This window comes from Micromonospora sp. RTP1Z1, assembly GCF_033804685.1.
In the GTDB taxonomy this organism is placed as follows: domain Bacteria; phylum Actinomycetota; class Actinomycetes; order Mycobacteriales; family Micromonosporaceae; genus Micromonospora.
In genome coordinates this window covers 1-52,828 of record NZ_JAPFQV010000047.1, presented here as the reverse complement: position 1 = coordinate 52,828, position 52,828 = coordinate 1, and the positions used below count along the sequence as shown (strand labels likewise).

General features: G+C 67.5%; 59 protein-coding genes, 1 tRNA gene and 1 pseudogene. 29 read left to right on the top strand and 32 right to left on the bottom strand.

Annotation, left to right across the window (positions count from 1 at the left end):
• Nucleotides 1-464, top strand: a pseudogene (locus SLP03_RS22100) (RNA polymerase subunit sigma-24); the annotation flags it as partial.
• A gap of 168 nt (nucleotides 465-632) precedes the next feature.
• On the opposite strand, the gene SLP03_RS22095 reads toward SLP03_RS22100, so the two are convergent.
• From SLP03_RS22095 to SLP03_RS22080, 4 genes are all read right to left on the bottom strand, one after another.
• The gene (locus SLP03_RS22095) at nucleotides 633-1,691 is read right to left on the bottom strand and encodes a hypothetical protein (RefSeq protein WP_319462535.1); all 1,059 of its coding nucleotides are present in this window, start codon (nucleotides 1,689-1,691) and stop codon (nucleotides 633-635) included.
• 244 nt (nucleotides 1,692-1,935) lie between these two features.
• A complete protein-coding gene (locus tag SLP03_RS22090; protein ID WP_319462534.1) occupies nucleotides 1,936-2,454 on the bottom strand; it encodes a hypothetical protein in 519 nt (172 codons plus the stop codon).
• Nucleotides 2,447-3,370 (bottom strand): hypothetical protein, encoded by a 924-nt coding sequence (locus SLP03_RS22085; protein ID WP_319462533.1) that lies wholly within the window; start codon nucleotides 3,368-3,370, stop codon nucleotides 2,447-2,449. The genes SLP03_RS22090 and SLP03_RS22085 overlap by 8 nt, the downstream gene beginning before the upstream one ends.
• A 248-nt stretch (nucleotides 3,371-3,618) precedes the next feature.
• Nucleotides 3,619-3,825 carry a hypothetical protein gene (locus tag SLP03_RS22080; RefSeq protein WP_319459908.1) on the bottom strand — a complete coding sequence of 69 codons (207 nt, stop codon included), beginning with the start codon at nucleotides 3,823-3,825 and terminating at the stop codon, nucleotides 3,619-3,621.
• Nucleotides 3,826-3,933: 108 nt separating this feature from the next.
• Here SLP03_RS22080 and SLP03_RS22075 point away from each other — a divergent pair, with 108 nt between their 5' ends.
• Nucleotides 3,934-4,722, top strand: coding sequence for an AAC(3) family N-acetyltransferase (locus tag SLP03_RS22075; RefSeq protein WP_319462532.1), 789 nt, complete (start codon nucleotides 3,934-3,936; stop codon nucleotides 4,720-4,722).
• A gap of 129 nt (nucleotides 4,723-4,851) precedes the next feature.
• On the opposite strand, the gene SLP03_RS22070 is transcribed toward SLP03_RS22075, so the two are convergent.
• Nucleotides 4,852-5,298, bottom strand: a complete 447-nt coding sequence (locus SLP03_RS22070) for a hypothetical protein (protein WP_319462531.1) — start codon at nucleotides 5,296-5,298, stop codon at nucleotides 4,852-4,854.
• A gap of 164 nt (nucleotides 5,299-5,462) precedes the next feature.
• The gene (locus SLP03_RS22065; RefSeq protein ID WP_319462530.1) at nucleotides 5,463-6,011 is read right to left on the bottom strand and encodes a hypothetical protein; all 549 of its coding nucleotides are present in this window, start codon (nucleotides 6,009-6,011) and stop codon (nucleotides 5,463-5,465) included.
• 238 nt (nucleotides 6,012-6,249) lie between these two features.
• Between SLP03_RS22065 and SLP03_RS22060 the strand changes: the two genes are divergently transcribed.
• Nucleotides 6,250-6,552: a hypothetical protein gene (locus SLP03_RS22060; RefSeq protein WP_319462529.1), complete on the top strand. Its 303-nt coding sequence runs from the start codon at nucleotides 6,250-6,252 to the stop codon at nucleotides 6,550-6,552.
• Between the two features lie 355 nt (nucleotides 6,553-6,907).
• Here SLP03_RS22060 and SLP03_RS22055 read toward each other — a convergent pair whose 3' ends face one another.
• Nucleotides 6,908-7,783: a hypothetical protein gene (locus tag SLP03_RS22055; RefSeq protein ID WP_319462528.1), complete on the bottom strand. Its 876-nt coding sequence runs from the start codon at nucleotides 7,781-7,783 to the stop codon at nucleotides 6,908-6,910.
• Between the two features lie 328 nt (nucleotides 7,784-8,111).
• Here SLP03_RS22055 and SLP03_RS22050 point away from each other — a divergent pair, with 328 nt between their 5' ends.
• Nucleotides 8,112-8,669 carry a DinB family protein gene (locus SLP03_RS22050; RefSeq protein ID WP_319462527.1) on the top strand — a complete coding sequence of 186 codons (558 nt, stop codon included), beginning with the start codon at nucleotides 8,112-8,114 and terminating at the stop codon, nucleotides 8,667-8,669.
• A 68-nt stretch (nucleotides 8,670-8,737) separates the two neighbouring features.
• On the opposite strand, the gene SLP03_RS22045 is transcribed toward SLP03_RS22050, so the two are convergent.
• The gene (locus SLP03_RS22045) at nucleotides 8,738-9,166 is read right to left on the bottom strand and encodes a hypothetical protein (RefSeq protein ID WP_319462526.1); all 429 of its coding nucleotides are present in this window, start codon (nucleotides 9,164-9,166) and stop codon (nucleotides 8,738-8,740) included.
• A gap of 186 nt (nucleotides 9,167-9,352) precedes the next feature.
• Between SLP03_RS22045 and SLP03_RS22040 the strand changes: the two genes are divergently transcribed.
• From SLP03_RS22040 to SLP03_RS22015, 6 genes are all read left to right on the top strand, one after another.
• Nucleotides 9,353-9,862 (top strand): DinB family protein, encoded by a 510-nt coding sequence (locus tag SLP03_RS22040; protein ID WP_319462525.1) that lies wholly within the window; start codon nucleotides 9,353-9,355, stop codon nucleotides 9,860-9,862.
• A gap of 108 nt (nucleotides 9,863-9,970) precedes the next feature.
• Entirely contained in the window at nucleotides 9,971-10,420 is a 450-nt protein-coding gene (locus SLP03_RS22035) for a hypothetical protein (RefSeq protein ID WP_319462524.1), read from the top strand.
• A 462-nt stretch (nucleotides 10,421-10,882) separates the two neighbouring features.
• The gene (locus SLP03_RS22030; protein WP_319462523.1) at nucleotides 10,883-11,692 is read left to right on the top strand and encodes a Clp protease N-terminal domain-containing protein; all 810 of its coding nucleotides are present in this window, start codon (nucleotides 10,883-10,885) and stop codon (nucleotides 11,690-11,692) included.
• A gap of 47 nt (nucleotides 11,693-11,739) precedes the next feature.
• Nucleotides 11,740-12,087, top strand: coding sequence for a hypothetical protein (locus SLP03_RS22025; protein WP_319462522.1), 348 nt, complete (start codon nucleotides 11,740-11,742; stop codon nucleotides 12,085-12,087).
• A complete protein-coding gene (locus SLP03_RS22020) occupies nucleotides 12,087-12,281 on the top strand; it encodes a hypothetical protein (protein ID WP_319462521.1) in 195 nt (64 codons plus the stop codon). The genes SLP03_RS22025 and SLP03_RS22020 overlap by 1 nt, the downstream gene beginning before the upstream one ends.
• Nucleotides 12,282-12,438: 157 nt before the next feature.
• A complete protein-coding gene (locus tag SLP03_RS22015; RefSeq protein WP_413644662.1) occupies nucleotides 12,439-12,675 on the top strand; it encodes an IS66 family transposase in 237 nt (78 codons plus the stop codon).
• Nucleotides 12,676-12,803: 128 nt separating this feature from the next.
• On the opposite strand, the gene SLP03_RS22010 is transcribed toward SLP03_RS22015, so the two are convergent.
• Complete coding sequence (locus tag SLP03_RS22010; protein ID WP_319462519.1) at nucleotides 12,804-13,265, bottom strand: DUF4262 domain-containing protein; 462 nt, start codon at nucleotides 13,263-13,265, stop codon at nucleotides 12,804-12,806.
• Between the two features lie 91 nt (nucleotides 13,266-13,356).
• The gene (locus SLP03_RS22005; RefSeq protein ID WP_319462518.1) at nucleotides 13,357-13,692 is read right to left on the bottom strand and encodes a hypothetical protein; all 336 of its coding nucleotides are present in this window, start codon (nucleotides 13,690-13,692) and stop codon (nucleotides 13,357-13,359) included.
• 415 nt (nucleotides 13,693-14,107) lie between these two features.
• Between SLP03_RS22005 and SLP03_RS22000 the strand changes: the two genes are divergently transcribed.
• Entirely contained in the window at nucleotides 14,108-15,073 is a 966-nt protein-coding gene (locus tag SLP03_RS22000; protein ID WP_319462517.1) for an SHOCT domain-containing protein, read from the top strand.
• Between the two features lie 464 nt (nucleotides 15,074-15,537).
• Here the strand turns inward: SLP03_RS22000 and SLP03_RS21995 are convergent, their stop codons facing one another.
• Nucleotides 15,538-15,855: a hypothetical protein gene (locus SLP03_RS21995; RefSeq protein WP_319462516.1), complete on the bottom strand. Its 318-nt coding sequence runs from the start codon at nucleotides 15,853-15,855 to the stop codon at nucleotides 15,538-15,540.
• A gap of 1,134 nt (nucleotides 15,856-16,989) precedes the next feature.
• Here SLP03_RS21995 and SLP03_RS21990 point away from each other — a divergent pair.
• Both SLP03_RS21990 and SLP03_RS21985 read left to right on the top strand, forming a co-directional pair.
• Complete coding sequence (locus tag SLP03_RS21990; RefSeq protein ID WP_319462515.1) at nucleotides 16,990-17,385, top strand: hypothetical protein; 396 nt, start codon at nucleotides 16,990-16,992, stop codon at nucleotides 17,383-17,385.
• 167 nt (nucleotides 17,386-17,552) lie between these two features.
• Nucleotides 17,553-17,798, top strand: coding sequence for a hypothetical protein (locus SLP03_RS21985; protein ID WP_319462514.1), 246 nt, complete (start codon nucleotides 17,553-17,555; stop codon nucleotides 17,796-17,798).
• A 227-nt stretch (nucleotides 17,799-18,025) separates the two neighbouring features.
• On the opposite strand, the gene SLP03_RS21980 is transcribed toward SLP03_RS21985, so the two are convergent.
• The gene (locus SLP03_RS21980; protein ID WP_319462513.1) at nucleotides 18,026-18,289 is read right to left on the bottom strand and encodes a hypothetical protein; all 264 of its coding nucleotides are present in this window, start codon (nucleotides 18,287-18,289) and stop codon (nucleotides 18,026-18,028) included.
• 414 nt (nucleotides 18,290-18,703) lie between these two features.
• On the opposite strand from SLP03_RS21980, the gene SLP03_RS21975 reads away from it, so the two are divergent.
• From SLP03_RS21975 to SLP03_RS21965, 3 genes are all read left to right on the top strand, one after another.
• Nucleotides 18,704-18,904: a DNA-binding protein gene (locus tag SLP03_RS21975; RefSeq protein WP_319462512.1), complete on the top strand. Its 201-nt coding sequence runs from the start codon at nucleotides 18,704-18,706 to the stop codon at nucleotides 18,902-18,904.
• A 532-nt stretch (nucleotides 18,905-19,436) separates the two neighbouring features.
• The gene (locus tag SLP03_RS21970; RefSeq protein WP_319462511.1) at nucleotides 19,437-20,246 is read left to right on the top strand and encodes a transposase; all 810 of its coding nucleotides are present in this window, start codon (nucleotides 19,437-19,439) and stop codon (nucleotides 20,244-20,246) included.
• Nucleotides 20,243-20,482, top strand: a complete 240-nt coding sequence (locus tag SLP03_RS21965) for a transposase (protein WP_319462510.1) — start codon at nucleotides 20,243-20,245, stop codon at nucleotides 20,480-20,482. Before SLP03_RS21970 ends, SLP03_RS21965 begins: the two co-directional genes overlap by 4 nt.
• On the opposite strand, the gene SLP03_RS21960 is transcribed toward SLP03_RS21965, so the two are convergent.
• Complete coding sequence (locus tag SLP03_RS21960; RefSeq protein WP_319462509.1) at nucleotides 20,457-21,521, bottom strand: integrase core domain-containing protein; 1,065 nt, start codon at nucleotides 21,519-21,521, stop codon at nucleotides 20,457-20,459. The genes SLP03_RS21965 and SLP03_RS21960 overlap by 26 nt on opposite strands.
• A 329-nt stretch (nucleotides 21,522-21,850) precedes the next feature.
• On the opposite strand from SLP03_RS21960, the gene SLP03_RS21955 reads away from it, so the two are divergent.
• Together SLP03_RS21955 and SLP03_RS21950 are read left to right on the top strand one after the other, a co-directional pair.
• Nucleotides 21,851-22,639 carry a hypothetical protein gene (locus tag SLP03_RS21955; RefSeq protein WP_319462508.1) on the top strand — a complete coding sequence of 263 codons (789 nt, stop codon included), beginning with the start codon at nucleotides 21,851-21,853 and terminating at the stop codon, nucleotides 22,637-22,639.
• A gap of 37 nt (nucleotides 22,640-22,676) precedes the next feature.
• On the top strand, nucleotides 22,677-24,209 hold the full coding sequence (locus SLP03_RS21950) for an RNA-directed DNA polymerase (protein ID WP_319462507.1): 1,533 nt from the start codon (nucleotides 22,677-22,679) through the stop codon (nucleotides 24,207-24,209).
• A gap of 430 nt (nucleotides 24,210-24,639) precedes the next feature.
• On the opposite strand, the gene SLP03_RS21945 is transcribed toward SLP03_RS21950, so the two are convergent.
• The 5 genes from SLP03_RS21945 to SLP03_RS21925 all read right to left on the bottom strand — a co-directional run bounded on the left by SLP03_RS21945 (nucleotide 24,640) and on the right by SLP03_RS21925 (nucleotide 29,831).
• The gene (locus SLP03_RS21945; protein ID WP_319462506.1) at nucleotides 24,640-24,972 is read right to left on the bottom strand and encodes a hypothetical protein; all 333 of its coding nucleotides are present in this window, start codon (nucleotides 24,970-24,972) and stop codon (nucleotides 24,640-24,642) included.
• Between the two features lie 139 nt (nucleotides 24,973-25,111).
• On the bottom strand, nucleotides 25,112-25,966 hold the full coding sequence (locus tag SLP03_RS21940) for a hypothetical protein (protein WP_319462505.1): 855 nt from the start codon (nucleotides 25,964-25,966) through the stop codon (nucleotides 25,112-25,114).
• Between the two features lie 83 nt (nucleotides 25,967-26,049).
• On the bottom strand, nucleotides 26,050-27,312 hold the full coding sequence (locus SLP03_RS21935; protein WP_319462504.1) for a hypothetical protein: 1,263 nt from the start codon (nucleotides 27,310-27,312) through the stop codon (nucleotides 26,050-26,052).
• Between the two features lie 983 nt (nucleotides 27,313-28,295).
• Nucleotides 28,296-28,694, bottom strand: a complete 399-nt coding sequence (locus SLP03_RS21930) for a hypothetical protein (RefSeq protein WP_319462503.1) — start codon at nucleotides 28,692-28,694, stop codon at nucleotides 28,296-28,298.
• 57 nt (nucleotides 28,695-28,751) lie between these two features.
• Nucleotides 28,752-29,831, bottom strand: a complete 1,080-nt coding sequence (locus SLP03_RS21925) for an IS630 family transposase (protein ID WP_413644654.1) — start codon at nucleotides 29,829-29,831, stop codon at nucleotides 28,752-28,754.
• Between the two features lie 125 nt (nucleotides 29,832-29,956).
• Between SLP03_RS21925 and SLP03_RS21920 the strand changes: the two genes are divergently transcribed.
• Nucleotides 29,957-30,577 carry a hypothetical protein gene (locus SLP03_RS21920; RefSeq protein WP_319462502.1) on the top strand — a complete coding sequence of 207 codons (621 nt, stop codon included), beginning with the start codon at nucleotides 29,957-29,959 and terminating at the stop codon, nucleotides 30,575-30,577.
• Here the strand turns inward: SLP03_RS21920 and SLP03_RS21915 are convergent.
• The 4 genes from SLP03_RS21915 to SLP03_RS21900 all read right to left on the bottom strand — a co-directional run bounded on the left by SLP03_RS21915 (nucleotide 30,552) and on the right by SLP03_RS21900 (nucleotide 33,198).
• Nucleotides 30,552-30,938: a hypothetical protein gene (locus SLP03_RS21915; protein WP_319462501.1), complete on the bottom strand. Its 387-nt coding sequence runs from the start codon at nucleotides 30,936-30,938 to the stop codon at nucleotides 30,552-30,554. The genes SLP03_RS21920 and SLP03_RS21915 overlap by 26 nt on opposite strands.
• A gap of 152 nt (nucleotides 30,939-31,090) precedes the next feature.
• Nucleotides 31,091-32,557: a ThiF family adenylyltransferase gene (locus SLP03_RS21910; RefSeq protein ID WP_319462500.1), complete on the bottom strand. Its 1,467-nt coding sequence runs from the start codon at nucleotides 32,555-32,557 to the stop codon at nucleotides 31,091-31,093.
• Nucleotides 32,536-32,907 (bottom strand): hypothetical protein, encoded by a 372-nt coding sequence (locus SLP03_RS21905; RefSeq protein ID WP_319462499.1) that lies wholly within the window; start codon nucleotides 32,905-32,907, stop codon nucleotides 32,536-32,538. The genes SLP03_RS21910 and SLP03_RS21905 overlap by 22 nt, the downstream gene beginning before the upstream one ends.
• Before the next feature lie 21 nt (nucleotides 32,908-32,928).
• On the bottom strand, nucleotides 32,929-33,198 hold the full coding sequence (locus tag SLP03_RS21900) for a multiubiquitin domain-containing protein (RefSeq protein WP_319462498.1): 270 nt from the start codon (nucleotides 33,196-33,198) through the stop codon (nucleotides 32,929-32,931).
• A 98-nt stretch (nucleotides 33,199-33,296) separates the two neighbouring features.
• Between SLP03_RS21900 and SLP03_RS21895 the strand changes: the two genes are divergently transcribed.
• From SLP03_RS21895 to SLP03_RS21875, 5 genes are all read left to right on the top strand, one after another.
• Nucleotides 33,297-33,653 (top strand): helix-turn-helix domain-containing protein, encoded by a 357-nt coding sequence (locus SLP03_RS21895; RefSeq protein ID WP_319462497.1) that lies wholly within the window; start codon nucleotides 33,297-33,299, stop codon nucleotides 33,651-33,653.
• A gap of 4 nt (nucleotides 33,654-33,657) precedes the next feature.
• Nucleotides 33,658-34,221 carry an ImmA/IrrE family metallo-endopeptidase gene (locus SLP03_RS21890; protein ID WP_319462496.1) on the top strand — a complete coding sequence of 188 codons (564 nt, stop codon included), beginning with the start codon at nucleotides 33,658-33,660 and terminating at the stop codon, nucleotides 34,219-34,221.
• Nucleotides 34,222-35,044: 823 nt separating this feature from the next.
• Complete coding sequence (locus SLP03_RS21885; RefSeq protein ID WP_319462495.1) at nucleotides 35,045-35,935, top strand: hypothetical protein; 891 nt, start codon at nucleotides 35,045-35,047, stop codon at nucleotides 35,933-35,935.
• Between the two features lie 191 nt (nucleotides 35,936-36,126).
• Nucleotides 36,127-37,509 carry an IS1380 family transposase gene (locus tag SLP03_RS21880; protein ID WP_319462494.1) on the top strand — a complete coding sequence of 461 codons (1,383 nt, stop codon included), beginning with the start codon at nucleotides 36,127-36,129 and terminating at the stop codon, nucleotides 37,507-37,509.
• A 919-nt stretch (nucleotides 37,510-38,428) separates the two neighbouring features.
• Nucleotides 38,429-38,501, top strand: a tRNA-Arg gene (locus SLP03_RS21875).
• A gap of 183 nt (nucleotides 38,502-38,684) precedes the next feature.
• Here SLP03_RS21875 and SLP03_RS21870 read toward each other — a convergent pair.
• From SLP03_RS21870 to SLP03_RS21860, 3 genes are all read right to left on the bottom strand, one after another.
• Complete coding sequence (locus SLP03_RS21870) at nucleotides 38,685-39,035, bottom strand: DoxX family protein (RefSeq protein WP_319462493.1); 351 nt, start codon at nucleotides 39,033-39,035, stop codon at nucleotides 38,685-38,687.
• Between the two features lie 676 nt (nucleotides 39,036-39,711).
• Nucleotides 39,712-40,905 (bottom strand): NAD(P)/FAD-dependent oxidoreductase, encoded by a 1,194-nt coding sequence (locus tag SLP03_RS21865; RefSeq protein ID WP_319462492.1) that lies wholly within the window; start codon nucleotides 40,903-40,905, stop codon nucleotides 39,712-39,714.
• 27 nt (nucleotides 40,906-40,932) lie between these two features.
• Entirely contained in the window at nucleotides 40,933-41,409 is a 477-nt protein-coding gene (locus SLP03_RS21860; protein WP_319462491.1) for a hypothetical protein, read from the bottom strand.
• Nucleotides 41,410-41,478: 69 nt separating this feature from the next.
• Between SLP03_RS21860 and SLP03_RS21855 the strand changes: the two genes are divergently transcribed.
• The gene (locus SLP03_RS21855; RefSeq protein WP_319462490.1) at nucleotides 41,479-42,090 is read left to right on the top strand and encodes a PadR family transcriptional regulator; all 612 of its coding nucleotides are present in this window, start codon (nucleotides 41,479-41,481) and stop codon (nucleotides 42,088-42,090) included.
• A 48-nt stretch (nucleotides 42,091-42,138) separates the two neighbouring features.
• Here the strand turns inward: SLP03_RS21855 and SLP03_RS21850 are convergent, their stop codons facing one another.
• Nucleotides 42,139-42,279 (bottom strand): barstar family protein, encoded by a 141-nt coding sequence (locus tag SLP03_RS21850; protein WP_319462489.1) that lies wholly within the window; start codon nucleotides 42,277-42,279, stop codon nucleotides 42,139-42,141.
• Between the two features lie 213 nt (nucleotides 42,280-42,492).
• Between SLP03_RS21850 and SLP03_RS21845 the strand changes: the two genes are divergently transcribed.
• Complete coding sequence (locus SLP03_RS21845; RefSeq protein ID WP_319462488.1) at nucleotides 42,493-43,269, top strand: HAD-IIB family hydrolase; 777 nt, start codon at nucleotides 42,493-42,495, stop codon at nucleotides 43,267-43,269.
• Between the two features lie 58 nt (nucleotides 43,270-43,327).
• On the opposite strand, the gene SLP03_RS21840 is transcribed toward SLP03_RS21845, so the two are convergent.
• Nucleotides 43,328-44,173, bottom strand: coding sequence for an SDR family oxidoreductase (locus SLP03_RS21840; protein ID WP_319462487.1), 846 nt, complete (start codon nucleotides 44,171-44,173; stop codon nucleotides 43,328-43,330).
• A 120-nt stretch (nucleotides 44,174-44,293) separates the two neighbouring features.
• Between SLP03_RS21840 and SLP03_RS21835 the strand changes: the two genes are divergently transcribed.
• Complete coding sequence (locus tag SLP03_RS21835; protein ID WP_319462486.1) at nucleotides 44,294-44,647, top strand: helix-turn-helix domain-containing protein; 354 nt, start codon at nucleotides 44,294-44,296, stop codon at nucleotides 44,645-44,647.
• A gap of 283 nt (nucleotides 44,648-44,930) precedes the next feature.
• Nucleotides 44,931-45,797 (top strand): trypsin-like serine protease, encoded by an 867-nt coding sequence (locus tag SLP03_RS21830; protein ID WP_319462485.1) that lies wholly within the window; start codon nucleotides 44,931-44,933, stop codon nucleotides 45,795-45,797.
• A gap of 75 nt (nucleotides 45,798-45,872) precedes the next feature.
• Here the strand turns inward: SLP03_RS21830 and SLP03_RS21825 are convergent, their stop codons facing one another.
• Both SLP03_RS21825 and SLP03_RS21820 read right to left on the bottom strand, forming a co-directional pair.
• Nucleotides 45,873-46,469 (bottom strand): ATP-dependent Clp protease proteolytic subunit, encoded by a 597-nt coding sequence (locus tag SLP03_RS21825; protein WP_413644649.1) that lies wholly within the window; start codon nucleotides 46,467-46,469, stop codon nucleotides 45,873-45,875.
• Nucleotides 46,470-46,599: 130 nt separating this feature from the next.
• The gene (locus SLP03_RS21820; protein WP_319462484.1) at nucleotides 46,600-47,253 is read right to left on the bottom strand and encodes a helix-turn-helix transcriptional regulator; all 654 of its coding nucleotides are present in this window, start codon (nucleotides 47,251-47,253) and stop codon (nucleotides 46,600-46,602) included.
• A gap of 191 nt (nucleotides 47,254-47,444) precedes the next feature.
• Between SLP03_RS21820 and SLP03_RS21815 the strand changes: the two genes are divergently transcribed.
• Nucleotides 47,445-48,461: a potassium channel family protein gene (locus SLP03_RS21815; protein WP_319462483.1), complete on the top strand. Its 1,017-nt coding sequence runs from the start codon at nucleotides 47,445-47,447 to the stop codon at nucleotides 48,459-48,461.
• Between the two features lie 116 nt (nucleotides 48,462-48,577).
• On the opposite strand, the gene SLP03_RS21810 is transcribed toward SLP03_RS21815, so the two are convergent.
• The 3 genes from SLP03_RS21810 to SLP03_RS21800 all read right to left on the bottom strand — a co-directional run.
• Entirely contained in the window at nucleotides 48,578-49,615 is a 1,038-nt protein-coding gene (locus tag SLP03_RS21810; RefSeq protein WP_319462482.1) for a 2-oxoacid:ferredoxin oxidoreductase subunit beta, read from the bottom strand.
• Nucleotides 49,608-51,455: a 2-oxoacid:acceptor oxidoreductase subunit alpha gene (locus SLP03_RS21805; RefSeq protein ID WP_319462481.1), complete on the bottom strand. Its 1,848-nt coding sequence runs from the start codon at nucleotides 51,453-51,455 to the stop codon at nucleotides 49,608-49,610. Before SLP03_RS21805 ends, SLP03_RS21810 begins: the two co-directional genes overlap by 8 nt.
• A 314-nt stretch (nucleotides 51,456-51,769) precedes the next feature.
• A partial coding sequence (locus SLP03_RS21800; protein ID WP_319462480.1) for a hypothetical protein occupies nucleotides 51,770-52,828 on the bottom strand: 1,059 nt, incomplete at its 5' end.

The following is a 52,828-nucleotide window of genomic DNA, read 5'->3' as shown; positions in this document are numbered from 1 at the left end:
TGGACAAGTCGCCGGCGGCGGTGCGCCAGATCGCGACGCGGGCCCGCAAGCACGTGGCGGCGCGCCGGCCGCGGATGTCGGTGAGCCGCACCGAGCAGGAGCAGGTGGTCGAGCGGTTCCTCGCCGCCCTGACCACCGGCGACGTGCCCGGACTGCTCAAGGTGCTGGCTCCCGACGTGCTCGTCGTGGGCGACGGCGGCGGCCTGGCCCCGACAATCCCGAAGCCGGTCCGCGGGGCCGCGAAGCTCGCCCCGGTGATGGCCCGCTTCGCCGAGGTCGCGCCCGGCGCCAGGGCTTTCATCGTCGACCTCAACGGCGGCATCGCGGCGCGCATCGACCCCGGCGGCGAGAACGACACGGCCGTGTCGTTCGTCATCGAGGACGGCCGGATCACCCAGATCTACGCGATCCGCAACCCGCACAAGCTCGAGCGGCTGGGCGAGGTGGCCGAGCTTCGACGGTGAGTCCAGGCTTACGCATGCTCGCATCTGCCGCCGTCCGTGCGCGCTGGCGGGTCCCCGCTCGTTACAACCAGTGAGCGGCAGGCCGTGTCGTCCTGGCACCCGGAACTGCCGATGAGCGTGCGTTGGGCCGAGGCGAGCGTGGTGCTGCTCCTTTCGGCGAACAGGTTTCTACACGAGGCGCGGCTTGACGGCGATCCAATCGCGCAGCTGGTCGGCGAGGCGCTCATCTTGGACTTCGTCCAGGTGCCATTGAGCAGCATTGATCAGATTCTTCGCCTGGCGGGAGAGGCGCATCTGCGTGCGGTCAAGGCCGCGTAGGTCTCGACGGTCGTCGAGCATGGCCGCCTGGTCCTGGCCGACTGGGATGGCGTCAAGGCAAGCCCGGACGACGTCGTCAGCTGACGTCAGCAGCTCCGGCAACTCGGCCCACGTGCGCCGCATGTCGGCTACGAAGTACGCCATCTTCTCGGCGCTCTCGGCTCGGGTGAAGACACCCCGGGCCTGTCCCTGGCGCAGCAGCCAAAGTTTCAGCTCCACCCAGTCCGCCCGCCGACGTGGCTGGTGGCGAAGCTGCTGGTCGATGACCAGGAGAACATTCAGCCACCAGTTGACCCGTTCGCTCGGTGCCGGCTGGCGGCGGTCCAGCCAGTCCCTGCGCTGGTCGTCGCCGAGTCGGAGTAGATGGGTCAGCCCATCCTTGATTGCCTGACGTTGCGCGCCGAGGCCCGCGGCGCTTACGGTCTCGCGCGGGTGGGGCGCGCTGATCGACCAGACATCGCCGGCGTCGATCAGCTCCCCGTACGGGGTGGTGGCGACGGCGAGGGATACCCGCGACTCGGCAAGCCAGTACCGCCGGTAGCCTGCATCAGCCTCTTGAGTGACCTCCTCGAGTTGATAGCCGAGGCGCTCCAACTCGGCGTTCAGCCGCGCGAACCGCAGCTGCCGGCCGAACGGCCCGTACCGATGGACGAGACCCCCGGTGACGTCGATGGACGCCAAACGGTGCGTCTGCACGGTGAAACCGGTCGCATGCCAGGGATCGGATCCGTCTCGCCGCGACCAGAAGAACTCAACCGGGCCGTAGTCGCGACGCATCGCGGCGCGGTCGCGGTACTCCACGAAGTCACTACCCAGTGCGCGAGCTACGTCGTCCGGCGAGTCGGTCAAGCCCACGCCCAGCACTGCGCCGGTGACGACCACGTCGACGAAGAAGTCCAGATCAGCCACCCGGCAAGCTTGACCATGCAACCGTCGCGACGCAAACACCGATCGCCCCCAGCAACCGATCTCCCAGTCCGCCGCGCACGCGGCATCCGCACATGCCGCGAAGCGCGCGGTCATGGCCGATGAGCGGATGGGTCATGAGGGCAGTCGAGAACCTCGCCATGGAGTCTCCATGCAGACACCGTTCTCTGGAGCCCGGACGTCCGAGAGCCCGTGGCCGGCCCGGCCAGAAGACTGGTGAGGCGGCTCAGCGGCGACTTCCCCATGTCTGATGCCAGTAGCCGGCGTCGTCGCTGCCCATGCGAAGTACAGCATCCGGCGCCGCCGCCGCAGGCCAGAGTTCGACGAGATACCTATCGACCACTTCGTCGGCGAACTCGCCCTGCGCGCCGGCGTCCCGACCCGCGGCCGATACTCTCAGACGGTATTGCCCTGGCGGCACGGCGAGCGACCCGCCGGACTCGCCCGCCCAGGTCGACCATCGCATGGCACGACCTGGGGGCAGGTCGAACGATGCCTCGACGACGTCTTCCCAGTCGGCACTTGCTCTTGGCTCGGAGGCATCCAGCACGATGCGTACGGCGGAACCGCCTGACCGACGGGCAAGCATGATCACGACGTTGTCGGGGACCGCTGCGCCGACGAGCCCGTTCTGTTGGTCCTTGAAGAATCGGTCAGCGTCGCCGTCCCAGATCTCTTCGCCCCACTCCAATGTCAGCTGGCCGTAGTCGGTGTACACGACTTGGTTGAGCAGTTCTTCACTCATGGCGGCCCAGCCTAGGCCCGGGGCCCACGACCTCAGGTCCGAACATCCGCATCTGCCGCTGACCGAGCGTCACGCACGGTAGTCGTCGGGCGGACAGCTCGACTTCCGGTCGTGCCGAGATGAGGATGTCTCCGCGGAGAGGTGATGGGAGGTGATGGGCAGACGGTTTCAACTCTCGTTCGAGGCGTGACCACCAGTCCGCCTTGGCTAGCAGGGAGACTTCAATCGTCCCGGGCTGTCGGCTCTCGATCGAGATGCAACGGCTGCCGTACCGGTACCAGCCAAGGTTCGACAGGGTTCCCGTGACGGGTCGGCAGTCCTCGCTCCACCCGTGAGACCGCAGCACCTTCCGCACTTCGGCCGTCGTGAGGGTTGTCCTGATGGCGACCACCCGGTCGCAGAGTCCGCCGTCCTGCCCGCATTCGGTGTGGCCGGCGTCGGCGATATCCAACGCCGAGGTTGCAGGCGCGGCGTCGCTGGCCGGAATGGACATGCAGCACTCGCCCTCATAATCCCGCTGGAGCAGTCCCCAGCATCCTGCTGTCACGGCCAGAGCCGCGAGCGCCATCACCGGATTCCAGCGCCACGAGCGAGAAATCATCATCGCGAGAGTGCACACGATGATGGAGACAGTGGCGGAGGGCAGGGCCCAGTCGATGGGTGGGGCTGCCGGGCCATGACTGAGGTACACCCTCGAAACCCACACGGACGCAAGCAGCACCCCGAGCAACAACGCGGAAACCGACCAGGCCCACGCAGGTGTGGGCGCAGCGACGCCCCACGTGACCGCCGGTATCAGCGCAATGATCGCCAGCGGCAAGGCCCAAGGCCCGTGGTCGACCAACCAACTGTCTCCTGCGGCCAGCGCGACGACAACAACGACATCGACAGCCAGCAGCCTCGTCCGCCACGTCATCGCGTCACTCCCGAACCCAAGCGTGCTCCACCGCCAGGCCGTGCCCCCAAGGATGGATCCCCTCGTCGGGACCGGCGCGTGAGAAGATCACCAGGACGCCAGCGGGCAGCGACCCGATGATCCAGCCCGCTTCGCTCACCTGTCGGAAGTACGGGCCCCGATACGATCATCCATCATGTCGGCTCCGCCCCGGCTGGTGGCTCGCGAAGATCGTCATCTGCCGCCGATAGAAGGCATTGGCATCCTGGTCAGGCCAGATGCTTACAGTACGGTGAGCACCGGCGACCGAGTGAGTGGCCGAGCTCCCGCAGGAGGCTCCCCAGCCGCTCGGCTTCCTCAATGGTCTGTGGCGTAATCGGTGCGCCAGCCGCGATGTGTTCGCCGACCTCGTACAGGGTGACGTACAGGTCTTCGGCGGTCGCTCGGTCCAGCCGCACCGTGATGTCCTCCGTCACGCGGCGACATTACTCTCATGGCCGCGAGGAGCGTGGTCATGCCGATGAGCGGATGCGCTGACCAGGCGCGGATACGGCGTCGCTTCGCCAAGTAGGCACAATGACGCGGTGACGCAGCCGATGCCCCACACCATGAGCACCCTGGCCACCGACTTCCGAGCCCTCGGCCTGTCAGCCGGAGACACGGTGCTGGTGCACTCGTCGGTACGAGCGTTGGGGTTCGTCGTCGGTAAGGTACAAGCTGTCGTCCAAGCTCTGCTGGATGTGGTCGGCCCCGCCGGCACGCTGGTCGTGCCGACGCACACACCCTTCAACTCCGACCCCGCGCGCTGGCGCAACCCGCCCGTCCCCTCAGCGTGGTGGCCTCTCATTCGAGAGCAGAACCCCGGTTTTGATCCGGCGCGTACTCCCAGCCGGCACATGGGTGTCCTGGCGGAGACCGTGCGCACCTGGCCAGGCGCCCTGCGCAGCGCGCACCCGCACGTGTCGTTCACCGCGCTGGGCACCCGGGCGAGAGCGATAACCGGCGACCATCGACTCGAGGAAGGGCTGGGCGAGAAGTCACCGCTCGGAGCCCTCTACCGAGAGCACAGCAAGGTCTTACTGCTGGGTTGCGGGCACGAGCGCAACACGTCGCTGCATCTGGCGGAGCACCGACAGGCCCAACCACCGATGACCGATTACGGAGCCGCTGTCCGTGAGCCGGACGGCAACAGCCGCTGGGTCATTTGGACGGCACCGATGGCTGACGCCTCGGACTTCGCCGACATCGGGGCCGCATACGAGGCAACGGGCGCCGCCAGAGTCGGACCGGTCGGCAGCACCGTAGCGCATCTCATGCCACAGCGTGACCTGGTCGACTTCGCCGCAGCGTGGTTGGACCGCCACCGGTCATAACGGGAAGGGCCGGTGGTTAGCCACCCTCGATCAAAATTCGGTGCACGGATCTGCCGCAGACCGTGCGCCCGCTCGTGCCGACGCATGGTTGAGGCCGAGCGATGATCCGATCCCGGAGGGCTGGCAGGCTCAGTCAAGCAACCAGCCGCGTAGTTGCGTGCCGTACGGAGTCAGGGCGAGCACCGCCAGCGCGAACCACATCCCCGTGCCGATCACGAGCCAGCCGAACCCCTTCCGGTCGCCGATCCGCCAGGTGCGGACAAGGGATGGCACCCCGAGAACCAAGGCCACGAACGCGACCGGGTAGACGAACATCGCCACCACCCGACTGATCTCGAACACCCACACCAGCGGGTTCCACAACGAGTCCGGGCCGGCTGGCGGAAGCGAGTCCTTCGGGTCGCCCAACCGTTCCAGCCCCGGATCCAGCACAGCCGGGAGATCGTCGGTGTGCAGCGCGGCCACAAGCAGCACACCGAAGCTGCCGACCAGGCACACCGCCAGCAACAGCAATTGCGCCGATACCACTACTCGGCCGCCGAATGAGGCGGCCGAGGCCTGATCCTCTCGACTCATCGGCGCAACGTACACGCTCGCCGTCGACTTCGAAAGCCCCGTCGGCAGGCAGGCTCAGCGCCTCGGTGACCGCACGACCGGCATCGGCGGTCATCCGCTCACTGCCGCCGTCAACGCGCGTCGACCGTCACCGATGGCTGCCGACCATGATGCGCGTGGAGGGTCTATGCCGTGCGGCTCTGGGTCGGCGAACTATCGAACAGGACGCCCAATCGAGCGGCGGATTCGTCGGTCAGACGATAGACGCCCTGGAGGCTGACGGAGCGTTCGAGACGGCCGTTGACAACGTACTTCAAGGTGCGCTGTTCTCTGCGTCGGTTGCGCCAGGTCAGAGCGCTGAGCAGGTCACCGGGGACGGCGACGTCGAAGCGGATCGGTGTCGCTTCGACATGTACCGGGCTCGCCCCGCATCCGGCGGCGCCGAGCATCGCCCACGCGTCGTGACCGGGATAGGCCGGGTCACGCCATGTTGTTGGAGCGGCCCCGCAACAGTCGCGCCGCTGCTTGTCGACGACGCGTAGACGGCTCACCACGTAGACCACGCATCGGTTGACATGCAGCGCGAAAACATCGTCGCCGACACCGACGCTGGTCCAACTGGGAAGAGACTGGTGCACCCCGCTGAACGCCACCCGGGGCCGCTGGCCGACGCGGTGCCTGCGTAGCTCCCGGCAAACGTCATGGGTCCACAAAACGGTGAAGGCAGCCGACATGGCCGTGATCATAAGAGCGACGACTGACAGTCTCGATCCATCATGGCCATCCGCGGAGGCACCACGCAAACCGATGCGGGCCTTTGCGCACCCGCCCTCGATCTCATCCGGATCTGCCGCCGACCGGGCGTCACCTTGGGTAAGCGACCGCGGCGCCGAGGCCGTCCGTTCGTGCCGATGACAGTGCGACAGTCTTGACCCGGCGAATCTTCCGGATGGCGGTGCGGGCGAGTTCACAGTGATCACCCTCAACTGTTCACGTACGCCGGCGCCACCACGCCATCTCTACCGGCGTAAGCGGGTCGTGATGCGTACGGCGCTCGAAGACGTCATCCAGCGCGCTCACCTTGGCCTGCAACTCGCGGCGGGCCTGTGGGGCGAGCGCCGCCAGCGCTTGCGCCAACACGTCACGGTGCTCCAGCGGATCGCAGCAGGGACACCCGGAGTGAATTGGGTCCTGCAGAAGACGGGCGACCGGCTGGTGAACGGCAAGTTTCCACTCCACCAGAGCGCAGGCCACCGCGCCCGGCCACAGGCGTGAACGCTCGTAGGACCTAATCTCTCTGGCGGCTCCCGCGCTCAGCCCATCAATCGGAGATGGCTTCGTAGGGCTTTCACCTCGATGTGCCAGCGCGGCACGCACCGCTGCCGGGCGCCTACGCGCCATCGCCCTCTCTGATCATCGTCATGACGACGATGGTCGCACGTAGGACAGACCCATTCAAACGAGTAGGCATCCGCATCTGCCGCTGACAAAGCGCGGCGTCCGCGAGCGCGCTCGTCACCGTCCGTACCCACCGTCGGGTCGCTCGCTCCGTACCGCCGGGCGGCCGGCCCCAAGCCCAGCGACCGCCACTGACGGCGAACGCTGGGCAGCTCGGAACGAGCCGGGGCGGCTACGAGCCGGCCAGCAGCCGCAATGAGAACATGAGGTCCGCGAACCCCGGTGGGGCGGTCGATGCATGGTTGCAGTGATAGATCCGCTCCAGCTCACCCGCCGGCTCAATGACCATGCCGGCGTTCTCCGACCATCGATCGACTCGCTCCGAGGTGCCGTTGCGGACCATGTAGACATTGCACACCTGCAACGTCTGAGCGGGAGCGATGTAGTCGACAACGATCTCTGCAGTGTCAGCGGTCGGCCAGATGACCGTCTCGCGTGCAGACTGGGCCGGTCCGACGGTCAGCGTTCCGCCGGGTGCGAAGATCGCGATACCGTGCTCGTGTACACGGTCCGGGCGCAGTATGCGAACCGCAACCTTGCCGCTGCCCGGAACTCCGTGCCAGGTATCGCCGGTGGTGATCGTGCGAGAGCCCCACAGGATGGTCGGCGGGACAACCTTCGGCAGGTTGCGGCGTTGCCGTCGCTTGAGGTTATCCAGCATCGCGTTCGCGGTCGACAGCCCGGTCTGCTGGTAGTCGATCCGGAGGTCAGCCGTGCGGAAGCTGCCGCTGATCGGATCGAGGGCCTGACGCCATTCGTGTGCACGGCTGAGGCACGCCATGATCGCTTGGTGTGCCGCGAGGATGTCCGCCTCATCGACGTGGTGTATGTCGGCTGCGTCGCTTTCGCGGTATCTGATCATGAGTGACGCGTCACCGCGCACGGTCACCTCGATGAACCGGCCAGACGTGCTAATCGACTCGATCCTGGCGGTGGGGTTGTCCGCTGGAGTCAAGCCGTCCAGCGTCCAGTACAACTCGTCGGGGTCCCCAGAGAAGGCGTCAACGTCCGCGGGATCGTAGAGCGTCACCTGGTACTGATCACGCACTGTTTCCATCCAGGTGTCGGAACTTGCCGGTCTGGTTGGCGCACCGCTAGCCGCCGTCGAGAGGACTTGACGGTATACCGCGGCCGGAGAGCGTTGCGCCTCAGGGCATGAGCGGCCCCAGAGTCTGAGGGTTCCTCCTTGCGCTCGTCGTAGGCCGGCACGTCCGACGCTTCAACCGCCCGCGAGCCGACCAGCGGACCCAGCGAGACCCACAGGAACGGGTCGGCGGCCGTCGTGACGTTCCATTACCAGCGACCCGGCATCGACCGTGTGGCGCATCCGCTTCTGCCGATGAGCGGTAGACGAGCGGCTGGCTATGCTGCCGGCCATGAGCGAAGCGTCTCCGCAGCCTTCCCCGTCGGCGGCCCCCACCGAGGCCGAGTCCCTGTTGTCAGTTCTCGAGCGCAACCGGCGGACCTTCGCCTGGAAGACGTCGGGGCTCGACGAGAAGGGTCTGCGCGCGACCACGGCGGCCAGTGCGATGACGCTCGGTGGTCTCGTCAAGCATGTGGCCCTTGTCGAGGCAGACTGGCTGGCGGTCAAGCTCGCCGGACAGGAGTACGGAGCCCCGTGGGACACCGTAGATTTCGACGCCGACCCTGACTGGGAATGGCACACGGGGGCGCTGGACTCTCCAGAAGATGTCTACGCAGTGTGGCGAGACGCTGTGGAGCGTTCGCGCGAACTCGTGGCTGAGGTCATCAAGGAGCGCGGGCTCGACGGGCCGGCGTCCTTCACCTGGCCGGACGGCCGCACGCCTACGGTCCGCGCCATGCTCCTAGACATGGTTGAGGAGTACGCACGACACACGGGCCACGCGGACATCCTCCGAGAGGCAGTGGATGGTCGCGTGGGTGAAGGCGCGCCTGCAGACTTCACCGTCTGAACGTCCTCGGCTGCCGCGATCCGCGCGCCTGTCGCCGCACGATCGCAGGTGGTCGCGATGCAAGCTGGTCACCAGCCGTCCAGGATTGAAACGCGGACAGAGTAAGAAGCGCTCTCGGCCAGCTCGACGCTGTACGTCACCCGGCGGATCTGGCGGTCGTCTACGTAGAGTGCGACCTCTTGGAGCGCTCCGAGGTGGGAAAGGTCCATGCTGGTTGGGTGGCTCTTGTCTTGGAGAACGTCCCCGATTCCACCGAGATAGTTGGTTGCGTCTCCGGGAGGACCGCCTGCCGGCGCTTGAACAACTACATCGAGCGCGATGTCGGCGCTTACTATCGTCCAGCCGACTTGCCGTGACGCTACGGCGGCTGCTTCCAACAGGGCTCGGACACTTCCGTGGTGCTTGTGGCCGGCGGCCAGCATGGATTTGGCCTCATTCTTGAGCGGTGGCCATCCTGGTACGTCGAAGGCGATCTCGAGTGCAGCGTCCGGGTTCATCGGCTCAGTGTCGGCTGATTGACGCGGTATCGGAAGGTCAGAGGTCCTCATCTGGCCGCCGTCCGTGCGCGCCGCCCAACTGGAAGTCGTCACGCCCGGTGACCGGCCTCCGTGCCGGTCGACGGCCGGAACTGCCGAGAACAGTGCGCCGGTAGGAACGGCTCCGACGTGACGGACAATGTCGAGATGACGATGGCGTTCCCTTCACCGACGGTTCCAGCAGCAGGGCGGACCGAGGTGTTTCTGCGGTACCTCGACTACTTCCGGGAGATGGTGCTGTCGAAGGTATCCGCGCTACCCGATGACGAGCTACGACGTAGCAGGCTTCCGTCGGGTTGGACACCGCTTGAGCTACTCAAGCACCTGCGCCACGTCGAGTTGCGCTGGATTGAGTGGGGATTTCAAGGGCGCGAGGTCGAGAAACCGTGGGGAGACCAACGCGAGGACCGGTGGTACGTCGCGCCCGACGAGACACTCGACGGCTTGATCGCGGCGCTGCGTGCACAGGGTGCGCATACCGGAGCCGTGGTCGCATGTAACGAGCTCACGACGGTTGGGGCTCCTGGTCCGAGATGGGACGGTGCACAACCGGCGTCGCTGGAGCGCGTGTTGTTCCATCTCCTGCAGGAGTACGCCCGCCATCTCGGACACCTCGACATTGTCACAGAGCTCGCCGGCGGTCCGACCGGCGAGTAGGTCCGCTCACACCATGAACGAACTACGATATGGAACGGCGGGTCACGTCCGGCTACGCCAACTACAGCAAGGCGTCTGAGCTGTTCGGCAAGATCGAGGGAGATGTCCGTGGCCTTGATTTCTGACGTCCTCGGGCGGGACGCGATGGAAAGACACGCCGCGGCGGAATTCCGTTTTCTCGTGATCGATGCCGGAGCCAGCGTCGCTCGTGAGCCCGACGCCTCCCGTACAACACTCGCCTACCTCATGCCGGAAGCCTTCGTGGAAGTGGAGTTGGACTGGCAGGAGGGCGCTGTCTTCGTCCTGGCGGGAAGGCCCGTCAACAGTGGCCGACCCGACGGGTACTACGTGGACCACCGGGGCCGGAAGGTTCGATGGCACCTCGTTCGGGCTGTTGACTACAGCTCTCGGCCGGATGCGGCGGACGTGGCGGCCGACCTTCGGCGGGTGACCCGCGGATCCGGGCGTGACGCGATGGTGGGCCAGATCGATGCCTTAGCGGCAGCGTTGCGGCAGGTCTTGCCGGAGTTGCCGGCCCTCGTTCAACAGCTGAACTGAATCCGGTCCGCAATGCCGGGAGACAGGGGCCGCCCGATCGGCGCTCGCCGGTCGGGCCGCCCCCGTGGCCTCCTCGGTGCGGCGACAGGATGGCGGGAAGGGCTCATGAGCGCTCACTCCGAACGAACCGTCACGACGGCGGGCGCGGCGATGCTGTGGACTCTCGCCATGGCGTACCGGAGGTGCTGGAAGGACGGGCAGGCGGTCGTCTGCACCGACCACGTCCTTTTCGAACTGGGCCGCCGTCTGCCGTCGCTGAAGGAGCAGCTCGCACCGCTCGCCTCTCTGATCGCCGACCGGGTCGGGCACAGCTGGCTGGGTGACGACGAGCCGCCGGCCACGCCGCCGGCCGCGACGGAGGCCGACCTGGAGGCGAGCACGATCCTGCGGGAGGCGGGTTGGCGGGCCCGGGAACCGCGCCTGCGGTCGGGGCCTGCGGAGCCGCCGGCGTGGAGTGCGGCCGTGTGGGAGGTGACCCGGTCGGCTATCGACGACGCCCGGTCGGTCGGCGTTGCCCACGCGCACGCGATGCACCTTCTGCCAGGGATCGTCGCCGACCCCAGCTACCGGTCCCGCCGACTGCTCGACGCGGTCGGCGTGGACGCCGAACGGGTGATGGCGCGCATGCCGGTGGGGATCAGTGTGCGCGTGTCGGGTGAGCCGATCGACGACGCCGTGAAGGGCCTGAGACTGCTGGGAGTTCTCGACAGCACGCTTCCCGCACCGGTCCGGATGGTGGGCAGTCTCCTGCGCGCGGCGCGGCCACGTTCGGAGGGACCCGTGCTCTTCGTCGTGGCCCGGGAGGCAGTGCGGGAAGGGGTTCGCCTCGGCGCCAGCGAGGTTGGGCCCGAACACCTGCTTCTCGGCATCACCATCGTGCAGGACCAACTCCGCGATGCGGGTGAGCAGTTCCGGCCGGACCTGGTCCCCACCAACAACGCCACCGCGTTGCTCGCGCGTCGGGGCATCGACTCACCCTCGCTGTTGCTGAGGCTCGCCCGCACGGCGGCATCCGACGGCCCGGGCCTTCGCGCCAGAGTCGACGACCCTCCCTGGAGCGCGTCCGTCACCACCGCCGTGAACCGTGCCAAGCGGTACGGGACGGACACCCGCTCGCGCTGGCCGGGGACAAGTCATTTGCTGCTCGCTCTCCTGACAGGAGAAGCCGGAGCGATTCGACCCTTCCTGCGGTCGATGGACGTCGACGTCGACAGGCTCAGCGAGGAGGCTGCCCGAGACCTTGGACATCCCGCTCCGACCATAGGGAGCTGAGGAACCCTGATGGAGGCTGCGACGTGCGGTGACGGGGCCGCAGGGAGATGCTGGGTGAGCGACTGGACGAGTGGGACCACTTCGAGGAGTGTCGGCGGCAGGAGGGGGGACCAGTGGCGGGAACTGCGGGGCGCTGGCTGCGTAAGCAGTTCGGTGGAGGTGAGCCGGCCTCCGCCGGCCGGAGCGGGGACCGGTATCCGGTCCGGGGTGACACGGAGCTGGCGAGGGCGCTGCGGGCCTGGTTGGCCGCCCGCGCCCAACTCGACGCCGCCTTCGAACCGATCCAGCGACGGATGGACGCCGGCGTGGACCGGGCGGCGTTGACCGCGCTGCGGCAGGAGGAGACCTTGGCCTGGAACGAGTTCCGGACCCTGCGGTTGGCGGAGGAGCGATAGTGGCGGACCGGGATGTGCTCGACGCGCTGAACGGCCTGGAAGCCGCCTCCAAGGGCATCGACACGGTCCTCGCGGCGGCCCGAGACGGCCGTGGCGAGCTGGATCCGACGCTGGTCGACGCCGAACGGATCGAGCGCTACCGGGAGCAGTTCCGGATGGACCTGGACTACTTCGAGGAGTCGTACCGCGGCTGAGACCCAGCGATCGGGTGGGATCCGCCCACACGGTGGTTCCCACCGGCCGGCCATAAGGTGCCAGGGACAGCATCGAGAACACCGTCTCGTCGGTGGGTGACGCCTCCGCGGATGTGGGCGGGGCGATCGGTGACGGTGCCATGGACGCGGGCAGGTGATGGGCTCGCTGACCGGGATCGCCGTGCACGACGCGTGGGCGCCTTACGACCCCTACACCCCGGCCGGGCACCAGTTGTGCTGCGCCCATCTGCTACGCGAGCTGACCGCCGCCGCTGAACTGGCGCCGCAGGCGGTGTGGCCCCGGCAGGCGGCCGACGCGCTCCTGCGGCTCAAGACCGCAGCGGACACCGCCCGCGCTCGTAGACCGCCTGCTTGCCTAGACCAACAGCGGTAACACCACCGCAAACGACAAACGGCCTCGCTTCTTGCTCTGCTGCTCCTTCTCGGCGGGCGGCAGCGCCGGATACGAGACGTGTGGCGTGCGGCTGGACGCGAGCACATCCAGCCCCACGCGGAGCGCGACTACAGATGCCCGATCAGCGGCTGCACCTCCGATGGATAGGTGTAGCCGCTGTCCCAGGGAAACCGGCCGTCCGGATCAGGCCACACGATCTGCTGCAGGCGGACGCGGTCGCGGCCGTAGCGGCCGAACGCGGCGCCGGGGTGCAGTTGATCGGTCGGGGCGCCAGCGACGACGACGGCGTCGTAGCCGGCGATGAGGTCGCCGATGCGCTGGCCGTGGTGAAAGCGTTCGGCATTGCCATAGACCCTGCCTGCCAGGTCGTTGAGCAGCGCCTGCGAGGTGGCGGGGTCGAGTCCGGCGATGAGCAGCTCGGGGTAGTGGTGAGCGGTCAAGCCGACGGTGTAGGCGAATGCTGGGGCCCTGTCGGGATCGTCGTCGGTGGGCACGACGAGGGTGACGGCCCAGCCCACCCTGTCGATGATCTCTGTCTGGCGGCGCAGAAAGGCCTCAATACCAGTCACGGGAGACTCCTTCGGTCAAGGATCTGGCGGCGTGGGTCGGCGCATCGCCGAAGGCCGCAACCGCCCCGGCGGAGTCGGCTGCAGGTCGGGCTCAGGCGGCACGGGGCGACGGCATGGGCTGCTGCCGAGGTGTCACCGGCCGGGTTGGCCGGAACCAGCCAGCGAACCGCGCCACCGCGCTCGCAGCCGGTGCGGCGACCCGTGCCCGGCCTCCGGCGAGCAGCCGGGGTCGGGTCGCAGCCTGGCCGGCGCGGTGAGCGTCGCGCGCCGGTGGGCACGGGTACGCCTCGCCGACGCAGCGCAGGTTGGCGCAGCGGCCGGGGTGATCGGGGTCAGGTAGGTGAGCGGCGGCGACGTCGGCGGCGAGCAGCCACAGCGGGACGTCGGTGACAGCGTGGGGTACGGCCCGTCGGTGCGGCTGCGTCATCGGAAGATTGCCCTCGGGGTAGCGGTGTCAGGGTGGCCGCCACCCCGGCCAGCGGGTGTGGGGATGCCGCTGTCGGGTCGCCGAGGTGGCGGCCGTGAGCAGTGACGCTCGACTTTCCGCTTAGATCAAGTCACCGCCTCACCACCGACGTGCAGGCGAGGCGACCTTGCGGTGATCCACGCCCCCTCTGCGTGATTTCCATGTGGCAGTCCGGCCTCGAGGCGCACTGCGCTGTTCGCACAGCGCCCGAGATGGCGGGGCGACACAGGCCGAGAACGCTTGACCAGTAGCCCGCTTCGCTGAGCTATCGAAGCGTGCTCCCGGCTACTTAGGGCAACGCACTACCGGATCGGTCTGTCGTCAACGGCTGATTTGGCCCTCCCGAAGCGCGCGCCGCCCCATGCAGGATGGCGCTATGGAGTACAAGGGCTATAACGGCACGATCGTCACTGAGGACGACCACTTGATATTGACCCACTCGGGTTTCGCTGCGAGGAGCGGCGGACTGGTAGTGGACCGGCCACGTCGGATCCCGTTGGAGGCCGTGTCTGGCGTTGTGCTCAAGGAGGCCAACCTAATGGTGAACGGCTGGTTGACCCTCGGTCTCGGCGGTGTGGCACCACCTAGGTTGAGCGCTGGCACGGCTGGGTCGAACCCGAACACAGTGATCTTTCGACAGAAGAGCAGAGACCAGTTCAAGGCTCTGCACGACTGGCTGGTAACGGTCGTGGAGCACAACCGGGCGGCGGGAACGGACCCGTCCGCTGTCGAACTGGACGCTGCAGGCGAGACGCGGCTCGAACGCATGCAGGCGAACTCTGCTGCGGTCCAGAAGCAGAGGATGACTGAACTCCTCGGCGACGAGCGCCCCGACATCGTCGCCGCGGCCGCCCGCATGGGTTGGCGGATAGGTGGCAAGCGTGAGCTGAAGATGCTCGCAGGGCACCTGTACGAGGGCGAGACCGTCAGGTCCATAGCTCAAGGGACCTACACCGGCAAGCAGGGCATTTTGGTACTTACTGACGTTCGTCTGCTGTTTCTTTTCCACGGGGTGATAGGCCAGGCGAAGGAGGACTTCCCCTTACGTTCGATCTCGTCGGTGAAGACCAAGTCTGGGTTGGGTACTGGGGAGTTAAGCGTGTTTGCGTCAGGAACCTCCGCCTCTATATCGGGGATCATCAAATCCGACCTTGAGCCGCTCGCCAATGCGATCCGACAGGAATTGTCTTCCCAGCACACGGCTTCGCCGACAGCGTCGCCCCCTAAAGCTGCCGACGATCCGTATGACGCGCTGCAGAAGCTCGCATCGTTGCGCGATGCTGGCGTGTTGACCGACGAGGAGTTCGAGGCGAAGAAGCGTGATCTGTTGGGCCGTATCTGAGCCTGGATGGTCCCGCTACCGTCGCGACTCATCTGGTGACGGCGGGACGTTGACATGGCCGACGGTCGACGGCAGGCCGGCGTAATCCGGGTGACGCCACCCAATGGGGTTGTCTGGACACCAGCCCTCGACGGCCGCAGCAGTCCGGCCGGGCTCGGCTCGGACGCGCTCGGCGGGCCGTGAGGACCGCGGCGATCACAGCCATGGCCAGTTGGGAGCTGCCCTCAACGTGGCGCCCCCAGTCAGGAGCGCTTCAGGGTCTTCCATACCTACGAGCGAGCCATCGGAGCGAGTGTGGCAGTTCGATGCAAAGCAGGACGGCAGCGCCATGCCCCAGGCAGGGTGACTCGAGTCGGCCGCACCGGTGGCGGCAGATCCGGTCGCATTTAGGTGCTCACCGGATGACCGTGTCGAGGAAGCCTAGGAGAAGCAGTTCGAGGGCTTTACCTCCGGCGGCGAGGGGTCTACGTCGTGTCGTATCTGAGACCCTGTTGCTCGAAGCGCTGTCGCACCTCGGCTGCGTGCTCGGCGGCCACCTGCATGTCGGCGCCGGACGCCTCCAGCAGCTCCACCGTCGGTCCGCTGACGCCGGTGGGGTCAGCGATCGCCACGCCGGCCTGGATGCCGAGCAGCCGCGGGTCTGTGGTTACCTCGTGCACCGCGGCGATCGCCTCGGCGCGGGGCGCGTTGCGATCGGCGCCGCTGCCGTACCGTCCGGCGACCCCGGACAGCGCGGCCAGCACCAGCCGCTGGTCCTGCGGCAGACTCCCCACCTTCACCACCGATTGACAGTACCTGCATCTAAACCGGCATCTCAAAGGTTGCCGGCCGCGCAGGCCACCACGGCGCACCCTTCGGTGGGCGCCGCCCGGGTGCTCCTGGTGGACCCCGGATTCAGCGGCCGGCCTGTCCCCGCCGTGGGAAGCGGTGGTCGCGGCGTCGGGGAGGCCGGCGGTGGCGGCGCGGATAGGAGTCAAGCGCGCACTGGTAGCGCCGGACGTCGATGCGTCGGGTGCTGGTCTGCCACCGCCCGTCAGTCATCGGGCCAGTGTCACCACGGCCATGGCGACGCAGCCGATCAGCAGCGTGACTGCGCCGAACAGGGCATATGGCCACCATTCGCCGGAGCGCCCCTCCACCTGGCGGAGCGGCTGGGTAGGCAGATTCCAGCCGAAAGATGCGGAGACCCGTGGCTCGGCCTGCGGGAGCGTGAGGGGGACGGCAGCTGCGTGTGAGGGGATGTCTAATGGGCCGCAAGCAGACAGTTCCGACGTTGGGAGGCGTACGTGGGCGGCGGCGCGGATGTTGACAGGCGGAGATGTGTTGGCCTTTATAGTGCACTGGCCGTCCTGACGCTGGTCCTGACTGGCTGTGGCGCGTCTGCCACACCCGACCAGCCTCCCCCGTCATCGGCCCGCTCGGCCGACGCGCCTTCACCAAAGGTTGCTCCGCCGTCGGTATCGGCCCCCGTTCCTGATACAGCATGGGACCGGCTCAGCGCGGAAGGCGAGGCCCACGACAAGCTCAGTGCCCGGGACGCCGGCCTTCCTGAGGCGTACATCCCCGATCGCGGCGAGGACGCCTACGATCGGCCGCGCGCCCGGCGGGTAAGGCGGGACATGGCCGCCTACCTACTCCGAGTTCGCTCTGAAGATCCACCACTTGCCGACAGCCTCGGCTGGCAGCTACAGGCGGTTCCACCGGCCTGGTGCTCGATCGTTCTGCCCACGCGCACCCCAGAGAACCTGGCTGCCCAAGTTGCGGCTGCTAACGCGAGAGGCAAGGCATTAGCTCAAGCCCTTGGTGTCCGCTGGGAGCCCCCGGCTAACGACCGACGGCGTCGGCTACTAACTTTCGCTCGCGACGAGGCAGCCCGTCGATTCTGCCCCCAACAGGCCGCGGCGCCAGGTCGAGCTGTGCCCAAGAGCGTCACGACCGCGGCACGGATGCCTGGCAACGACGCCGGTGCAGATGTGCTCGATTCAGCGCTACCCGTCGTGTTCTCACCCGCCTGGTCGCCGGTCGGTGGCGGTACCAGGATTGGGGGAGACGAGCTGCGGTTGGCCTACGTGGGCATCCTCGTCGGTTCGGCGCAGGTTGATTCGTTGCGCACGTGGCCCGTTGCTCTTGACTGCTGGCTCATCGAAGATCAGGGCCTCCTACAGCCCGCGGAGATCTCTGAGACTGCCGACAACATCAGAGAGTTGATGCGGCTGGGCTCCACCACGAAACAGGAGGCCTCAAGAGACGCAACGGACTTCGCCGCCGGGAGCTTTGACCTGCTGGAAAGACGACGTCAGTGCAAGGAATGAACCTCCCGCGGCGACGCGGGCCCAGCGCGAAAGCCCGCCAGCAGGCTGACACTCCCGCGCATAGTGCCGATTATGTAGTTCCTGATCGGCGTGCCCGGTGACTGCCGGCCCGGGCTGCACTGGCTACCGTGCCTCCAACACACATTCACCCCTACGAGGAGACCGCGATGCCCCGCACCCCCGCCAGCGACAAGCCGACCGTGTCGACCGGCATCGGTTGGGCCGGGGCCCTGGTCGCCGTCCTCGCCGGCCTGTACCCCGCCCTGCATGGCGTCTACTGGGCGATCCCCGTCACCGCGGCGGCCACGGCCGGAGCGATCGGCATCTGGCGGGCAGTGCAGCTGCTCGGCCTGATCCTCAACCATCTGCACTGGCGGGACATCGAGGTACCCGCGACCGACGACCTGGCCTAATCTAAGAGCCCTACGCCGCGGAACGACCAGCCCATCCGCCCTCTCTACATCCCCTGGTCCGAACAGCGACCCATGGAGGTCGCCAACGAGGCCGCGGCGAAGTGGCTCGACGAGCAGCCGGGGCAGGGCCTGATGGTCACAGCATTGTGATGACGACGGCGAGGGCTGAGACGAGGACGCCGGCGAGGCTGGCCCATTCCTGCATCCAGTCGGTGACCTTGGGAAGTTCAACGGCGAGCATCGTGCCAGGGTAGATCGTCCCGTCCACGCGGCGGCTCACTCCGTGCGCGCAGCCAGCCGAGGAACCGGGCGTGCACCCCGCCGGTGTCGAGGCCGAGGCGGTGCAGGTCATCCAGGGCGTCAGCGAGGGCGAGGGCGAGGTAGACGGCCAGCGACGAGCGGGCGTCCCGGTACTCCGCCAGCAGGGCCAGGCGAGCGGGCGAGCACGGCCAGGGGCAGCCGCAGCGGCGGCACCGCCAGAGGGGGCGCATCGGCGTATGGGGGCGTCCCGATGGCCCGCTCACCGCCGGATGCCTGCCCGCCGCGCCTGCGCGGGCGTCAGGTGCCCCGCCCGACCAATCAGCGGGTACAGCGCCGTCACCTCCCGCCCCCATCGCGGCGGCGGTACCGGGGCGGTGCCCCGGTACGGCGGTGGGGGCTCGGCAGGGGGTACCGGGCCACGATCGGGGCAGGGCCAGGGCAGGCCGCAGGTGCATCGCCGCCATCCCGTCCGCCAATCCCGGCAGTGTCGTGGGCCTGCGGGTACCGGGCGGGGTGTCCTGGTCAGCAGCATGTGCTTATCGTTTGTCGATGCTCGCCCCTTGTCAAGATGCATCTTGCAACGCGGAAAGCTGTAGCCAGACAAGCTGCGGTTTGACCAGTTACGGTGTGGCTACCCTGCGGCCATGCCACGGCACCTGTACGGAGCGGGGGAGATCGCTGCGCGTCTCGGCGTCAGCCGACAGCGGGCGCGGCAGATCATCGACCGCCCGGACTTCCCCGAGCCGTACGACCGGCTCGGGATGGGCGCGGTGTGGCTGAAACGCGACGTGGAGGCGTGGATCGCGGAGCATCGGCCGCACCTAGGCGAGCCCGACGAGGAGTAGCGGCGGGCCGACTGCACCGTTCGCGCATGTGCCACTAATGGTCTGGCACGTCCTCTGGGCCGCGATCATGGCCGCTGACGCCGTGCTGATAGGCATCATCAGTACGTTGGCGGTCACCAGGTCTCGGCCGCCCCGCGTGATGAGTCCGTCGGCGATGGTCGTGGACTCGCAGAGTGTGAGACCTCCGGCAACGTCGTCGAGTCGTGTCAGATATCGACGCCAGCGAAGAAGAGCAAGGGGCGCAAGCGAGATATCGCCACGAGTCGCCCTCGGCGTCGCCGCCACCGGGATCCAGCCGAACCCACCGGGACCGCGCCGGACACGCCGGGACGCAGGGGACGCTCGTCGGACGAGCAGGCGTGGAGCAGCCACAGGTCACGGCTGCCCTTGCGGCTCACCGGAAACATCTGAAGGTGGGCGGTCCGGGCGATATCACCTTGGCTAGGTGACTCGTGTTAAACGATGGCTGCCACCGGCGTGGCGGCCATCGCTTTCTATCTATTTCAGGTAGTTTGCCCGTGTGGCGTTGGGTGTGGCTTCACAGCAGCTGGACCTGCTGGATCCGGTGAGCCGGTTCTGCGACGAGGCGTTACCGGCCAACTCGATCTTCACGTTCCTGCACCAGCATCGGGAGACTCTGTTCCCGGACGGGCTGTTCGCCGACCTGTTCGCGGCGGTCGGTCGCCGGTCGGTGCCGCCGTCGGTGGTGGCCACGGTGATGGTGCTGCAACGCCTCGAGGGGCTGTCGGACCGGGAGGCGGTCGACCGGTTCACGTTCGACGCCCGCTGGCGTTACGCCGCGGGGGTGGGCGGCTGGGACGGCGGGGGCCGGGTGGGGTTCGCCCACACGGTGCTGGTCGACATGCGCGAACGGCTGCGTCGCTCCGACCGGCCGGACCGGATCTTCCAGGTCGCGTTGGACGCCGCTCGGTCCGCAGCGCTGGTGGGCCGGCGGCGGGTGCTGGATTCCACGCCGTTGTATGACGCGGTCGCCTCGATGGACACGATCACGCTGATCCGTTCCGCGATCCGGGGTCTGCTCGTCGCCGCCGACGGCGACCTGGCTGGGCGGTTGCGGGCCGTGCTGGCCAGTGGTGATGACTACAGCAGCACCGGCAAGCCGGTGATTGACTGGGACGACCGAGGCGTCCGTGACGCCCTGGTCGACTCCCGTGCCCGGGACGGCTACGCGCTGCTCGCCGTCCTCGACGGGCTCACCGACCTGGCCGAGCCGGTCGCGCAGGCGATGCGGTTGCTGGCCACCGTCCTGGGTCAGGACCTGGAAACCGGCGACGACGGGACGCTGCGGATCGCCCCCGGAAGGTCACCTCGGACCGGGTGATCTCCACCGTCGATGCCGAGGCCCGGCACGGGCACAAGACCAGCCATCGCGGCTTCGACGGCTACAAGGGCCACATCGCCGTTGACCCGGATGTCGAGGTCATCACCGCGACCGCGGTCACCGCAGGCAACGTCGGGGATGTCGAACCGGCCGCCGGACTCATCGCCGACCTCACCGACCAGGCCTGTGGGGCTCGTAAAGTCGGTTCGGCTACGCTGCCTGCGAATACTCGTTGATAAGCCCGCCGAGGATCGGTCGCCGGTGGACCCGAGCGGCGTTGAGGTCAACGGCGTGCGGCGCAGGTTTCGGTGGCCGCTGATCCAGCGATTGGTGTGGTCGATGGCCGTTGTAGTGGCGGGTGTACTCAGCGAGCACGGCCGCAAGGTGGCGCTCGCCGACGTTGAGCATCCGGTCGGTGCACTCCCGGCGTACGGTGCCCACCCACCGCTCGGCGAAGGCGTTTGCGCGGGGTGCCTGCGGCGGGGTCTTGATCACCTTGATGCCGTCCGCGGTGAACACCCCGTCGAAGACGGCCGTGAACTTCGTGTCTCGATCGCGGAGCAGGAACCGCAGCTCAGCCGCGCGCTGGCCGAGGTCCATCAGTAGATTCCGTGCCTGCTGGGCCACCCAGGCGCCGGTTGGATGGGCGGTCACCCCAACCACGTGGACTTGGCGGGTGGCGATCTCGACGAAGAACAGCACGTAGATCCGCTTGAGTAACACGGTGTCGATGGTGAAGAAGTCGCAGGCCAGGATCGTGTGGGCCTGGGCGGTCAGGAACTGCTTCCAGGTGGGTCCGGACCGCCGGGGTGCCGGGTCGACCCCGACCTGGTTGAGGATCATCCACACCGTGCTGGCCGCCACCGGGTAGCCGAGGCCGACCAGTTCGCCCTGGATGCGGCGGTGCCCCCAGGTCGGGTTCTCCGCCGCGAGTCGCAGCACCAGCTCACGGATCTGCTTGTCGACCGGTGGCCGGCCCGGCCGGGCATGCGGGTACGTCCATCGCCGGGTGAGGAGTTCACGGTGCCACCGCAGCAGCGTGGCCGGGGTGACGAAGAACGCCGACCAGCGCGGGCGGGGCAACAGCCGCGACAGCGCCGCCAGCACCATCCGGTCGGCCGGTTGCAGGTCGGGGCGGGTCACCTGTCGGCGCAGCACCGCCACCTGATGGCGGAGCACCAGGATCTCCACATCCTTCGCCCCACCGTCGCGAGCGATCTGGGACATCATCTGCAGGATCAGGCGAAGCAGCAGGTACAGCAACGACGCGCTCATGCCGACGAACATGCCGGCTGCGCCAGGCTCGAGCTCGCACAGAACCGCACTTCAGACGGCCGAACCGAATATTCGAGCCACACACGCCGCCGCATGCCGCGGCGTCTGCACCTCATCGCGACGTGGTCACGCCCGCACGCATCCGGCAACGGCTGCACTCTCGGACCCTTCGTCCGCGCCAGCGCTCCTCAGTGCGGTCGAACGAGCCGGCGTGATCGTCGCCTCTACCCAGCGTTAGCAGCCAGAGTGTCAGCTTTCCGACCGTTGAGTGATCGGACACCGAGACTGTAAGGTCCCACCTGACCTGACACAGGGGAGAAACGGGCGACATGCGACCAGGGATCTTTGCGGCCTTTGTCGTGCTCGGCCTTGTTGCCCTCCCTTTCATGGATGCAGGCGGCGGCGCCTTTGCCGTAACAAGCGGGCTCGTGACCGGGGCTGCAATCCCCTTAATCGACTCGGTAATGCAAAATCGACGATGGCTAAAACTCGTTTGGTTTTCTCTGGTCTATCGCAGGCAGAGCATCCGGCTGTCAATCTCGTATCTTTACAGAATCAAGATTGACGGACTTTACCTGTTGACTCAAGGTAAGCGCTTTAACACTTACATACCCGTTGGCGGGGTGTACAAGTACGCCGAATCGGCTAGGCAACATCTTGACCATCTGGGGATCCTCACCGATGACCTGGTTCCTGTCGACGAATCGAGCAAAAACGACCTCAGGATCCGAGTCCCGGGCAAAAACCTCGTTGCGTTTTTCCGATGGTTCGAGTCGGGCGAGTCCCGGGAGACCTCTCCGTGGCGCGAGTTCTGGGAAGAACTAGTCGACGAAGGCCTTGTGTCTGCTCACGCTTTCCCGTGGATCTTCGAACGTAAGGTCCGGCGGCATGTGACGCCCATACGTTACAGCAAGATTGCCCAGAGCCGGGAGATCTTTGTTGCAGATATTTATGAGCTAGATGCCACGACCGAGCAAGCAAAAGAACTCGAACGCCTGCGTAATGGAGCAAACCCTTCAATACTTTGGGTGGATGCGAACCAGATCAGACGACGCGGCGTAGTCCCTGGGAAGAAGCAAGAGTACGAGATCGGTGAACCCGCCGAATGGGTTCTATAAATGATTCAGTGAATCCACTCGGCAGGGGTGATGCGAGTTGTGGCTTCCGAAAGTTGATTTGGGCGCAACATTATCAACAACCCATCAGGACCTTCTTGGTGACTGGTACCGGGATCCATGGGGATGGCCGGAGATCGACTGGGTCATTAAGCATCAGCCGTCCGTCCTCCAGGCTCGTTTAAACGGCAGAGGCGCCAACGCGTCCTGTTTGGTTGACGTGCCGAAGGAGAATTTCGCAACTCGCCCCGCCGTGGTGCTGGAGCCGGTTGATCGCTTGGCTTATCAGGCGATTGTCGGAATGGTCAGCAATGCACTCATTGGACGCCTCCACCCGAATGTCTTCGGGTGGAGGTTGCCTCGCGGGAAGCGAAGGTCGGGCAAGTATGCTCGTAATGACCGCGAGTGGGAGAAGTACCGGGCACACATAAGCGAGTTGGCGAACGTTTACGATGCGGCATTGAAGACAGATGTTGTCTCGTGCTTCGCCAGCATTCCCGTTGACCGCATATGCGCGCAACTTGATCAGCGGTTGAATTCAGTTGGCCGAGGCGCCGAGGCGGATCGCTTGAATTCGCTCTTGCAGTCCTGGGATAAGGTTCCTGGCCGATCGGGAATACCCCAACGCTGCCAAGCGTCCTCCGTTCTCGCGAATTTCTACCTTTCAGGCGTGGACGACGTTCTGGTTGATGTAAGCCAAGAAGTTCTCCGGCTCGGACAACCCAGTACACGTAGTTTTGCGCGATGGATGGACGATATCTGGCTCTTTGGTAACGATGCTGGCCAACTAAGGCTGGCTCAGATTGAGATCCAAAAGGCGTTGGGGCGATTGGGGCTCCAGCTTAATGTGGCCAAAACGAAGCTGCTTGAAGGCAATGCCGTCATCGATCAGGTCTTGAAGGTGGAGCACAGCGCAATCGACGAAGGCTTAGCGTCATCCCCGACCGACACCGGCCCACTAAACGCGCTAATCAACAAAATTGTTGAAGACAAGGAGAATGCCAATCGAACGACCGTGAGATTCGTTGCGGAGAGAATGAAGACGCATAAGAAGTTTCGGAAGCTGAAGTCTATCCAAGGCGTGGCAAACCGGATGCCGCATGTCGCGGATCACCTCGGCCGCCTCTTCCGAGACTCAAAGCGGGCAGCGAGGATGCAGGACTGGTTTCTTGATTATTGCAGCTCGCCATGGGGGAAAGTAGAATGGCCCGTTGCGCAATTCGCAACGATGTTCCCGTCCGATCGGAAATTGATGACGAAGGGCGTGATCAACCATCTAGCGACCGAGCTTGCCGAAAATGCGAATAGTTTACCATTGCTTGCGCTTGCCGCACAGCGTCTGGCTGCTTGGAATCCTCGTCTGGCAATTGATGCCATCGAAGCCTCTATCCCGCGGGTTAGCGGTCCACTGGAGCGTCGTGTCCTGGCGCTAGCTGGCCTCAACGCTGGCGCTCCTGCACAGCAGGTGCAACGATGGCTCAACGATTTTCCGGAAAATGCGATCACTGTAAGCCTGCTCAGCGAAATGTCATTCGTACCTCTCGTGTACGAGCTGGACTTTGCAGGTGATTGACGCTTCAGCCTCCTGGGCAGGCGGGTCAAGTGACCGCCCGGCTGACAGATCCGGATATTTGACCGGTCAAGAGGGTGCCCCGGTGGACCTATCCGCCTGCAAGGCTGTCCGACGTCGTCCGCAATCTCACTGCCCAACGGCGTTCGGTGGCGGCCGCCGCCTCGCATAGCGACGCTCTGCGGGCGTCCGAGGACGGCCGGAGGCCGCCCGCAGGGCGGTCCGCAGATGCGCTGCAACGTCTGACGACCCTCTGATCCGTAGCTCCGGGCGGTGCGGTCCTCTATGGCTGTCTCCGCAGGCCTTGGTAACCTCCTGGCGGCGCATGGTAGCTGTTCCAGCCTGATCGGTTGCTGTACTTCGCTGCTGTACTGCCGCCCCGTACCTGGCAGTCAGCCTCTCCGGCGGCGGGCCACGACTCGTGGTCCTCGGGTTAGCCAGTACAGCACGGCGGGTTGTCGGCCTGATGCATTGCCAACACCCGCTCCGCCTCCTGCCGCCACACGTCAACGTTTCCGCCGTAGTAGATGCTGGTCGACCAGGCTTCCCCCGGCAGTTCGCCGGCCGACACGTCGTCCAGCACGGACCGCAGCTCGTCAACGGCCCTCAGAGCCCGCTCGGCGGCCCTTACCTGTCCGGACGACTTCGGGTAGGCGTTAGACAGCTCGACCACGAGGTGGACGAGCCGATCGCGGGCTTCCTGGAGTTGGGCGCCGACCTCAACGTGCCTGCAAGCGGGCAGCTTGCGGGGGTTCCTGCTGGCCATGGTCATCCTTTCGACTTCGAGTGGAGGTGTCGCTAGTTGGTCGTGCACAGGTGATCGGCGGGTAGCGGGGTGAGCATGCCCTAGCCGGGCAGCAGAGCACCGGCCTGGCACCCTCTACATGACCCACGGTCGGGGTTGGTTAATGTGCGCGACGTCCGCTGCGTTGGTCGTAGAGATGCCAGCCAGCGGTGGTCATGGCGACGGCGAAGAACACGGCGAAGAACAGGCTCTTGGCGTTCGCCGTGATGCGCATGTGAGCGACGCCTGCCGGCGCGCCGGGCAGCTCCGTCCGGCTCACGACGTTGAGCGTCGCCCAGAAGTCTCCGTGCGCGATGGCGCTGCACATCTTCCAGGTAAGCAGATACGGCTTGTTGCCGCCTGGCATGGTGTCGCCGGCCGCCTTGACGATCTCGGCATAGCCGACGTGCTTGATGGCCGCACTCTCGTCGATGCCCCGCCGCTTCGCGATCGCCTTCAGTTGATCCAGGCGCTCCGCTTCGGTTCTCGGCCCGGTTACGCCGAGCAGCTTCTGCATCGCCTCGCCGCCGCGGATGTCGAGCGCGGTAAAGCGCAGTCGGCGCAGGATCCGCGCTGCGCGGTCGTCCGGGGAGAGTAGCCACACGGCCGCGCTCGCGTTCTCCAGGGCGGCGCGGGCCAGGGAGTACGGGGCGTACATGTGCATCACATGCGCGTCCTTCAGGAGTGTGCGCAGGCAGTGCAGATGGTCGACAGCGTGAGAGAGCGCGTGCCAGGCGGCCTGGCTGAGCTGATGCGGGTGAACCTCCTTGTCGTCGCGGCTCAAATCGCTGCGCTCCTGAGGACGCGCGCGCGGCCCCTCAGGGTCCATGCGCTTCAGCCACGGTTCAATCTTGTCGAGGTGCAGGAGCATCTCGGCAAACAGCTGCTGCTCCTCGGTTGCGCTCGCGGTCATGTAACGACGGTAGAACCCGGCGGTGGCGCCGGGAAACCGTAAATCGGCGGCCCGCACGATCATGTCCAGGGCGGTGAGCCGTGCCGCACGCGCCGAAGGAGAAGGGGCGCGCCGGAACCAGCGCCAGCCGTTGACGCGGGGAACGTCTACACGCTGTCGCCCTCCGTCGGCGGATCCTCGGTCTCGTCTGACTCGTTCGGCGTCACTTCCTTCGCCAGAGTCACATTCTCAGGCGTGATGGTCATCGGGTCACCAATGCCGAGCAGACTCACGAAGAAAGTTGTACTGACTGAAGACCAGGGGAGCCGCCTATCCCGACGATATGCCTTGACGTCCCAACTCTCGGCGAGCGCGCGCTCGGCGACCCTCTCTATACGTCCTATAGCGCTATTCGCGGCTTGCTTCCGCGGGACTCCACCTCGTTGGTAGTAGGCTGCGCTGTCCCTAGCGGCCCTCCAAATGAAATTGTATAGCGCACCTAGCGAGAAATAGTTGAGAGCATCCGCGAGGACGTCGCGGGTTCTCTCGCCAGGATTGAAGTCGAGATTATGATCCTCCATGCAGAGTTCGAGGTAAGCGGTAGCTTCCTCTAGCATTACGGCATCCCATTCGTCCGCCCAGCCAAACTGCCAAGAATCGGGCCAGCTACCTGCAAACGCCGTCCGCACGCTTTTTACTAGCGCCGCGTTAATGCTCCCTGTCGGCCCAGATCCCCGGACTGTCCACCTGACAGCGTCCACGTAGAGGCCAGCCCGTTCGGTGTCGTCTTTCTCAACCCACCCGAAGGCAGACGGAGGTGTAGATGGATGCACGGTGACTAGGCCGGCATTCCATAACTCAGTGATCCGCTTCCGTCCATCCTCGCTGCGCGCAGCGTACTGCTCGCCGAGCCAAGCCTTAAGCGGGATCGAGCAGGTGTAGTTTTCATCGATAGGATTTCGGAAAAGCGCCAGAAGAGACACGGCCTGTCTCAGGGTGAGGTCCTGCGTAACTACTGGTTCTTGATCGCGGTGACCAAAGCGCTGCTGAACCTCCGCGACTAGCCTTTCCTGCCGCTCGACTGCCGCTTGCTTCTCAGCCTCTTCGACTTCCAAACGACAGGGAGTGCATACCATCGATCGGGTAGCGGAAAGCCGCCGGTTCTGATCCAACTCGGTTCGAGTGGATGCTGTCATTCCAAAACCGCACTGGTCGCACGGGGACTCAGGGTCCCTGGCAATTACGGCGACGCGAAGGCGTTGCGTTAGGGCTATCTGGGAGATCTTGGCCGTGCTGGCGACCTCCCTTACTGTGTAACGCCAACCACCCTCCGAGTTCAATGCCCAGTAGTTAATGGCCATCTGCTCGGCTTCCCCGTCGCCGTTCATTAACTTCAGCTCGACGGCAAGCTGGTGTTTGTCGTCACTCACTCCACCACCCTACGAGATTGGGCAACGGGGTGGAAGGTTGCTGATCTGCTGTGGATCTGGCATCGCAGCAGCTAGCTCGCGACGCCATCGGACCTGCCTGCTGCGCCCGTCCGGCCGCTCTTTCAGCACGTCCATCGGCCCGCGCTCCGCATCTGTGCCATCACTGTCTGCCGCCGACCCACACACCGTGGAGCGGGCCAGGGCCAGGGTGACCAGGTGGAGCGCCCTACCGGACGTACGACCCTGTCGCCCTGGCCCTGGTCTGCTCGGCTTGTCTGGGTCGGTGGCTGGCTGGATGGCATCCCACCTCAACCACCCACCTACCGGAACCGTTCGGCAACTCCATCTCGGAGTCGTCTGCCCCCCGCCGGAGGCACAGCTCTAACCCCGCCCCCTCCCTCACCTTCCACCCCTCCCACCACCTTCACCCCTTCCCCTCCTTGGGCTCCAGCGGCCATCCGCGGTTGGTCGGCAACACCGTCTCCCCGTGGTGGCCTCCGGCTCTTCGGGGTCTCTGGATCGTCGGGAACGGGTGAGAGAGTGTCCGCCTGGCCCTGGTCGTTCTTCGGGACTCGTCACCGGGTCACTTCACTGACCCAGGGGTGACGCGCGGGGCGGGGCGTGGGGTTCGGGCCGGCTGGTTTTCCGCCCCGGCGCCCTTGCGCCGGGGCGGCGGCTCCGCAGGAGCCGTTTGCCGCGCCCCGGCCCGCGCCGCGCGGAGCGCCTTGATCTCTACAGAGAGTGTTTCGGCAACGCGGCGCCAAAGATATGAGAGGGCTTCTATGTGCTGGCGGTAATCAACCGGCGGAGGCGTTCCACTGCTGCCTGAATCGCTTGCTCGGGGCCGGGCCGGCTCGGACGCCACTCCACGACGACTGGGCGGACGGCGTCGGCCAGACCGGCGACCGCTTCCTCACTGTCCGGGTCGGGTAGTCGACCTAGTGTCGCGTGTCTGAAGTGACTTTATGGTTGTCGGCGGTGGCTTACCGCCAGGCTGCGATGTCGGTAAGTTCGCCTGTTTGTAGGTTGGGTCGTCCCCAGAAGTCGCCAACTCGGGTTGTGAACACGGCGACGAGGCCGGTCGGGTCGGTGTAGACCTGGTAGAACCCGATGTGCCAGTAGGGCTGGGTGGCGACGTGGGGTGGGTGCAGCCGTAGCCGTTCGGTGCCGTCGGGGTTGAGGACCGCCGCGTTGTCGGTGCGGGGGTCCGGGCCGGTGTGTGCTTCGACCACGATGATGCTGGGTGGGTCGGACCAGGCGGTGACCGTGTGCGGTGGTGCCGGATAGCGTTTCATGATCTTGCCTGGGCCGTATGTCCAGGTGACCAGGGTGTCGCCTTGGCTCCAGAGAAGTTCAATGGGCGGCGGTGAGTCGAAGGCCATGACTGCTCCGGCTTGCGGGTCGAGGTTGCAGCCGGTTGGGCGTGCCGGCGGCGGTGGCTACGACGGCTGATGGCGTTGACGGTTTGCTTTGGTGAGGATCTGATCCGCGGTCTTGGTCCAAGTGAAGGGCTGGCAGCGCTGGTTGTAGGCGTCGATGAAGGTGCGGATGGCGCCGATGAGGTCGGGAACGCTGGTGAAGGTGCCGCGGCGGATGGCCTGGCGGGTGATGATGCCGAAGAAGATCTCGACCATGTTCATCCAGGAGGCGCCGGTCGGGGTGAAGTGCATGGTGATCCTGGGGTTGCGGGCCAGCCAGGCCTTCACGTTGGGGTGGCTGTGGGTGCCGTAGTTGTCGGCGACCACGTGCAGCTCGACCCGGGGGTGGGCCTTGGCGACCTGCTTGAGGAAAGCCAGGAACTCGCCGTTGCGGTGCCGCGGGTGGCACGCATCCGCGGTGATCCGGCCGGTGGCCACCTCCAGGGCGGCGAACAAGGTGGTCGTGCCGTGACGCTTGTAGTCATGGGTACGGGCCTCGGCCTGATCGAAACGCATCGGCAGCAACGGCGCGGTCCGGTCCAGGGCCTGAATTTGGCTCTTTTCGTCGACGCAGACAACAATGGCCTTGGCAGGCGGATCGAGGTAGAGCCCGACCACGTCACGGATCTTCGCTTCCAACTGCGGATCGGTGGAGAACTTGAACGTCTCGATCCGGTGCGGTTGCAGGCCCCAGTCTCGCCAGATCCGAGCCACCTCGGCGAAGCTGACCGGCATCCCCTCGCCGCGCAAGTGATCAGACAGTAACCGGGACGACCAGTGCGTGATGCCCAACTGCGCCGGTGGCGGATTGAGGGTCGCGACGACCACGGTGGTCTCGTCGATGACCGGCGGGCGTCCCGAGCGCGGCAAGTCCGCCAACGCGTCAATCCCACCCGCGCCATAACGGTTACGCCAAGCCAGCACCGTCGGGGTGGACACACCAACTTGCCGACCGATCACCGCGTTGGGCAGACCTTTGGCAGCCAACAACACGATCCCCGCCCGTTGCACATGACCAGCTGGCGCGGCCGAGGAGCGAGTCAACGCCGCAAGACGAGCCCCATCACCGGGGCGCAGGACCAACGGCTCAGCAACAGACACGCCTCATTGTCCCGCTCACACCACGAAACCACTTACGACACGCGACACTAGAAGTGCCATCACTCGTTCAAGTAGGCGTCTGACGCGGGCAGCGCAGCCTCAGGGGTCGGGTGCACACTCTCGGCGTGCCGTTCTTCAACCCGCCCTCGATCAACTGGGACACAGTGGCCACGGCAGGTGCGACCGCCGCGTTCGTGACCCTCGCCGTGGAGTACATGGCGAAGCCTCGCCTGGAGGCCCGCAAGGAGCGGGTCCTGGAGGATGCGCGTCTGCGCCGCGACCTCGTCACCGCGATGATGGATCTCTCCCTGTCGGCCAGCATCATCATCAGCCAGCTGCCGGATGAAGCCTCCGCCGAGGTCAAGCAGTCGCTGCGCGAGGAGCGGAAGCGCCACTACGAGCGGATGAGTTCCCGGATCAATGCACTGCATGACGAGGCTGGCAGGTATGCCCGGGCGTTCAAGGAGCCCAAGCGGACCGGCGTCCTTCGCTACCTCAACTGCGTGAAGGGCGTGGTGCTGTCGCCGCGGACTCGCCACCGGCAGGCTGAGGTCGTGCATTCCCTGGCCGTCCCGGCGGTGACGATCCTAGAGGGCACGCTGTGGTGGCCGATCCCGTACGCCAAGGCGTGGATGAAGCTCGAAGGGCTGGTGGCGGACACGGAGGTGCCCGCCGACGGCGAGGAAGCCGTTGCCCCGCATCAGCGGCGGCCGCGATCGTCTACCGGGGATCCAGCACGGTCGTGAAGATGTCGGATCCGTCGGTGAACGAGACTCGCACTCCGGGGCGTCTCTCTCCATCGGCGGGGACACCGTACGTCGCTACGTCCTTGACGTCGGGGTGGTGCGCGCCGGCCACAACGGCGGCGATGGCTTCGGCCCACTCGGCCGCGGACTCCGGCGGCCGCCGCACGGCAACCTGCGCGACCTTCGACCACACCGACACATCGACTTCGTCTACGTCTGCCGAACGACCGGCGGTAGCCTGACAGCCCAAGTCGAAGAAGTCGGCGGCGCCAAGTGGGTACCCGTCGAGGACTTGGCGGCTTTCCGCACGCCTGCCGAACTCCCCGCTCTCATCACCGAAGCCGCCCGGTTGATCCCTCAACCGGCTTGAAAGGCTACGGAAGGGAGAACCAAGCGGAGGGCGCTGCGGGGTTCGCCCGGCGTCCTCCGCGAGGTCGATGGGTTCACCGCCCACCCGGTTCACCGCCGACGTCACCGAAGCCGTCGGCCTTGCACTCCCAGCTGCAAAAGGGATCACCGGTCGTGCGGTTGGCGGGTCGGCAGTGCCCGGAGGCCACCTCGTGCTCGGCGGCTCTGTGCGCCCGCGCCGCATTCGAGGCAGCCGAGATCCTGACGTGGTAGATCAAAACGGACGTCTCGGCTTGCTGGGAGGAAGCGCAGGTACTCGCTGGAGGCGGTACTGCGGAGCAGGCCGGTGACGTTGAACAGGAAGTCATTTGCGGCGTGGGCCGATGCGATCGCGTTGAGGGTGATCACGCTCGGCGCGATGATGGTTGGGTCATCGACGTAGCGCTGCGCCTGCCGTTCCTCTGGGCTGACCGCCTCATCTTGTAGCCGGGCGCTGTTGATCAGTCCGTTGCACCAGAGGCAGCCGAGATCGGGTGTGACGGGCCGATATACGGCGAAGACGTCCAGGATTTCTCCCGTGGTCTTGTTCGCCTGGACCTTGGCTCCTACTTGTGCACCTGGGATGAGGTACTGGTGGGTGAGCGCGTTGAAGACCAGGCGTGCCTGCATCGAGTCCGCGGCGAGGAACAGGTAGTCGCAGTCGACGAACCGATTCGCGACGGCGGCGTGGGTGATGTCACCGAAGATCGCCTCGATCTTGCCGGCTGGGTTCGCCACGCGGGCGGCGCGGGCGGCGATACGGACCTTGGGGGAGGCGAACCGTTTCCCGATCCGGCGCAGCCACTCGGGCCTGCCGTCGCGGACGAGCCAGGTTAGGGCGTCGAAGCGGGTACTACCGGCCACGCGGGGAAGGTTCGTGATCTCGATCCGCTCCGGGTCGGCGATGATGAGGTGGCCGACACCGAGCCGGGCGAGCTGTTCGATGATCAGCGACCCGGCACCGCCCGCGCCGATGACGCCGACCTTCAGTTCGGCAAGTACGTCTTGGCCGCGGTCACCGAACAGTCGCGTGTGCCGGTCGTACGCCGGGTCGGCGTGGGCTGGCAGCGGGCGAGGCGCCGGGTAAAGCGTCCTGATCGGCGTGCCCAGCACGCGGGTGTGCGAGAGCGGCACCTGAGTTCCGTCGGTGAGCCAGATGTCCCCGGCGGCGGCGTTGCGAGCGAAGACCAGCGCTCCTACCGGTTGCCCTTTGGCGATGTCCAGCAGGGCTGGATAGCCCCGCCGGTGAGATGCCATGTCGGTGGCGGAGAACGCGACGGAGTCGCTACCGCCGTGGCAGTGGACGGCCAGGTAAACCAGTTGTTCGTCTCGGCAGTGCCGGATCCGGTCGCGGATGAATGATGCGCTGAGCATCCTGTATCCGCGAGTGCCGGGAAGGTAGTCCTGCCCGTCGCGGGCGAGGAACAGCTCACGCGCCAGCAGGCGGGTGCCGCGAGGGGTCGAGGTGATTCCGGCGGCGATGACCGCGCCGTGCTCGTCTCCGTCGCCCGGGAAGAGGTGCCGTTCGAGTTCCCGCATCATCTCGCCGGGGATGACGAGGCTCCACGGGCTCATGGGTGCGTGCGTAGCCATGTGAGCACCTTCAGCAGCTTGAGGACGGCGGTGTCGGTTGCGGGGTTGAGGTGGTTGGAGCGACGCGACAGCTGGATCGCTGGTCGTCCCTCGAAAGTGGAAGGGCTGGTGCCTTCTCCGAGCGGTCGTTGGTCGCGCCGTGTCAGGTCGCCCCTGACGTAGTGCGGGTACACGTCCGAGTACGGGTACTGGAAGGTGATCCGGAAGCCGATCCAGGTGTCGGACTGGTCGTAGAGCGGGCCAGGGTCGGTGCCTTCGACGATTACGAAGGCACCTCCCTCCCCGTCCTCGCGAACCGTGACCTGACTCGGTGCCACGGTCGCTCGGATCTTCTCGATGGCGTCGGCCACCGCAGGGTTCATCGTCATCGTTCAGGAGTTGTCGTCGTCCGCAACGGCCGTGAACCGGGAGTGCTTGTTGAGCCGCACTTCGTCGGTGTCGCCGACGATGCGGGTGTGGTGGTTGGGCAGCTCCTCTGAGAGGAGGAACGACAGCTCGATCTGGACGCCAGCGTCGATAGCGGCCTGCTTGATCTTCAGGCCAGTGGCCTGCGGGCCGTCGATGCGGACGGGCTTCTCGTTGACAGTGATGGTGATCAGGTGATCACGCGTGTTGATCTCCTGCGCAGGAACGGCGGCCATGCCGTACCTCCCATGCTCGATTGCGATACTGGCGGCGGGTTGCCATCCAGCGATCCCAGATTAGACTGCTGATTCGACTCTTGCAACTGGAGGTGTGCGTGACCAAGGCCGGATGGTTCGACGCCGAGGGCTTCTACGCTGCACTCGACGCCCAACGGCAGGCGCGAAAGCTGACCTGGAAGCACGTCGCCGGCGAGTCCGGCGTGAGTGCGTCCACCCTGACTCGGATGGCGCAGGGCAAGCGCCCCGATGTTGATGGTCTGGCCGCGCTCGCCGCGTGGTCAGGGCTGGACACCAACCACTTCGTGCGCTCAGAACTGAAGCCCGAAAGGCCGGAGCCCTTGGCGATGATCTCTACCTACCTGCGCAGCGACCCCCACCTGACTGACGAGGCCGCCACCGCCCTAGACGAACTGATCAAGGCGACCTACGAGCGGCTGCGGAAGGACCAGTAGACCGATGGGGTTTCGGCGCGGCTTCAAGACCGAGGCCAACGACATCGCCCGAGACGTCCGAGCCGAGCTTGGACTTAGGACGACTGATCCGATCAACCCGTGGAGTCTGGCTGAGTACCTGACCATCCCCATCATCAAGTTGTCCGACTTCGGAACGGATGCGCCAAAGGCGGTCAGCCACTTCAGTCAGACGGACACGTCCGCCTTCTCGGCAGTAACGGTCTTCCATGGAACGCGGCGCACCATCGTGCACAACGATGCACACACGCTCGCCCGGCAGGCAAACAACCTCTCGCACGAGATCTCGCACGGTCTCCTGCAACATCCGCCGACTCCTGCTCTCGACGAGCAAGGCTGCCGTAACTGGAACAGAGACGTCGAAGATGAGGCGGCATGGCTCGGCGCGGCCCTGCTGGTCTCCGAGGAAGCTGCGCTCGCCGTCGTTCGACAGCGACTGCCGATCGACGAAGCGGCTGAAAGATATGGTGTCAGCCCGGAACTTATGACCATGCGGATCAACGTCACGGGTGCCCGAGCGCGCGTTCAACGGTTCAGGCCCCGCTGGTAGAGCTCGACCCTGCCTGGAGGCAGGTCGATGACCTTGGGTTTGGCCCCGCAACCACGTCGTAAGGCCAGACCCAAGGTTTCATCAAAAGGCCGAAGACAACATCGGCCAGTGGTGGCCTCCCGACTACCTTCCAACTTGCACTTGGGTGGCGTTCCAGCGGCAGGACCGCCAACCAGCGCCACTATCCGGCTCCCCGGTCGGCGAAGGCGGGTAGCCCTGCCGGCAGCGCCCAGTCGGCAGAGGCGCGACGACGTTGTCAGCAGACCCTTGCTTCGCATTGTCAGGGCTGACGGTAGACGAGTGGGTGGCTCGGCGTCAGCCCATCCAGAGGCGGGCGCCGGCGTGGAGGAGGTCGGACTTGCGGCGCTCGTAGTCGGGCATGGCTCGTTCCGCCGTGGTCACCCGCGGCGCTGACCGCCGGCGACCTCTGTCATGAGCCTCGCGGTAGCCCGGCATGACCTGACAGCGCCAAACCCGAGCCGTGCCCGATAGATGTCCGCTACCAGCGGGGCAGCGGTTCGCCACCAAAAGCCGGGGTCCGTGACTCCGACTGGATCGACCGCCCGGCGCCGCCTACGGTCGGCACCGACCGCCGGACGAGGCCGGCGCGCAACTCAACATCATCCACGGCCGCACGGTCCAGGTATAGGCCCTGGTCACCATCCGCCCACGCATGTCGGGCGTCTGCCGCACCAGTTTGCCGGGCAACTGCGCTCGCCGGGCTCGACGGCGAACGCTGTCGCGGGGTTCGCGCGCAGACGGCGGCAACCTGTAGTCGCAGCCGGCGATGCCACGCCGCGCATAACACCGCTACCTTTAGCTGGTGACATCGGGCGGAAGGCTTGGCCGCGGTCTGCGTGACCAACTGCGCGTGTATCAGGTTTTCGCAGAGCAGCACTACTGGCAGCGACGGCGAAGCCCCAGTTTCGTTCTGCCGGTGGCCACGTCGGTCTGCGGCGACCCGCCGCCGAACCCGCCCCGCGTGTCACGGCTGCACTGCCCCATGTGCGCACTCAGGTTACCGCTCGGAGAAATGACGGTCGAGCACGCGCCCCAGCGCGGCGGGCAGTCTCGGCTCGGACCGGCCGCCGTGGCGGTGCTGACCTGCCAGAGCTGCAACAACACGGCCGGCCGCGGGTTCGAGGGTGACGCGGCCGCGTTGCTGACCGACGACCAGCCGTTAGATCTAGCGCCTGGTGAGCTGGACGAGCTCACCCGCCGGCGTGCTGAGGTGGAGCGGATCCTGAGTATCCGTCTGCTGGTCACCCCGCTGCCGTTCCTGCTATCCGACGTCAAGTCGGCCTACCTCATCGCGTTCGCCGCGCTCGGCTACCGGTGGGCCCTGAGCCCGGAGGTGCGCGGCGTTCGCGCCGCTCTCACCGCCGGGGCGGAACCGTCGCCGCGTCAGGCCACAGTGGTCCGGGCTAAGGACGGGGACCTGCCGGCCGGCCCGGGCGTGGTGCTCGAAGTTGCGCGTCCCGCCCCGTGCGTCATCGTCACGGCCGCGACCGGCTATGGGGTCATCTTGCCGATGCCCGGCTCGGCGATCATCCCGGCCGCTAATCAGCTCGATCGGCTCACCGTCCGGCGCTACCCGTGGCCGCAGACCGCCGCCCACGCCAGGGTCAACGAGGTCGAGCGCGCGTACAGGCTCGGCACGTTGTTCCACGCTGATTTGTGCCACCCCCACCAACTTCCCACGAGCAGCGCGTAATCCGTCTGGGCGCGGGGAGGATCAGCCCGAGAACCGCGCCCGGCTTGAGGAAAATTAGCCTCGGTCTTTCACGGCTGTCGTGATCTTGAGGGTTGGGACTGTCGGGTAGAGACAGCGAAGTGCCTGCCGCGTAAGGAAAACTGACCGGTGTCGAGTCGTTCAGAGTTCCACGCGCGGAAGGCACTTCGTAGGTGCAGAGTACCGATTGGTCCAGAGGGTTATCCGTCGAGGTCGGCGGTCGTGGTGTGGTGTCGCACGCCGGGATGGTGTTGCTGCGGACTCTCGCCGACAGGACCGGCCTGACCGGGGCGTTGTCGCAGGCGGTGGCGCGTCGGGGGTTCACGCCGGGCAGGGACCGGGGCCGTGTCCTGATCGATCTCGCGGTGATGATCGCTGACGGTGGTGAAGCGATCGCCGACATCGACGTGGTCCGGCATCAGGCGGACTTGTTCGGCCGGATCGCCTCGCCAGCGACGTGCTGGCGGGCTCTCGACGAGGTCGATGACGTACGGGTGCGGCGAATCGCCCGGGCACGGGCGAAGGTGCGGGCCCGGGTGTGGTCGTTGTTTGACCGGTTGCCGGCCGCTCGCGCCGCGGGTCGGGACATCGGGGCCGGTGTGGTGGTCCTGGACGTCGACGCGACCCTGCTGGCGGCGCACAGTGAGAAGGAAGGCGCGGACAAGACCTACAAACGCACCTTCGGGTTCCATCCCCTCCTGGTCACCTGCGACAACACCGGGGAGATGCTGGCCATCCAGCTCCGGCCGGGCAACGCGGGGGCGAACACCGCCGCCGATCACCTGCACGTGTTGACCGAGGCGTTCGCGCAGGTCCCAGCCGCCCACCGGCGGCATCTGCTGGTGCGGGCCGACTCGGCCGGTGCCACCCACGCCGTGCTCGACTGGCTCACCGCCCAGGACGCGAAGCGGGGCCGGACGGTCGAGTACTCGATCGGCTGGTCCATCGGTGAGGCGGAACGCCAGGCGATCACCGGCGTCCCCACCTCGGCCTGGACACCGGCGATCAACGCCGACGGTGGCCTGCGCGACGGCGCGCACGTCGCGGAACTGACCGGCCTGCTCACCCTGACCGGCTGGCCGGCCGGCATGCGGGTCATCGTCCGCCGGGAACGGCCACACCCCGGCGCCCAGCTGACGCTGTTCGAGGAACGCGACGGCTGGCGCTACACCGCGTTCGTCACCAACACCACCATCGGTGCCCTGCAGTGGCTGGAGGCCCGCCACCGCGCTCACGCCCGCGTGGAGGACCGGATCCGCTGCGCCAAGGACACCGGCCTGCGCCGACTGCCTTCCCGCGAGTTCGCCATCAACCAGGCGTGGTGCACCCTCGCCGCGATCGCCATCGACCTGATCGCCTGGCTGCAGATCCTCGCCCTGACCGGCGACCTGGCCCGCTGCGAACCGAAGACGCTGCGCTACCGCCTGTTGCACACCGCCGCGCGCCTGGTCCACGGTCAACGCCGCCGACGACTACGCATCCCATCAACCTGGCCCTGGGCCGACCAGATCACCGCCGCGTTCACCCGGATCGCGGCCATCCCCGCACCCGGCTGACCACCACAGCCGCCGCCCCACCGACCGGAGGAACCCAGGAGACCACGCCCGCCGCCGCGACAGACGGCCCTTCGCCATACCCCGGACCACATTCATCGGAGATCAACGATCGACCGCCCAGGGTCGATACATCCGACGCCAGCCATGAACGATCGAGGTTAGGTGACCAGATAGGTCGGGCCAGCGCCTTGGTCGCGGCCGATGAGGGACGTCCAAGCGGCCTGCTATGCGGCCGTCAGGTCTTCCCAACCATTCGTACCCAGCCACCGCAGGAACGCCTTGGCCAGCCTGTACTTGGAGAAGCCGGTGATGTCGGCGGTGAGGATGCGGGAGGCAGTTGCGCAGCCCCACCCGCCAGTCGCGGCGGGCGTTCGGTCCCGCCTCGTGCAGCTCTGGAATACGGCAGCCCTTGCAGCGTCAACAGCTCCGCCGTCCACTGGATCGCGAGATCGGATCCGGTCGAGCTGCGGGCGCAGCTTCACATGAACGAATGCGTGCCGGTACTTGACCGAGATCTCGCGAACCGCTCGCCGCTGATCATTCCCATTCCCCGGAAGAGCTCGAACACGAGCCGTCCGCTTGGTCCCGTTTTCTGCTCGCCGACCGTGGTGAGGCTTCGCGACACTCGCATACGTGCCGTTGGAGGGCCTCGCCGCGTGCGCCGGCAACCTGTCGCGCCCCCGCCGCATGAACGAGCGCAACCGGTGGTAGCGCTCGGAATGTGCTCGGTGAGTCATGGGCAGGGCGGGGCAGCTCTGGTCATTGTCGGGCAGCGGTGGGTACCAGGCGTTGCCAGGCGATGATCACATGCTCGGTGTGTGCTCCACTGGTCGGAGCAACGGCGGCTGCCAGCGGTGAGCACGGGTGGGCACTCCTGGGCACTCGTGGCTATCCGCTGGCAGGTAAGCTGGGCCATCGCGCCCTCGTAGCTCAGGGGATAGAGCATCGGTTTCCTAAACCGTGTGTCGCAGGTTCGAATCCTGCCGGGGGCACCTCGAAGATCAGCCTAAATGCCGCCTGAGCTGGTGATATACACAGCACCCGATTGGCCGGCATATGCAGCCATAGGCCACCAGAGGTGGCCGTTTGTCGTAGGTCGCGGAATATGCGCGGAATGATCTTGAGGGTGTCTGCCCACTCCTGTTCGATTTCTGGCGCCGACTGTCTCCACGTGATCACCAGTGGTAGGCCAGGTTCACGGCTAGTGCGGCCACCGCAATGGAGAAGAACACGGCCCATCCCACGAGCTGGCGGGAACCCACTCGCAGGTGCGCAAAGAGCGCGCCGAGGAAGTACAGCACGAGGCCAGCGGCGGCGAGTGTCCCCAGCAGTGGCACGGCGAACCCGGCCAGCAGTCCCAAAGAGCCCGCCGCCAGCAACGCGCCCAACACCGGTACCCACGACCGTGGCACGCGCTTCATGTCCGCCTGGGCCTTTGGATAGTCGTGGCCGATCAGGTAGGTGACGGCGGCGATGCCGGTGAAGACCGAGGCGAGGATGGTGACCGTGACGTAAGCGGCGAACATGAGCCCTCCTTGTGGTTGCTTGCTTCAAGGACGAGCTAGCCCTGCGGGATGTTACGTGCAGTGCTGTGACCTGAAGCACAGGCATTGGCGCGGCCCCGCTATCGCCTTCCGTTGAGAAAGCCGGCCAGTGCATCGTTGATCGCTGCCGCGTCTTCGGTAGGCATAACGACCACCTGTGCGTGTGCGAGAAGACGGCGTGCGCGATCTGCCACGGCTTGTGCATTGTGGTGCCGCGACTTCCAGCCAGTACGAGAAGTGTTGGTATGACAAGCTTCTGAAGCATCGCCGGTTTTGGTAAGGCAGTCCAGACCGGACTCGTCCGGCTTTCCGGATCCGGAACGGCGACCATCATGCGGGCCAGGCCACCCCGGTCAACGCCTCGTCGATCCGGCCACGCGGATGTCAGCGCCAGCCACCGCGCCTCCTCCCAGACGCGGGAGTACGTCGAGGCGGCAACGACGTTGCCCCGCTCGCTGCGGAACAGGCGGCCGTCCTTGGCGACCCCGAACCGCTCGATGTGCTCTCGCAGGATCTTCACCGGCGCGGGCGGGATCGGCACGCCGCGCGGTTCGTCCTCGGCCCGGTGCTTCAGCCCCCGATCGTAGCCGCGTCCATGATCCGCTTGAGCGTTTCGAACCACTGTTCCGAACTGCCGAAGGAACCGTCACGCGTTTGTTCAGGTGGTGACGGTGTCGTTCCAGTCGATCCGGTAGCCGTGCACCGGTCCGAACATCTTCTTCGGCTTGAGGAATGTCTTCATCGCCAGGGGCATGAGGACGCTCATCATCGCGCTGCCCACCGGGCCGAAGGCTTTCTGCCGGTTGTTCTTCATCGCGTTCTCGGCAATCTTCTCGACCCGGTCGCGGCGCAGCCGCTCGTATGCGGCGAAGGCGGTGGGCGCGTCGGGTAGGTCGCGCAGGCAGCGCGCCACCTGGATCGCACTCTCGATGGCCAGCGACGCACCCTGTCCGGAGCTTGAGGAGGGCGCGTGCGCGGAGTCGCCGACCAGCACCATCCGGCCACGGTGCCAGCGCGGCACCGTGGGCAGGATCTCCAGCGAGCCGATGACGATCAACTCGTCCGCGTTGGCGTGCTGGAGTACGTCATGGGCGGGCATGTCGTCGGTGTGGATCAGCTGAAGTCGCTGAAGCCATTCGGTCGGCGGCACGTCGCGGGCCTGGGCCATCGTCATCGGCTGCTCGCTCGGGAGGTTGCTGAACCACATCGTGCGGCCGGTAGGCCCGGTCCAGTAGCCGAAGAAGGCCCGCTTGCCGAAGGCGAAGTACATCGCGTCGGGCTCCCCGGGCGCTTCGCCGTCGGCCAGACCGCCCATGCCGAGCAGGCCGACGTACCGCGGGTCGGGCGCCGCCGGATCGATCAGCTTGCGGACCGTCGATCGGATGCCGTCCGCGCCGATGAGCACATCCGCGCTCGCGGTGCTGCCGTCGGCGAACCGTGCGGTCACCCCGCTCGGCGTCTCGTCCACGCCGACCAGCCGCTTGCCGAACTCGACCTTGATCCCGCTGGCGAGCGCGTGCTCATGCAGGACGCGCAGCAGTTCGTGACGCCACATCGCCAGGCCGGGCTGGCCGGGCAGGTTGGCGAACTCACCGAACCGCCGCCCGCGTCCGTCACCGATGACCATCCGCTGGATCGGCTGCCCGATGGCCCGTACGGCGTCGTCCGCCCCAATGATCCGCAGCGCTTCGAGGCCGTTGGGCGCGACCATGAAGATGCCGCCGATGCCGTCCGCCGGGCGCGCGTACGCGTCGTAGACGGTGGCCTCGATACCCGCCTTATGCAGCGCCAAGGCGGTGACCGGTCCCGCGATGCCACCACCGATGACCAGCGCCGTCTTAACTTTCGCCATGATTCCTCCTAGGGTTGGATCAGCGAATCAGCTGGTACGGGCGGGGTCGTCCACAGTGGGCATGACGCGGTCGCGGCGGGCACGCTTGAGGTCCTCAAGGTACGCCCGGGAGAACATGGCGGACAGCATCGCCATGCCACCCCGGTGGATGCGGATCTCGCCATCGACGACGCGACCGGCGATCCGGACGCGTCGACCACCCGCGACGTTCGCGCCCTCGCCGTCCTTGACCTTGCCGGCGCCGGCCCACTGCAGCCCCCAGTGATCGACGGTGGCGTCGACGGGCAGGAGCAGCTTGACCATTCCGTGGTCGATGTCCATGTGCAGCTCGATGTCGCCGTCGGCGATGCCCGGCGAGCGCAGGTCGATGACGGCCGCGCCGCGACGAGCCCGCACCTCGAACGTGCGCGCGGTCGTCCAGTTTCCCAGGTGCTTCGTCACGGTGTGGTCGGCCTGTACACGGACCACGTTGGCGGGGGTTTCGGTGTTCCCGGGGTGCGTCATGGGGCAACCATGTCACATGGGCTAGTGTTCTGGCAACTAGATTCTTAGCAACTAGTGTACGTTCGGCGCATGACCACGAGTTTTCGTCGCTCCCCACTGGGGCTGGCCATCCTCGGGCTCCTGGAGGGCGGGCCCCTGCACCCGTACGGCATGCAGCAGCTGATCAGGCAGTGGGGAAAGGACCAGGTGATCAACGTTGGGCAGCGCGCCACCCTGTACAAGATGATCAATAGGCTGTGCGAGGCCGACCTCATCAAGGTCCGCGACACCACCCGCAATCACCAATATCCGGAACGTACGAGCTACGAACTGACCGACGCCGGACGAGCCGCATCCAGACAGTGGATGGCCGAGATACTGTCCACGCCCCGCAACGAGTTCCCCGAGTTCCCCGCGGCGCTGTCGTTCCTACCCATGCTCACCCCGGAGACCACCAGTGATCTGCTCAGCAAGCGGCGGGAGCTACTCGTCCAACGGCTGGCCGAACGCGACGCGATACTCGCGACCGAGCTGGAAGGCTTCCAACTCCCCCGCGTCACCATGCTGGAGACCGAGTACCTACGCGCGATCATCCATGCGGAGCTTGACTGGGTCGACGCCGTCCTCGCCGGCCTGAACGACGGATCCATCACCTGGAGCCGCGAACAACTACAGGCCATAGCGGCGCAATTGAAGTTGTAGGCCCTCGGTTGGCCCAGCGTCAGCGCCAACCAGGTGTGCTCGGGACTGCTACCCGCCGCGCAGGCAGTCGACGAAGGCGTCCAGATTCCGCCCGAAGTAGCCGCCGCACCCCATCGTCCGGCCGGCGACGGTCCAGAAGTCCTCCAGCGAGTGGATCCGCTCGCCGTCCAGCCCGTACGCGATCGTCACGGCACCGGACCCTACGGGGGCCGCGTGCGGAGGCATCCCCGTTCCGGCTTCGCGGAACGGGGGGTGCCGGCCGATGGCCGGCTGTTACCCTCCGTCGGGGAGCGTGGAGCGTGCGGGAGCGCGGAGCGTGACGAACGGGCCTCGCGGGCCCCGGAACGTCACCGTCGGTACCCTGCTAGTCCTGGCCTGCCCGCGACGACATGGTGGTACTTGATGAACGATCTTCGAGTGGTGGCGTTCGACCTGGACGACACCCTGGCTGTCTCCAAGTCCCAGATCGATCGTCGTATGGCGGAACTGCTCAGACACCTGCTCACCGAGGTCGACGTCCTCATCATTTCCGGCGGGCGGTTCGAGCAGTTCGAGTCGCAGGTGCTCGCGCACCTCGACCTCACCGAGGAGCAGCGCGGCCGGCTGCACCTGATGCCCACCTGCGGCACCCGCTACTACCGCTGGCAGGACTCGGCGTGGCGGCTGGTCTACGCGGAGGACCTGAGGGCCGAGGTCAAGGCGCAGGTCATCGAGGCCCTGACGGAGTCCGCCAAGAGGCTGGGCCTCTGGGAGACGAAGACCTGGGGCGACGTGATCGAGGACCGGGGCAGCCAGATCACCTTCTCCGCGCTGGGCCAGTCCGCGCCGCCCGCCGAGAAGTACGGCTGGGACCGGGACGGCGACAAGAAGAAGCGGCTCCGGGAAGCGGTCGCCGAGCAGTTACCCGACCTGGAGGTGCGCGGCGGCGGCTCGACGTCGATCGACGTCACCCGCAAGGGCGTGGACAAGGCGTACGGCATGCGGAAGCTGCTGGAGTGCCTGGACTTGAAGATCGACAATGTGCTCTTCGTCGGCGATCGGCTGGACGTGGGCGGCAACGACTACCCGGTCAAGGCGATGGGCATCCGGTGCTTCGCCGTGACCTGCTGGGAAGAGACCGCCGACTACGTGGAGGCTCTCGTCGACGACCTGGTCACGCAGCGCGCGGACCGCGCGTAGCCGCTGCGCGCGGAGCGCCGCCCCGGGTCAGGGAGCCGGGGCGGCGGCGTCGGCAGCGTCAGAGTGCGGCGCGGATCGCCTCGGCGAGCGTCGTCGGCGTGCGGCCGAGCAGCTTCGCCAGGTCGTCGCCGACCTCCAGGTCGCCCTGGGCGAGACCCCGGTCGCCGTCGGCGAGCACGGCCGCGTACCCCTCGGGCAGGCCGGCCGCGACCAGCAGCTCGGTGTACTTGTCGACCGGCAGGTCGAGGTACGCGACCGCGGTGCCGGTCTGCCGGGAGATCTCGGCGGCCAGGTCGGTCATCGTGAAGGGGGCGCCGCCCAGCTCGTACACCTTGTTGGTGTGGCCGTCGGTGGTGAGCACCGCGGCGGCGGCCTCGGCGTAGTCGGCGCGGGTGGCGGCGCTGACCCGGCCGTCGTCCGCCGCGCCCGCCACGCCGTGCTGGAGGTACGTCGGGAGCTGGGGGGTGTAGTTCTCCAGGTACCAGCTGTTGCGCAGGAAGACGTACGGCAGGCCGGAGTCCTTGATCAGCTGCTCGGTCGCCTTGTGCTCGCCGGCGAGCACCAGGCTGGAGGTGTCCGCCTTCGCGATGCTGGTGTAGACGATCTGCCCGACGCCGGCCTCCTTGGCGGCGGTGACGACGTTGCCGTGCTGCACCACGCGTCGGCCGACCTCACTGCCGGAGACGAACATCAGCTTGTCGGCGCCCGCGAAGGCGGCCTGCAGCGACTCGGGGTCGTCGTAGTCGGCAAGCTGGGTGGTCACCCCGCGCCCGGCCAGGTCGGCCAGGCGGTCGGTGTTTCGGCCGACAGCCACGATCTGGTCGGCCGGTACGCCCCGGCCGAGCAGCGATTCGATGATCAGGCGGCCGAGCTGGCCCGTGGCGCCGGTGACGACGATCGACATGGAGACTCCCAGTGGTTGCGATGAGGACTTCTTCCCACAGGAACAGGAACATGGTTGTCTCACTTCCCGTTGGAGAGTAGGCACCTTCAAGTTCGATACGCACTGAAAGAGAGTGATGGCGTGGAGCCGGATCCGTTCAACCGCAACTGCGGCAGCCGGAAGGTGATCGACCGGATCGGCGACCGCTGGAGCGTCCTCGTCGTCCTCACCCTCGCCGACGGCGGCAAGCGCTACGGCGAGCTGGCCGACCGGATCGACGGGATCAGCCAGAAGATGCTCACCCAGACCCTGCGCGGCTTGGAGCGCGACGGCCTCGTCACCCGTACGGTGCACGCCACCGTCCCGCCCCGGGTGGACTACGCGCTGACCGACCTGGGGCGCAGCGTGCTCGACCTGGTCGCCGGCCTGGAGGCCTGGGCCACCACCCACCTCGCCGAGGTGGAGGCCGCCCAGGCCCGCTACGACGGCCACTGAGGCACCGTCTTCCACCAGAGCGAGCTGCCCTACGACCCACCGAGCCAGGCCGCGTGGACCAGCGGCGGCCGGGGCGGGCGGGATGTAACGAGAATTGGCTTCAAAGCGCTCCACCTGTCACCCCGTGCAGACCGCCTCCACCCGGACATAGGCTCCGGCGTATCGATGACCGGCACGTCACGGCACCCGTGACGGGTATGTCGGACGCGATCGAGGGGGCGTGTCCGCCACTGGCCTGTCGTCGGTACCCATGGGATAGCTGCTCCACCTACCGGAGGATCCTTTGCGTCGTTCCGCTCTGTTCGCATCTCTGACCACCGCGGCGCTCGCCGCGGCGATGGCTGCCGCCGCACCGGCGTCGGCCATCAACACGTACAAAGCGCAGCCCGCGCCGGAGCGCACCGAGGTGGGCGCTCTCATCGTGCAGTGGGACCGCGACGGCAACCCCGGCACGCCGGACGTCGTCGACTGGTACTGCTCGGGCACCATGATCGACGAGAACACCTTCCTCACCGCCGCGCACTGCACCACCGACTGGCCGACCGGCGCCCGGTTCTATGTCTCGCTGGCCCAGGACGTCCAGGGCGCGCTCGACGCGGCCGGCACCCCGGCCGAGAAGGCCGCCGTCGGTGTCGAGGGCACCCAGCACACCAGCCCGGACTATCCGGGCAACTCGGCCGACGCGCACGACATCGCGGTGATCGAGTTCAACGACACGCAGGCCGCCGAACTCGCGCAGCGCTGGCCCTTCAACCCGGCCACCCTGCCGGCCGCCGGCCAGTTCGATGCGCTCGGCTCCCGGGCTCTCGACGCGGCTACCTGGCAGGTCGCGGGGTACGGCACCGAGGAGGCAAAGCGGGGTCCGGGCGGACAGACCCACCCGGGCGGCGGCGTGCGGATGAAGGCCGAGGTTGGCTTCAACGCGCTCAACAAGACCTGGGTACGACTGGCGATGAACGAGAGCCGGGGCTACGGCGGCGCCTGCTACGGCGACTCCGGCGGCCCGAACTTCGTCACCCTCGACGGTGAGCTGGTGCTCGCCGCCACCACCATCACCGGCGACGGTCCCTGCTACGCGACCAACGTGTCGTACCGGCTGGACACCCCCAGCGCCCGGGGCTTCCTCGCCGAGTTCGTCGACCTGCCCTGACCCGCACGCGCCGCGGGCGGCCGGCGGGACCATCCCGCCGGCCGCCCCGTGCCGGCCGGCGGTTCGCGCGCGCCGTCAGGCGGGCAGCTGCTCCGCACGGCTGAGCACCCGGTCGATCAGGCCGTACTCGCGGGCCTGCTCGGCGGTGAACCAGCGGTCCCGGTCCCAGTCGCGCTGGATCTCGTCCAGCGTCCGCCCGCTGTGCTCGGCGATCAACTCCTGCATGGTCCGCTTCACGTGCAGCATGTTCTCCGCCTGGATGGTGATGTCCGCGGCGGTGCCGCCCATCCCGCCGGACGGCTGGTGCATCATGACCCGCGAGTGGGGGAGCGCGAAGCGCTTCCCGGCCGCCCCCGCGCAGAGCAGGAACTGCCCCATCGAGCCGGCCATGCCGAGGGCCAGGGTTGCCACGTCGTTCTGCACGTAACGCATGGTGTCGTAGACGGCCATCCCGGCGCTGACCGAGCCGCCCGGCGAGTTGATGTAGAGGTAGATGTCCCGGTCCGGGTCCTCGGCGGCCAGCAGCAGGATCTGCGCGCAGATCTGGTTCGCCGAATCGTCGGTGACCTCGGTGCCGAGGAAGATGATCCGTTCCCGGAGCAGCCGCTCGAAGACGTGGTCACCGAAGGTCGGCTGACCGCCGTCCCGCATCCACACGCCGTACCCCATCATGACCGCCCTCCGCGCCGCCGGCGGGCGACGGACGCCCCGGGAACCGGCGGTCTCCAGCCTCCGGCGGCCCGGCCACCGGGCCCAGCAATTCTGCCCCGGGCAGATCGGCCTTGAGCAGAACCGGGCCGGCCTAGGCGGCGGTCAGCCGCCGCCGGCCCGCCCGGGCCCGCCGGCGGGCCAGCGCGCCGGAGGTACGCGGACGGGGGCGCCCGACCGGCGCGGAGGCGATCAGCCGGACCCGCAGCCCCGCGCCGCCGACGGTCGCCCCGACGTGCCCGGTCGACCCGCCCGCGAGCAGTCCGCCGGCGCCGCCTACGGGCAGCGGGTACCCGCTGTCGCCGCCGAGGCCCGGCGAGCGCCCGTCCGTGCCGCCGTGGTCCAGCGGGTGCCCGACGACTACCGTGGCGGCGAGGGACGCCGCCGGCCCGTCCCGGTGCGGCCCGTCCGGGTGGAAGCCGATCCGCAGCCGGGGACCGGTGGCGTCGCTGCGGGCGGCCGGCACCCGTTCGAGTCGGGCCACGCCCGTCCCAGAGGTGGCGGGGACCCGCCGCTCGACCCGGCGCAGCTCGTCCCGGGCCTCTTCGAGCAGGTCGGAGAGGTTGATCCCGAGGGCCCGGCAGATCGCCGCCAGCACCTCCGAGGAGGCCTCCTTGCGGCCGCGTTCCACCTCGGAGAGGTAGGGCAGCGACACCCCGGCCGCCAGGGCGACCTCGCGCAACGTGCGGCCCTGCCGCAATCGCATCCGGCGCAGCACCCCGCCGATCACCCGTCGCAGCAACGACATGCGGGCCTCCTCGCGGTCGTCGTCCCGGGACACCCCCATCATGCCCGCTGGCCGACGCCACCGGTGGCCCGGCCGGGTCGGGCACCCGCCCGGTCCGGCCGGACATCGATGCCGGCCACCCGGGAGGCTGGCGGATGCCGTAAGGGCTATGTTGTGCACGTGCGAGCGACGGTGGTGGGGCAGGACCGACGGTGATCCATTTTCCCGCGCAACGGCGGGGGCCGCTGAGCGCGCTCAGTCTGCGCCTGCTCGCCGCCCTGGGCCTGGTCTTCGCCGTGGTCGCCGTGGTCTACCTGGACCGGGACGGCTACCGCGACGTCAACGAGGACGGCCTCACCCTCCTCGACAGCTTCTACTACGCGGTGGTCTCGCTCTCCACCACCGGGTACGGCGACATCACCCCGGCGGCGCCCTCGGCGCGCCTGGTCAACGTCCTGTTCGTCACCCCCGCCCGGGTGCTCTTCCTGATCATCCTGGTCGGCACCACCCTGGAAGTCCTGACCGAGCAGTACCGGACCGGCCGTCGCCTGTCGCGGTGGAGGAGGATCGTGAAGGACCACGTCATCATCTGCGGCTACGGCACCAAGGGCCGCAGCGCCGTCTCCGCCCTGCTGGAGAACGGGCTGGACCGGTCCAAGATCGTGGTGGTGGAGCGCAGCGGCCCGGCCCTGCGCCAGGCCACCTCGGCCGGGCTGGTGGCCATCGAGGGCTCGGCCACCCGCTCGTCGGTGCTGGAGGAGGCGCACATCCGGACCGCCAAGTCGGTGATCATCGCGACCGACAGCGACGACGCCTCGGTGCTGGTGGCGCTGACCGTCCGGCAGCTCACCGCCGGCCAGGTCCGGATCATCGCCGCGGTACGCGAGGCGGAGAACGCTCCGCTGCTCAAGCAGAGCGGCGCGCACCATGTGATCGTCTCCTCGGCCACCGCCGGCCGGCTGCTCGGCCTCTCCACCTCCGCCCCGCCGCTGATCGACGTGGTGGAGGACCTGCTCACCCCGGGGCAGGGCATGGCGCTGGCCATGCGCTCGGCCGAGCGCGACGAGGTGGGCCGGCCGCCGCGCGAGCTGGAATCCCTGGTCATCGCCCTGGTCCGGCGGGGCAAGGTGGTCACGCTGAACGACCGGGCCGCCGCGGTGATCGAGACCGGCGACATGCTGGTCCACGTCCGCGACGACCGCCCCCAGGCCGCCACCTCCGCCCACTGACCCCCTGCGTCGCGTGCCGGCTCGGCGCCTGCACTTTCACGGAAAGAGTGGCCATTCTTCGCGGAATGGCCACTCTTTCCGTGAATTTGTGGGGATCTTGAGGGCGGGATCCGCGGTTAGAGGATCGTCCAGGTGTCGCCGCTGCGCAGGAGGCCGGCGAGCTGCTGCTCGGGGGTCTCGGTGACGGCGGCCTTCGCCGCGGCGACCTGCTCCTGCACAGCGCTGTCGTACGAGGGGCGGCTGACCGAGCGGAACACGCCGATCGGGGTGTTCCGCAGGTCCAGCCCGGGCAGCCGGGACAGCGCGAAGGCGTACGCCGGGTCGGCGACCGTCGCGTCGTGCACGACGATCTCCTCGGGGCGTACCGAGGCGGTCTCCCGCACCTCCAGGCCGAAACCGCCCGGCGGGTGGACGACGCAGAACTGCCCGTCCGCGCCTCCGAAGGTGATCGGCTGCCCGTGCTCCAGCCGGATCAGGTAGTCGTCCCGGGTGCCCGGCTCCTTGAGCTGGTCGAACGCGCCGTCGTTGAAGATGTTGCAGTTCTGGTAGATCTCCACGAAGGCCGAGCCCTCGTGCTCCGCGGCGGCCCGCAGCACCGACTGGAGGTGCTTGCGGTCCGAGTCGATGGTGCGGCCGACGAAGGAGGCCTCCGCGCCGAGCGCCAGCGACAGCGGGTTGAACGGGGCGTCCGCCGAGCCGACCGGGGTCGACTTGGTGATCTTGCCGACCTCGGATGTCGGCGAGTACTGCCCCTTGGTCAGGCCGTAGATCCGGTTGTTGAAGAGCAGGATCTTGAAGTTGACGTTGCGGCGCAGCGCATGGATCAGGTGGTTGCCGCCGATGGAGAGCGCGTCGCCGTCACCGGTGACCACCCAGACCGACAGGTCCGGGCGGGACACCGACAGGCCGGTGGCGATCGCCGGGGCGCGGCCGTGGATCGAGTGCATCCCGTACGTGTTCATGTAGTACGGGAAGCGCGACGAGCAGCCGATCCCGGAGACGAAGACGGTGTTCTCCCGGGGGATGTTCAGCTCCGGCATGAACTGCTGAATGGCGGCCAGGATCGCGTAGTCGCCGCAGCCGGGGCACCAGCGCACCTCCTGGTCGGACTTGAAGTCCTTGGCGGTGAGCTTGAGAGCGAGGGGCTCAGACATTCTTCAGGACCTCTTCCAGCATCGTCTCCAGCTCGGCGGCCATGAACGGCAGGCCGCGGACCTGGTTGTAGCCGATCGCGTCGACCAGGTACTTCGCCCGGATCACGTGTCCGAGCTGGCCGAGGTTCATCTCGGGGATGACGACCCGGTCGTACGAGCGCAGCACCTCGCCGAGGTTGGCCGGCATCGGGGCCAGGTGGCGCAGGTGCGCCTGGGCGATGGAGAGCCCGCGCTGCCGCAGGCTCCGGCAGGCCGCCCCGATCGGCCCGTACGTGGAGCCCCAGCCGAGCACCAGCACCCGGGCGTCGCCGTCCGGGTCCTCCACCTCGATGTCCGGCACCGGGATGGTCTCGATCCGGGCCGCCCGGGTCCGCACCATGAAGTCGTGGTTCGCCGGGTCGTACGAGATGTCGCCGGTCTTGTCGGCCTTCTCCAGGCCGCCGATCCGGTGCTCCAGCCCGGGCGTGCCGGGGATGGCCCACGGCCGGGCCAGGGTCTCCGGGTCGCGCAGGTACGGCAGGAAGGTGGTGCCGTCCTCGCCGTTGGGCGCGGTGGCGAACTCCACCCGCAGGTCGGGCAGGGACTCCACGTCCGGCAGCAGCCACGGCTCGGAGCCGTTGGCGACGTAGTTGTCCGACAGCAGGATCACCGGGGTGCGGTAGGTCAGCGCGATCCGGGCCGCCTCGAGGGCGGCGTGGAAGCAGTCCGACGGCGACTTGGGCGCGATCACCGCGACCGGCGCCTCGCCGTGCCGGCCGTAGAGCGCCATGTTGAGGTCAGCCTGCTCGGTCTTGGTGGGCATGCCGGTGGACGGCCCGGCCCGCTGCACGTCGACGACGACCAGCGGCAGCTCCAGCGCCACCGCGAGGGAGATCGTCTCGCTCTTCAGGGCCACGCCGGGGCCGCTGGTGGTGGTCACGCCGAGCGAGCCGCCGTACGACGCGCCGAGCGCTGCCCCCACCGCGGCGATCTCGTCCTCGGCCTGCATGGTGATCACACCGAACCGCTTGTGCTTGCTCAGCTCGTGCAGGATGTCCGAGGCCGGGGTGATCGGGTACGCCCCGAGGAAGACCGGCAGCCCGGAGCGGACCCCGGCGGCCACCAGGCCGAGCGAGAGCGCCGCGTTGCCGGTGATGTTCCGGTAGGTGCCGGGCAGCATCTTCGCCGGCTTCACCTCGTACCGGACGGAGAAGGAGTCGGTCGTCTCGCCGAAGTTCCAGCCGGCCCGGAAGGCGGCCACGTTCGCGGCGACCAGCTCGGGGCGGGCGGCGAACTTGCGCTCCAGGAAGCGCAGCGTCGAGGCGTACGGCCGGGAGTACATCCAGGAGAGCAGGCCCAGAGCGAACATGTTCTTGGCCCGCTCGGCGTCCTTCTTGGACACTCCGTGCGTGGCCAGCGCGCCGACCGTCATCGAGGTCAGCGCCACCGGGTGCACCACGTAGCCGGCGAGCGAGTCGTCGTCCAGCGGGCTGGCCTGGTAGCCCACCTTGGCCAGGTTCCGCTTGGTGAACTCGTCGGTGTTGACGATGATGTCCGCGCCCCGCGGCAGGTCGGCCAGGTTGGCCTTGAGCGCCGCCGGGTTCATCGCGACCAGCACGTTCGGCGCGTCGCCCGGGGTCAGGATGTCGTAGTCGGCGAAGTGCACCTGGAAGCTCGACACGCCGGGGAGGGTGCCGGCGGGGGCCCGGATCTCGGCGGGGAAGTTCGGTAACGTCGAGATGTCGTTGCCGAGTTGTGCAGTCTCGGAGGTGAACCGGTCACCGGTGAGCTGCATGCCGTCGCCGGAGTCGCCGGCGAACCGGATGACCACCCGGTCCAGTTGACGGATCTGCTTGGTCACGCCTGCACCTCGCTTCGCTCAGCGCCGTCGCACGGGCGGCTGAACATGTTGGTGACCCCGCCTTGCCCGGACACGCGACCTCCTTGACGTGCTGCTGCCGCCGACCGTCCAGAAGCTGTCCGGCCCGCTGACGTTCCTCACGTCAGAGCCTACGTCGGTCCCTTAGGGCGACCTTGGTGGAGGTCCGACGTATGGGACCTGACCGGCTCGCTGTATGCCCGGCTTTGCGGGGTTTAGTACCGGAACCCCGCAATTCAGATCACCACGTTCCGGCCGGCCCGACCGGCGGGGGAGGCGCCTCCGGCCGGCGGCGCTCACTCCGAGCCGGCGGCGGCGGTGGTCGGATCGGTCGACGCCCCGGTCATCCGCCGGCGCAGCGAGGTGGTGGCCAGGACCAGGGCGAGCACCACCAGCAGCCCGGAGACCGCGATCAGGGTGATCGCCGTCCGCTGCATCGAGGTGAGGCCGCCGTCGTCGGAGGCCTGTCCGGCGGCGTCGAGCACGCCCTGGGAGCCGGTCGGCGCGGGGGTGGCGACGGGGGTGGACAGGGCGGCCGCGGCGTTGATCCGGAAGCTCATCTGCACCTGTCGGCTCCGGCCGCTGCGCGGGTCCAGCCAGCCGACGACCGCGCCGGCCAGCGGGGCCCGGCGCTGCGCCTCCGGCGTGGCGGTGACCGGCAGCCGGAGGGTGGCCGTGCGCCCGGCGGGCACGGTGCCCAGGTCGCAGCGCGTCCGCGCCGGCGCCACCTGGGCGCAGCCGGCCGGCGGGCTCGACGCGGTCACCCCGTCGGGCAGGATCACCTCGACCCGACCGGCGGCGTCGACCCGGCCGGTGTTACCGAGGTGCACGGCCACGGCGCTCGGGGCGCCGCTGATGTCGAAGAGCACCTCGTCGGCGCGGAGCGAGATGCCGGGCGCCGGCGGGCCGGGCGGGAAGAGCACCGCGAAGCCCTCGTTGTCCGCCATCGCGCCGGCCACGCCCGGGGCGGTGGCGGTCACCCCGACCGACCCGCTGAGCGGCATCGAACGCCAGGCCGTCCCGCCGACCCGGACCCGGATCGAACTGCTGAACCGGGTGCCGGGCGCGGTGGTCCACCCGCCGCAGCGGTAGCTGCCGCCGCCAGCGGGCGCGCACCCGGTGGTCCCCGCGTCGGTGAGCCCGGCCGGGAGCGTGTAACCGCGCCGGATCAGCTCCGGCAGGGTGCCGGTGTTCGTGACGGTCACCCGCAGGGTGGTCACCTTGCTGGCGGCGTTCCAGTAGGCCGGGCTGAGCGAGACGCCCTCGGTGGTCACCCGGACCCCGAGCTGGCCGGGGGGCGGCTGGCCGGCACCGGGCGGGGCCGGCGGCCGCATCGGAGGCACGACGGGCGGGGG

What these genes read in the sequence shown, in the direction of transcription:
- SLP03_RS22070 (WP_319462531.1), bottom strand. Translation starts at nt 5,298, where the DNA reads ATGAGTCGAGAGGATCAGGCCTCGGCCGCCTCATTCGGCGGCCGAGTA.
- SLP03_RS21860 (WP_319462491.1), bottom strand. Translation starts at nt 41,409, where the DNA reads ATGACGCACCCCGGGAACACCGAAACCCCCGCCAACGTGGTCCGTGTA.
- SLP03_RS21900 (WP_319462498.1), bottom strand. Translation starts at nt 33,198, where the DNA reads ATGGCCGCCGTTCCTGCGCAGGAGATCAACACGCGTGATCACCTGATC.
- SLP03_RS21975 (WP_319462512.1), top strand. Translation starts at nt 18,704, where the DNA reads ATGCCACGGCACCTGTACGGAGCGGGGGAGATCGCTGCGCGTCTCGGC.
- SLP03_RS22005 (WP_319462518.1), bottom strand. Translation starts at nt 13,692, where the DNA reads ATGACGCAGCCGCACCGACGGGCCGTACCCCACGCTGTCACCGACGTC.
- SLP03_RS22025 (WP_319462522.1), top strand. Translation starts at nt 11,740, where the DNA reads ATGCTGGGTGAGCGACTGGACGAGTGGGACCACTTCGAGGAGTGTCGG.
- SLP03_RS21840 (WP_319462487.1), bottom strand. Translation starts at nt 44,173, where the DNA reads ATGTCGATCGTCGTCACCGGCGCCACGGGCCAGCTCGGCCGCCTGATC.
- SLP03_RS22050 (WP_319462527.1), top strand. Translation starts at nt 8,112, where the DNA reads ATGAGCGAAGCGTCTCCGCAGCCTTCCCCGTCGGCGGCCCCCACCGAG.
- SLP03_RS21960 (WP_319462509.1), bottom strand. Translation starts at nt 21,521, where the DNA reads ATGAGCGCGTCGTTGCTGTACCTGCTGCTTCGCCTGATCCTGCAGATG.
- SLP03_RS21980 (WP_319462513.1), bottom strand. Translation starts at nt 18,289, where the DNA reads ATGCGCCCCCTCTGGCGGTGCCGCCGCTGCGGCTGCCCCTGGCCGTGC.
- SLP03_RS22045 (WP_319462526.1), bottom strand. Translation starts at nt 9,166, where the DNA reads ATGAACCCGGACGCTGCACTCGAGATCGCCTTCGACGTACCAGGATGG.
- SLP03_RS21870 (WP_319462493.1), bottom strand. Translation starts at nt 39,035, where the DNA reads ATGTTCGCCGCTTACGTCACGGTCACCATCCTCGCCTCGGTCTTCACC.
- SLP03_RS22000 (WP_319462517.1), top strand. Translation starts at nt 14,108, where the DNA reads ATGGAGTACAAGGGCTATAACGGCACGATCGTCACTGAGGACGACCAC.
- SLP03_RS21940 (WP_319462505.1), bottom strand. Translation starts at nt 25,966, where the DNA reads ATGATCGTGCGGGCCGCCGATTTACGGTTTCCCGGCGCCACCGCCGGG.
- SLP03_RS21825 (WP_413644649.1), bottom strand. Translation starts at nt 46,469, where the DNA reads ATGATGGGGTACGGCGTGTGGATGCGGGACGGCGGTCAGCCGACCTTC.
- SLP03_RS21820 (WP_319462484.1), bottom strand. Translation starts at nt 47,253, where the DNA reads ATGTCGTTGCTGCGACGGGTGATCGGCGGGGTGCTGCGCCGGATGCGA.
- SLP03_RS22085 (WP_319462533.1), bottom strand. Translation starts at nt 3,370, where the DNA reads ATGACGTGGCGGACGAGGCTGCTGGCTGTCGATGTCGTTGTTGTCGTC.
- SLP03_RS21855 (WP_319462490.1), top strand. Translation starts at nt 41,479, where the DNA reads ATGACCACGAGTTTTCGTCGCTCCCCACTGGGGCTGGCCATCCTCGGG.
- SLP03_RS22015 (WP_413644662.1), top strand. Translation starts at nt 12,439, where the DNA reads ATGGGCTCGCTGACCGGGATCGCCGTGCACGACGCGTGGGCGCCTTAC.
- SLP03_RS21955 (WP_319462508.1), top strand. Translation starts at nt 21,851, where the DNA reads ATGCGACCAGGGATCTTTGCGGCCTTTGTCGTGCTCGGCCTTGTTGCC.
- SLP03_RS22040 (WP_319462525.1), top strand. Translation starts at nt 9,353, where the DNA reads ATGACGATGGCGTTCCCTTCACCGACGGTTCCAGCAGCAGGGCGGACC.
- SLP03_RS21985 (WP_319462514.1), top strand. Translation starts at nt 17,553, where the DNA reads ATGCCCCGCACCCCCGCCAGCGACAAGCCGACCGTGTCGACCGGCATC.
- SLP03_RS21890 (WP_319462496.1), top strand. Translation starts at nt 33,658, where the DNA reads ATGGGGTTTCGGCGCGGCTTCAAGACCGAGGCCAACGACATCGCCCGA.
- SLP03_RS22090 (WP_319462534.1), bottom strand. Translation starts at nt 2,454, where the DNA reads ATGAGTGAAGAACTGCTCAACCAAGTCGTGTACACCGACTACGGCCAG.
- SLP03_RS21810 (WP_319462482.1), bottom strand. Translation starts at nt 49,615, where the DNA reads ATGTCTGAGCCCCTCGCTCTCAAGCTCACCGCCAAGGACTTCAAGTCC.
- SLP03_RS21945 (WP_319462506.1), bottom strand. Translation starts at nt 24,972, where the DNA reads ATGGCCAGCAGGAACCCCCGCAAGCTGCCCGCTTGCAGGCACGTTGAG.
- SLP03_RS21865 (WP_319462492.1), bottom strand. Translation starts at nt 40,905, where the DNA reads ATGGCGAAAGTTAAGACGGCGCTGGTCATCGGTGGTGGCATCGCGGGA.
- SLP03_RS21910 (WP_319462500.1), bottom strand. Translation starts at nt 32,557, where the DNA reads ATGGCTACGCACGCACCCATGAGCCCGTGGAGCCTCGTCATCCCCGGC.
- SLP03_RS21845 (WP_319462488.1), top strand. Translation starts at nt 42,493, where the DNA reads ATGAACGATCTTCGAGTGGTGGCGTTCGACCTGGACGACACCCTGGCT.
- SLP03_RS22065 (WP_319462530.1), bottom strand. Translation starts at nt 6,011, where the DNA reads ATGTCGGCTGCCTTCACCGTTTTGTGGACCCATGACGTTTGCCGGGAG.
- SLP03_RS21930 (WP_319462503.1), bottom strand. Translation starts at nt 28,694, where the DNA reads ATGGCCTTCGACTCACCGCCGCCCATTGAACTTCTCTGGAGCCAAGGC.